The sequence below is a fragment of the Priestia sp. 53B2 genome, assembly GCF_056099005.1.
Window position 1 is genome coordinate 1 of sequence record NZ_JBLZXA010000005.1, and the last position, 42,628, is coordinate 42,628.

44 protein-coding genes and 5 pseudogenes are annotated in these 42,628 nt (G+C 33.6%); 20 read left to right on the forward strand and 29 right to left on the reverse strand.

Annotated features, from left to right (window positions below; translation table 11 throughout):
* A partial coding sequence (locus tag ACN6NE_RS02565) for an IS3 family transposase (protein ID WP_157842248.1) occupies positions 1-95 on the forward strand: 95 nt, incomplete at its 5' end.
* Positions 96-221: 126 nt separating this feature from the next.
* On the opposite strand, the gene ACN6NE_RS02570 is transcribed toward ACN6NE_RS02565, so the two are convergent.
* From ACN6NE_RS02570 to ACN6NE_RS02595, 6 genes and pseudogenes are all read right to left on the reverse strand, one after another.
* Positions 222-1,199, reverse strand: coding sequence for an NAD(P)H-dependent flavin oxidoreductase (locus ACN6NE_RS02570; protein ID WP_474324347.1), 978 nt, complete (start codon positions 1,197-1,199; stop codon positions 222-224).
* Positions 1,180-1,536, reverse strand: a pseudogene (locus ACN6NE_RS02575) (MmcQ/YjbR family DNA-binding protein). The gene ACN6NE_RS02570 and the pseudogene ACN6NE_RS02575 overlap by 20 nt, the downstream one beginning before the upstream one ends.
* A gap of 67 nt (positions 1,537-1,603) precedes the next feature.
* Complete coding sequence (locus tag ACN6NE_RS02580) at positions 1,604-2,194, reverse strand: TetR/AcrR family transcriptional regulator (protein WP_474324349.1); 591 nt, start codon at positions 2,192-2,194, stop codon at positions 1,604-1,606.
* A 291-nt stretch (positions 2,195-2,485) separates the two neighbouring features.
* A complete protein-coding gene (fabZ, locus tag ACN6NE_RS02585) occupies positions 2,486-2,920 on the reverse strand; it encodes a 3-hydroxyacyl-ACP dehydratase FabZ (RefSeq protein WP_474324351.1) in 435 nt (144 codons plus the stop codon).
* Between the two features lie 14 nt (positions 2,921-2,934).
* A complete protein-coding gene (locus ACN6NE_RS02590; RefSeq protein ID WP_474324353.1) occupies positions 2,935-3,525 on the reverse strand; it encodes a lysophospholipid acyltransferase family protein in 591 nt (196 codons plus the stop codon).
* Positions 3,526-3,532: 7 nt separating this feature from the next.
* The gene (locus tag ACN6NE_RS02595) at positions 3,533-4,522 is read right to left on the reverse strand and encodes a beta-ketoacyl-ACP synthase 3 (protein WP_474324354.1); all 990 of its coding nucleotides are present in this window, start codon (positions 4,520-4,522) and stop codon (positions 3,533-3,535) included.
* A 198-nt stretch (positions 4,523-4,720) separates the two neighbouring features.
* Between ACN6NE_RS02595 and ACN6NE_RS02600 the strand changes: the two genes are divergently transcribed.
* The 6 genes and pseudogenes from ACN6NE_RS02600 to ACN6NE_RS02625 all read left to right on the forward strand — a co-directional run bounded on the left by ACN6NE_RS02600 (position 4,721) and on the right by ACN6NE_RS02625 (position 10,149).
* A complete protein-coding gene (locus ACN6NE_RS02600; RefSeq protein WP_474324356.1) occupies positions 4,721-5,422 on the forward strand; it encodes a phosphopantothenoylcysteine decarboxylase domain-containing protein in 702 nt (233 codons plus the stop codon).
* A 1,027-nt stretch (positions 5,423-6,449) separates the two neighbouring features.
* Complete coding sequence (locus ACN6NE_RS02605; RefSeq protein ID WP_474324358.1) at positions 6,450-6,632, forward strand: hypothetical protein; 183 nt, start codon at positions 6,450-6,452, stop codon at positions 6,630-6,632.
* Between the two features lie 85 nt (positions 6,633-6,717).
* Positions 6,718-7,055: pseudogene (locus tag ACN6NE_RS02610) on the forward strand (VOC family protein).
* A 671-nt stretch (positions 7,056-7,726) separates the two neighbouring features.
* A complete protein-coding gene (locus ACN6NE_RS02615; RefSeq protein ID WP_474324401.1) occupies positions 7,727-9,097 on the forward strand; it encodes an FAD-dependent monooxygenase family protein in 1,371 nt (456 codons plus the stop codon).
* A 119-nt stretch (positions 9,098-9,216) separates the two neighbouring features.
* Positions 9,217-9,519 carry a hypothetical protein gene (locus ACN6NE_RS02620; RefSeq protein WP_474324360.1) on the forward strand — a complete coding sequence of 101 codons (303 nt, stop codon included), beginning with the start codon at positions 9,217-9,219 and terminating at the stop codon, positions 9,517-9,519.
* Positions 9,520-9,564: 45 nt separating this feature from the next.
* Positions 9,565-10,149: an NAD(P)H-dependent oxidoreductase gene (locus ACN6NE_RS02625; RefSeq protein ID WP_474324362.1), complete on the forward strand. Its 585-nt coding sequence runs from the start codon at positions 9,565-9,567 to the stop codon at positions 10,147-10,149.
* Positions 10,150-10,496: 347 nt separating this feature from the next.
* Here ACN6NE_RS02625 and ACN6NE_RS02630 read toward each other — a convergent pair whose 3' ends face one another.
* The 3 genes from ACN6NE_RS02630 to ACN6NE_RS02640 all read right to left on the reverse strand — a co-directional run bounded on the left by ACN6NE_RS02630 (position 10,497) and on the right by ACN6NE_RS02640 (position 12,363).
* Entirely contained in the window at positions 10,497-11,006 is a 510-nt protein-coding gene (locus tag ACN6NE_RS02630; protein ID WP_474324364.1) for a GNAT family N-acetyltransferase, read from the reverse strand.
* A gap of 186 nt (positions 11,007-11,192) precedes the next feature.
* Positions 11,193-11,723, reverse strand: a complete 531-nt coding sequence (locus ACN6NE_RS02635; protein ID WP_474324365.1) for a GNAT family N-acetyltransferase — start codon at positions 11,721-11,723, stop codon at positions 11,193-11,195.
* 223 nt (positions 11,724-11,946) lie between these two features.
* On the reverse strand, positions 11,947-12,363 hold the full coding sequence (locus ACN6NE_RS02640) for a carboxymuconolactone decarboxylase family protein (RefSeq protein WP_474324366.1): 417 nt from the start codon (positions 12,361-12,363) through the stop codon (positions 11,947-11,949).
* 397 nt (positions 12,364-12,760) lie between these two features.
* Between ACN6NE_RS02640 and ACN6NE_RS02645 the strand changes: the two genes are divergently transcribed.
* Entirely contained in the window at positions 12,761-13,972 is a 1,212-nt protein-coding gene (locus tag ACN6NE_RS02645; protein ID WP_474324368.1) for a macrolide family glycosyltransferase, read from the forward strand.
* 530 nt (positions 13,973-14,502) lie between these two features.
* Here the strand turns inward: ACN6NE_RS02645 and ACN6NE_RS02650 are convergent.
* Positions 14,503-14,703, reverse strand: a pseudogene (locus ACN6NE_RS02650) (KGG domain-containing protein); the annotation flags it as partial.
* A 231-nt stretch (positions 14,704-14,934) separates the two neighbouring features.
* Here ACN6NE_RS02650 and ACN6NE_RS02655 point away from each other — a divergent pair.
* From ACN6NE_RS02655 to ACN6NE_RS02665, 3 genes are all read left to right on the forward strand, one after another.
* Positions 14,935-15,723 (forward strand): hypothetical protein, encoded by a 789-nt coding sequence (locus ACN6NE_RS02655; RefSeq protein WP_474324370.1) that lies wholly within the window; start codon positions 14,935-14,937, stop codon positions 15,721-15,723.
* On the forward strand, positions 15,724-16,179 hold the full coding sequence (locus ACN6NE_RS02660) for a hypothetical protein (RefSeq protein ID WP_474324371.1): 456 nt from the start codon (positions 15,724-15,726) through the stop codon (positions 16,177-16,179).
* Positions 16,180-16,250: 71 nt separating this feature from the next.
* Positions 16,251-16,796 (forward strand): CBO0543 family protein, encoded by a 546-nt coding sequence (locus ACN6NE_RS02665; protein ID WP_474324373.1) that lies wholly within the window; start codon positions 16,251-16,253, stop codon positions 16,794-16,796.
* Between the two features lie 634 nt (positions 16,797-17,430).
* Here ACN6NE_RS02665 and ACN6NE_RS02670 read toward each other — a convergent pair.
* The 3 genes from ACN6NE_RS02670 to ACN6NE_RS02680 form a co-directional block, all read right to left on the reverse strand.
* A complete protein-coding gene (locus ACN6NE_RS02670) occupies positions 17,431-18,216 on the reverse strand; it encodes an STAS domain-containing protein (protein WP_474324374.1) in 786 nt (261 codons plus the stop codon).
* Positions 18,217-18,871: 655 nt separating this feature from the next.
* Complete coding sequence (locus ACN6NE_RS02675; RefSeq protein ID WP_474324375.1) at positions 18,872-19,177, reverse strand: hypothetical protein; 306 nt, start codon at positions 19,175-19,177, stop codon at positions 18,872-18,874.
* A 375-nt stretch (positions 19,178-19,552) separates the two neighbouring features.
* The gene (locus tag ACN6NE_RS02680; protein ID WP_474324376.1) at positions 19,553-19,729 is read right to left on the reverse strand and encodes a hypothetical protein; all 177 of its coding nucleotides are present in this window, start codon (positions 19,727-19,729) and stop codon (positions 19,553-19,555) included.
* Positions 19,730-20,351: 622 nt separating this feature from the next.
* Here ACN6NE_RS02680 and ACN6NE_RS02685 point away from each other — a divergent pair.
* Positions 20,352-20,498 carry a hypothetical protein gene (locus ACN6NE_RS02685; protein WP_165351724.1) on the forward strand — a complete coding sequence of 49 codons (147 nt, stop codon included), beginning with the start codon at positions 20,352-20,354 and terminating at the stop codon, positions 20,496-20,498.
* Between the two features lie 388 nt (positions 20,499-20,886).
* Here ACN6NE_RS02685 and ACN6NE_RS02690 read toward each other — a convergent pair whose 3' ends face one another.
* A complete protein-coding gene (locus ACN6NE_RS02690) occupies positions 20,887-21,132 on the reverse strand; it encodes a hypothetical protein (RefSeq protein ID WP_129709896.1) in 246 nt (81 codons plus the stop codon).
* 85 nt (positions 21,133-21,217) lie between these two features.
* Positions 21,218-21,442 carry a hypothetical protein gene (locus ACN6NE_RS02695; protein ID WP_013082695.1) on the reverse strand — a complete coding sequence of 75 codons (225 nt, stop codon included), beginning with the start codon at positions 21,440-21,442 and terminating at the stop codon, positions 21,218-21,220.
* 390 nt (positions 21,443-21,832) lie between these two features.
* Here ACN6NE_RS02695 and ACN6NE_RS02700 point away from each other — a divergent pair, with 390 nt between their 5' ends.
* The 3 genes from ACN6NE_RS02700 (at position 21,833) to ACN6NE_RS02710 (ending at position 23,774) form a co-directional block, all read left to right on the forward strand.
* Entirely contained in the window at positions 21,833-22,108 is a 276-nt protein-coding gene (locus ACN6NE_RS02700; RefSeq protein ID WP_129709894.1) for a hypothetical protein, read from the forward strand.
* A gap of 252 nt (positions 22,109-22,360) precedes the next feature.
* Entirely contained in the window at positions 22,361-22,705 is a 345-nt protein-coding gene (locus ACN6NE_RS02705) for a YflT domain-containing protein (RefSeq protein WP_129709892.1), read from the forward strand.
* 439 nt (positions 22,706-23,144) lie between these two features.
* Positions 23,145-23,774 (forward strand): flavodoxin family protein, encoded by a 630-nt coding sequence (locus ACN6NE_RS02710; protein WP_474324380.1) that lies wholly within the window; start codon positions 23,145-23,147, stop codon positions 23,772-23,774.
* A gap of 85 nt (positions 23,775-23,859) precedes the next feature.
* Here the strand turns inward: ACN6NE_RS02710 and ACN6NE_RS02715 are convergent, their stop codons facing one another.
* Positions 23,860-24,186: a YflT domain-containing protein gene (locus tag ACN6NE_RS02715; RefSeq protein WP_474324382.1), complete on the reverse strand. Its 327-nt coding sequence runs from the start codon at positions 24,184-24,186 to the stop codon at positions 23,860-23,862.
* Positions 24,187-24,408: 222 nt separating this feature from the next.
* Here ACN6NE_RS02715 and ACN6NE_RS02720 point away from each other — a divergent pair, with 222 nt between their 5' ends.
* The 4 genes from ACN6NE_RS02720 to psiE all read left to right on the forward strand — a co-directional run bounded on the left by ACN6NE_RS02720 (position 24,409) and on the right by psiE (position 27,193).
* A complete protein-coding gene (locus ACN6NE_RS02720; protein ID WP_116077998.1) occupies positions 24,409-24,834 on the forward strand; it encodes a CBS domain-containing protein in 426 nt (141 codons plus the stop codon).
* A 77-nt stretch (positions 24,835-24,911) separates the two neighbouring features.
* Positions 24,912-25,217, forward strand: a complete 306-nt coding sequence (locus ACN6NE_RS02725) for an MTH1187 family thiamine-binding protein (protein WP_474324385.1) — start codon at positions 24,912-24,914, stop codon at positions 25,215-25,217.
* Between the two features lie 142 nt (positions 25,218-25,359).
* Entirely contained in the window at positions 25,360-25,854 is a 495-nt protein-coding gene (locus tag ACN6NE_RS02730) for a YflT domain-containing protein (protein WP_474324386.1), read from the forward strand.
* Positions 25,855-26,773: 919 nt separating this feature from the next.
* Positions 26,774-27,193: a phosphate-starvation-inducible protein PsiE gene (gene psiE, locus ACN6NE_RS02735; protein ID WP_474324388.1), complete on the forward strand. Its 420-nt coding sequence runs from the start codon at positions 26,774-26,776 to the stop codon at positions 27,191-27,193.
* Positions 27,194-27,909: 716 nt separating this feature from the next.
* Here the strand turns inward: psiE and ACN6NE_RS02740 are convergent.
* The 5 genes from ACN6NE_RS02740 to ACN6NE_RS02760 all read right to left on the reverse strand — a co-directional run bounded on the left by ACN6NE_RS02740 (position 27,910) and on the right by ACN6NE_RS02760 (position 34,159).
* Positions 27,910-28,623: a DUF4386 domain-containing protein gene (locus tag ACN6NE_RS02740; RefSeq protein WP_474324390.1), complete on the reverse strand. Its 714-nt coding sequence runs from the start codon at positions 28,621-28,623 to the stop codon at positions 27,910-27,912.
* A gap of 850 nt (positions 28,624-29,473) precedes the next feature.
* Positions 29,474-29,623, reverse strand: coding sequence for a phosphoesterase (locus tag ACN6NE_RS02745; RefSeq protein ID WP_289921168.1), 150 nt, complete (start codon positions 29,621-29,623; stop codon positions 29,474-29,476).
* Positions 29,624-29,789: 166 nt separating this feature from the next.
* The gene (locus ACN6NE_RS02750; RefSeq protein ID WP_474324391.1) at positions 29,790-29,930 is read right to left on the reverse strand and encodes a hypothetical protein; all 141 of its coding nucleotides are present in this window, start codon (positions 29,928-29,930) and stop codon (positions 29,790-29,792) included.
* A 411-nt stretch (positions 29,931-30,341) separates the two neighbouring features.
* Positions 30,342-30,587: a hypothetical protein gene (locus ACN6NE_RS02755; protein ID WP_474324392.1), complete on the reverse strand. Its 246-nt coding sequence runs from the start codon at positions 30,585-30,587 to the stop codon at positions 30,342-30,344.
* A gap of 221 nt (positions 30,588-30,808) precedes the next feature.
* Positions 30,809-34,159, reverse strand: a complete 3,351-nt coding sequence (locus ACN6NE_RS02760; protein WP_474324393.1) for a trifunctional glycoside hydrolase family 18/polysaccharide deacetylase/glycosyltransferase family 2 protein — start codon at positions 34,157-34,159, stop codon at positions 30,809-30,811.
* A gap of 996 nt (positions 34,160-35,155) precedes the next feature.
* Between ACN6NE_RS02760 and tagU the strand changes: the two genes are divergently transcribed.
* Complete coding sequence (tagU, locus tag ACN6NE_RS02765; RefSeq protein WP_474324402.1) at positions 35,156-36,085, forward strand: polyisoprenyl-teichoic acid--peptidoglycan teichoic acid transferase TagU; 930 nt, start codon at positions 35,156-35,158, stop codon at positions 36,083-36,085.
* A gap of 301 nt (positions 36,086-36,386) precedes the next feature.
* On the opposite strand, the gene ACN6NE_RS02770 is transcribed toward tagU, so the two are convergent.
* From ACN6NE_RS02770 to mobL, 8 genes and pseudogenes are all read right to left on the reverse strand, one after another.
* The gene (locus ACN6NE_RS02770; RefSeq protein WP_474324394.1) at positions 36,387-36,800 is read right to left on the reverse strand and encodes an NUDIX hydrolase; all 414 of its coding nucleotides are present in this window, start codon (positions 36,798-36,800) and stop codon (positions 36,387-36,389) included.
* 73 nt (positions 36,801-36,873) lie between these two features.
* Positions 36,874-37,515, reverse strand: coding sequence for a restriction endonuclease (locus ACN6NE_RS02775; RefSeq protein ID WP_474324396.1), 642 nt, complete (start codon positions 37,513-37,515; stop codon positions 36,874-36,876).
* Entirely contained in the window at positions 37,508-38,461 is a 954-nt protein-coding gene (locus tag ACN6NE_RS02780) for a DUF3991 domain-containing protein (protein WP_474324404.1), read from the reverse strand. The genes ACN6NE_RS02775 and ACN6NE_RS02780 overlap by 8 nt, the downstream gene beginning before the upstream one ends.
* A 114-nt stretch (positions 38,462-38,575) precedes the next feature.
* On the reverse strand, positions 38,576-39,607 hold the full coding sequence (locus ACN6NE_RS02785) for a guided entry of tail-anchored proteins factor 1 (RefSeq protein WP_474324398.1): 1,032 nt from the start codon (positions 39,605-39,607) through the stop codon (positions 38,576-38,578).
* 410 nt (positions 39,608-40,017) lie between these two features.
* Positions 40,018-41,019: pseudogene (locus ACN6NE_RS02790) on the reverse strand (ArdC-like ssDNA-binding domain-containing protein); the annotation flags it as partial.
* Positions 41,012-41,287, reverse strand: coding sequence for a hypothetical protein (locus tag ACN6NE_RS02795; protein ID WP_075422172.1), 276 nt, complete (start codon positions 41,285-41,287; stop codon positions 41,012-41,014). The gene ACN6NE_RS02795 and the pseudogene ACN6NE_RS02790, both read right to left, overlap by 8 nt.
* Positions 41,288-41,334: 47 nt before the next feature.
* A complete protein-coding gene (locus ACN6NE_RS02800; RefSeq protein WP_280166815.1) occupies positions 41,335-41,772 on the reverse strand; it encodes a hypothetical protein in 438 nt (145 codons plus the stop codon).
* A pseudogene (gene mobL / locus ACN6NE_RS02805) lies at positions 41,772-42,500 on the reverse strand (relaxase MobL); the annotation flags it as partial. The pseudogene mobL and the gene ACN6NE_RS02800, both read right to left, overlap by 1 nt.
* Positions 42,501-42,628: the final 128 nt, after the last annotated feature.

Here is a 42,628-nt window from a genome sequence, read left to right on the forward strand (position 1 = left end):
GGTATATTGTTTATTACAACCACAAACGAATAAAAGTAAAATTAAAAGGATTGACCCCTGTAGAATACAGAATTCAATCCTCATTCGCTGCTTAGATAAAGGGTCTAACTTTTCGGGTTCAGTTCATACTGGGTGGCTTTTTATTTTGTTATCGATAATAAGACAAACATAATTTAAAATTTCCGATTTTAGTTAATATATTACTTAAAGCTGGAACACTATTAAAAGTTCTTTGTTGTTTCTAAAATGTTTATCAAACGCTGCTTTCCTTGTTCAGCTGTAGAAATCATCTCATTAAATAATTCTTGAACCGTAGGAACATCATTAATTAGTCCGATAACCTGTCCAGCCCAACCAAATCCCTCTCCTTCATTCCCGTTGTAAATATATTTGCAGTTTGCCTTACCACTGACCATATCTTTTAAATCTTCATAAGTTGCCCCTTTGTGCTCACGTTCAATAATATCGCTAGTATATTTTGATTCTAAAACACGCCCAGGACTCCCTAAAGTTTTCTTGATAATGACTGTATCTGTCTCTTTTCCCTTCACAAGTGCTTCTTTGTATACAGGGTTTGCATGTACACACTCTTGTGTAGCAATAAATCTTGTTCCCATTTCTATCCCTTCTGCTCCAAGGGCGAAGGCTGCTAATAAGCCTCTTCCATCTCCAATGCCTCCACTAGCTAGTACAGGAATTGACACAGATTCAACTACACGAGGGATAAGAACCATTGTACCAATATCATCCCGTCCTAAGTGGCCGCCTCCTTCTTGTCCTACTGCCATTACGGCATCAGCCCCAAGTTCCTCAGCTTTTTGTGCTTGTCTAACTCCTGAAACTAGAACAAGAGTTTTAATATTTTCTCCTTTTATCCGTTCAAAAACAGGTTGAGGATTTCCTCCGGTTATAGAGATAGCAGGCACCTTCTCCTCGATAGCCACTTCTAGCAAGTCTTTATAATGCCCATCATGTCTCGCAATTGCAAAATTCACCCCAAATGGCTTATCGGTCATGGCACGTACTCTACGAATTTCTTCACGAAGCTTTTCTGGAGTTCCTAGAGTTGCAGCTGTAATTTGTCCAAGTCCGCCAGCATTAGAGACAGCTGAAGCTAATTCAGCATAAGCTAAGTAGGCCAATCCTCCTTGAACAATTGGATATTGAATTCCAAAAATTTCAGTTATTCTTGTTTTCATAAGTTTTCCTCTCCTTTGTTAAATGATAGCTCGTTTTAACCATTTCATATATTTCTTTTTCTGGTACAGTACCGTCTAGAATGATAGAATTCCAATGTTCTTTATTAAGGTGATAAGCTGGTACTATGGAATGATAAATTTCGCGTAAATGACGATTTACTTCTGGTTCACCCTTTAAGTTGATCCAAATATGGTCGTCTCTCTCAAAAATCCATGCAAAAACTTTTTGATTTTCTTTATGCCTAATGGTAGTTCAATTTTTATCTCGAAACGGCTGATCTTCAAATACATTCCTATATTTCATGCAGTAATTAATGGCTTCTTGTCTACTTTTCATGATTTTTCCTCCTTTCATTTGTTAGGAATAAAGATTTACGTAAATGAAAGTTAAAAAAGCTTGATGTCTATGCTCGTTTACTACCATTAATTCCTTGCCAAAAGACATTCCAAGTTGAAGAGATTCTTTTATCTAAACGTTCTGACCTTCCTCCATACAACATTTCTACAAATAAACCATCTAATATAGTCAGATAGGCTGCTGTAGCAGTATCAGCGCTAAATTGAGAATTTAATAAATGCTCTTTTTCTTTAAATAATGTTTCTAATAAACACTCCAAATTATTTGTTATTTGGTAAGAGTCACGTACTATCAGCTCCCTAAGCTGCTGTGGGGGGAAATATGAGGTTCGGATAAAAAAGCTTGTGTTGAAATTTCTTTCATAACGATCTAAATACTCTATTAAGAACTTATATAATACCTTCTCTACAGATAGAGTACGATTGGTTCCTTGAAAAAAATGTTCTATAAAATATAGTTCACGTGATAGAGATTCGTTAAAAGAGTGAATAAAAAGCTCTTCTTTGCTTTTAAAATATGTATATATAGATTGCTTTTTAATCCCAACTTCACTAGCAATGGATGATAATGACGTTCCTTCATAACCATTTAGTGCAAATTGTCTTAGTGCAGCTTCTTTAAGCTGATTAAATGTCACAATCTTATCTCCTTCCGAACGTTCGTCAGTTTATATTACCAATATTTATCTTGATCGTCAATTATAGATAGACCTCACCTAGACCAGTTATAATAATCAACAAAAAGATATAAAAAGATTGAAAGAAGTCCGTAAAAGTATACTTTTTTGAACGCACTTCATTCATAGAAGTAAATGAAAAGATCCTACATCATTTTGATGAAGGATCTACTTGACTTGTCATGTTGGTCATCTTCGTCTAGATTATTTAAGGAACCTATATTTTAACTAACTGTGTATATAGAAATTTACTTACTTCCCATTATTCCAAAGAAAGAATGTTAAATCTGCTTCACACACAATATTATTATGTACTTTAGCAATGCCATGAGCTTTTGCAACAGCCCCTCGGACGCGTGTCATTTCTACTTCTAAGTATAATTGATCCCCTGGACGAACTTGTTTCTTAAAACGACAATTTTCAATACCAGTTAAAAGGCCTATCTTTTCATGATTTTCTTCTTTTTGTAACATTATAATTCCACTTACTTGAGCCAAAGCTTCAACAATTAATACACCTGGCATAACCGAATAGTTAGGAAAATGTCCAGTGAAGAATTCCTCATTAGCTGTAACGTTCTTAACTCCAATTGCATTTTCTCCTTCTTTTAATTCAATAATTTTATCTATCAGTAAAAAAGGATAACGATGGGGTATAATTCTTTGAATTTCTTGGATATCCAGCACAACTTTTTCTCCTTCTAAATATTACTTTTTAATTCTTCAAATACTTTTGAGATTACTTCGTTTGTTGCTTCTGTAACAACTTCTTTATCTTTAGTCATTTTAGGTACATGAATAGCATCTCCAAAAATGATAAACCTTCTTTTTCGTCCTAATAAGTCTGTTATGGTATGAGGTCCTACATATACTGCTGGTATAATAGTAACACTTGCCCTTGAAGCAATATGAATAGCTCCATTTTTTAAAGCTTTCTCTTCTGAGTTTCTTGTTCCACTTGGAAAGATCCCAACTATTTGTTTCTTTTTTAGCAATTGTAAAGGTATTTTTAAGACACTGGGTCCAGGATTACTTCGATCTACAGGAAATGCATTTAATTTTTTTAAAAGCCTTTTGATAAAAATCTTATTAAATAACTCTTTCTTAGCCATAAAGTGAATAGGAGTTGGATATAACGCTATTCCTAGACACACTACATCAATCCAGCTTTTATGCGTACAAACAACAATAAATGGTTCATTTTGAGGAAGGTTTTCCTTGTTTACTACGTTCATTCTTCCATTTATTAAAGATAGTAAAAGTTGTAGAATTCTTGTTGCAATGGTATACATTAATCATTTACTCCTTACCTAAATCCCATTTAATAATATGACCTGCGTGAGTAAGGCCTCCTCCAAATCCGTAGAGTAGGAGCACGTCTCCATTTCTTAATTTCCCTTCGTTTATTCCTATTTGTAAGGCTAAAGGAATAGAAACAGAAGAAGTGTTTCCCATGTACTCAACACTAGTTAATGTCTTCTCAATTGGAAACTCTGATCTTTCACATATAGACTCAATCATTCGTAAATTGGCACTGTGTGGAACGAACCAATTTACCTCATTCTTTTGTAGGTTTGCTTGTTCTAGCAATTCAGATATCCCTAAAGGAATTGTTCTAGATGCCCACTTATATACTTCTCTTCCGTTTTGCACCATCTTGCCACTTGAACTTAAAGGTTGTCCATGCATAGTAGTAGATAAATTTGTACGATATACATGTTTACCTCCCTTTCCATTTGTACCAATATGCGTAGCAATAAAGCTCGGGCGCTCTGCATCATTTTCTACCAAAACAGCTGCAGCCCCATCCCCAAACAGTACGCAAGTAGTACGATCTGTATAATCTGTCACTTTTGATAACGTTTCTGCAGTTACGACTAAGACTTTATGATGAAGTCCGGATGTAATAAAGGCATTCGCTATATGCAAACCATATGTAAAGCCAGCACAGGTAGCATTAAAATCTAGAGCACCAGTTGTAGGAATATCAAAGTGATTTTGTATTTGAGTGGCTACGCTCGGAAATGCATAGTCAGGTGTTGTAGTTGACACAATAATACATCCTACATCGCTTAACTCTTTCTGATATTGGGCCACTAAGTTTTCAATTGCTTTAATAGCTAAGTCAGAAGAATATTCATTTTCACCTGCAACTCTTCTTTCCTTCATGCCAGTTCGTTTCACAATCCATTCATCATTCGTATCTACAATTTTTTCTAAATCATCATTCGTAAGTCTTTTTTCTGGTACGTACGTACCTATTGCTGTAATACGTGCAGTTGATTTCATCGAATTCACCTTTCTTTAACACCAAGATATATAAATTGATATTAGTACTAGGTACCAATAAAGTCAATAACTTCATATGAAAAAATTGTAAATAACTTTAAAGTTTATTAGAAGACATATATGTATTGCTATTTAGACTGCGGTTTATTTAATATTTATTTATGTAATAAAATAGAATTATAAAAAGGGGAAAAAGTAATGTTAGGAAAAAATATACTCATTACCAGTGGTGGATGTATAGAAAAGTGGGATGAGGTTAGGGGACACACTAATTTAGCTAAAGGGAAAATAGGGAAAATGATTGCAGAGGAAGCATTAGCAGAAGGAGCAACAGTTACATATTTACACGGCTATTTTGCAGAAAAGCCCTGTGATAAGGATTCAGAGAATTTAAAGTTAGAAAGTTTTGAAGGAATAGTAGATCTTCAAGACAAAATGAAAGCCATTATCTTAAGTGAAAAGATAGATGCTGTTATCATGACAGCTGCAGGGTCGGATTGGATAGTAGACAAGATGTTGGACAAAGACGGGAACCTTATTCCTCAGAATGGAAAAATATCTAGCGACAATCCTCCGGTTATTCACTTTAAGAAAGCACCTAAAGTTTTAAAGCAAATTAAAGAATGGAACCCTAATCTCATGCTTGTAGGTTTTAAGTTAGAAAGTAACGTAGATAAAGAAACCCTAATAGAGAGAGCTAAAATAAGAATGGGTACTTCTAAGGCTAATTTAATGGTGGCAAATACTTCTGATTCCTTACATGTTAATTCAGCTACACATTATATAATTAATCAAGATAATGACATATACCAGTGTGCCAATAAAAAAGAAACAGCAAATATGATTATACAAGCCCTTAATCAGTTATTTTTACAAGAAACAACAGCTGTTTCAAGATAGGTTTCTTAAAAAGCTAGCACTTGCTAGCCTTTTTACTCCCTAGAAAATCCATTATGGTGCGACAAGAAGTCGCTTTTATATAGTGTGGCTCACGCCACTGGTTTAGACGCAAAAACTATCCCCGTCCAAAACTGCGGGCCTGGTAACGGGCTCGTGGGTTGCATGCGGAAATGCGGAAACAGAGAGTCAGTGCACGACTCGGAACACTGCTAGGGGAAGATGAGTATGGTGAACATTAGTGAAGGTTTGTAAGCTTCGTCAATTTTAGCTCAGGATAGTGCACAGATTTGCCTGGGTATTGGCAAGAGGAAAAGCAGATTCATAATGCTGCTGTGACGCGTCCCGTATCTTGCCCGGAGTAAAGAACCCACCTAACCTCGTCGTATCTATAAGATGCGGAACTTGGTAAGCCCTTTGTCATCTGTGTAAACAGTAGGATGACTGCAAAGTCAAACAATGTGGCAGAGGGTAAAGGATACGAGAGAAAGCAAATGCCATTACCTCGAAAGAGAACAGGAAAGCAGGAAACTGTATAACTGGATGGATACTATCGTCCTTACGGACAAGCCCATGATAGGCCCGAGAGGGAGCTGACTTCTCGTTGGTCTCTCGTAGGAACATAAGGTTGTGGCTATCTTCTGACGAAAGAAACGTACTGTTATGTATACCTCCATTTGGAGCGTCGGCGTACGTTTTACTTACCGATATGGTGTGTGATGAGGATACGACAGCAAATGGACCTGCAATGGGAGGCTTGAGCCGTATGAGTTGAAAGGCTCACGTACGGTTCTCAGGGGAGTTAGGGGCAGTGATGCCCCTCGCTTACCCGACTAAACAGAAAAAAGGCTTTAAACCTTAAGAGATATATTTATCAGTTATTAATCTTGTATATACGTTTGTTTTTATATAGATATGTACTATGAGACCTACATAGAAGAAACTTGTTAAACAGGAATTCTATAAAAACTGTAGAAGATATTATGGGTAATTGGTTTTATAAATATTTCCAGTTAAGGGTGGGGTATTCGTGGGAAATAAGAAATTGATTGAGGTACTAGATAAGTTAATTGAAAGGTCGGAAAGGTGGTCTAAGGATGCGGAAAAAAGAAAGGATTTAAATAGCTCCATATTTTACGAGGGGCAAACAAAAGCTTTTGAAGAAATAAAACGAATGGTTAAAAGAGATATAGATAAATATTTACATTCCTAGAGTAAACTATTCACCTAATTAAATGGGTTTTTATAGGGTACAACACAAGGCTTATTATTGAATGTATTTAAGAAAGGGTGAAAACATGAAAATTCATCACCTCAATCTAACGGTTACAGATGTCTCTGCTACTCAAGAATTTTTGGAAACTTATTTTGGTATGACATGCAGGGCAAAAAGGGGTAAAGGTTTGCTATAATGCATGATGAAGATGGTTTTGTACTAACTTTAATGAAGGGAAGCGAGGTCAATTATCCAAAGACCTTCCATATTGGATTCCCCCAAGAGAATGAAGAGGAGGTAAATAAAATTAATCAAAGGTTAAAAGAAGATGGATTTAATGTCGAACCTCCAAAACAATTACATGGTTATACATTTTACGTGGAAGCACCTGGAGGATTTACAGTTGAGGTACTTTATTAAACTATCAGAGCCTCCCTCATATATTTTTAGTGGTTCTGGTGTAAAAACCCATTCTTGGAAACATAGAACAGCGATTTTTTAAAATTATTGAAATTATTTTAATGTACTCAAAACTAGGTAAGTGAATTTATCCTTTTTATCAATTAATTTACTTTTAATTATTTCTTAACCATACTTTAATGCTATGTTATATTTATTGGATTATAATGGAATTGTTAAATTAATCTTTTTCTTTTAACTTGCTTTTCATCTAAAGCAAGTCTTTTTTATTTAATGGAATGAAACTTTCTACAATCATATAAATAACATTGCATCAACATATTTTATTAATAATCATGCTGAATTCTACACGATATTGAATAAATGGAATAAAACAACTAACAAACTTGATTAAGTAGTCTTGTTAAGAGCTTAATTTGTTCATTAAATAAAAAAACTATTATTTTTTATGGGAGAAAAACATCAAATATATGTATCTGATATGCAGAGAAACGCTCTCTGAGGAAATTAACTGTGGTTTTATCGATAATTATAATCAATCACTCCATGCAAATTTCGGCGTTCTAGAAACTTTTGATTTTATGAGAAGTTCATTTCAAAGGGAATTCTTATGAAGTATAATAAAATAAATCGAACATGGTATTTTATCCCAAATATAGACCGAGGAGAGAATCGTATTGGAGAAAGCAATAGTTATCGGAGGAAGCATTGCTGGGAAACTAGCTGCTAAAGCCCTATCACATACTTTTCAGCAAGTAATTATTCTAGAAGCTGGGGAAAAGTGGGAGGAGAAAGCCCCTAGAAAGAGAGTGCCTCAAAGTTATCATCCCCATGTTTTATTAAAAGGAGGAGAAGAAGCAATTGAGAAATTGTTCCCTCACTTCTTTAATCAATTAATCGAAGATGGGAGTGTTATAAATAACTTTACAAAAGATTTAAAGTGGCACCATTTTGGTTCCTGGAAAAAACGATTTTTAGGAGAATTAGAGATGATTCAACAAAGCCGCCCTATGTTAGAGTGGCATTTGCAACACCGTATTGATCAAATTCCCAATATTGCAACCGAGTATGAAATAAAGGTCGAGCAACTATTATTAGATCGTCAATGTAATAAAATATCCGGAGTACGAGTGCGCTCCCTTAAGACGGGAAGAGAAAAAGAAATTCTTACAAATGTTGTTATTGATGCTAGTGGTTTTGGTTCGAAGAGTATAGAGTGGCTAAAATCATACGATATAGAGGTTAAGGAAGAAAAGGTCTGGATTAACCTTTTTTATGCTACTAGACTCTTTCGACTGAAAAATCAGGGACGACCTGACTGGTGTAATCTTTTAATTTCTCCTAGTTTCCCTGAGAACCCTTACGGTGCATATATTCAAACGATTGAAGGAAATCGTTTTTCTGTTACCTTTAGTGGTTATGCCAATGAAAGTGCGCCAAGAACAACTGAGGAGTTTCTCTCCTATGCACAAAAGCTACCCGTGCCTGATGTGCTTCATTTTCTAGAACAAGTAGAACCAGTTTCAGAAATAAAAATACATACAATTCCTTATCAAGTACGTAGACGCTTTGACCTTGCCACTCTCCCAGAAGGTTTCATAGTTGTTGGAGACGCTCATTGTCGATTCGATCCGGTATTTGGACAGGGAATATCTGTTGCTGCTATGGAGGCCTTGGAGTTGCAACGCTATTTTGGAAATTCTGCGTATTCTAAGAACAGGGTTACTAAAATACTTCACAAGAGATTTTCTACTCTTATTGCAACTCCATGGGATATGGCAATTACAGAAGCATTTCGCCATCCCGATATTAATGGAAAAAAACCTTTCATACAGCCGATTAAACAATGGTATAGCAAGAAAGTTTACCAGCTTTCGGCGTCTGATCCTAAGATTTATCTTAGATTAGTTAGAGTGATGAATTTAATACGCCCTCCTTTGCATCTTTTCCATCCTAGAGTTGGATTTGCTATATGGACCAACCGGAAGAAAAAAAGTAAGAAACAAGTGAATAGTCAAAAGTCAGCTCCCTATGAAAATTAAAATACGAATGTTGGGCTCTATATAGAAATGCACTGAAAATTTTCATATGATAGACATTGTTGAATATATTACAAGTAATTCCGAAATTCTAAACAATTACATAAAGGAGAAAATTTAGTATGAACAAGCTATTAATTTTGACCATAGCTTCGGAACTGTTTCTTTTGCTATCCTTTCTGATCATTTTCTTAACAAACAGAAAGACGAAAAAAAATATTCTTTTGATACCCTTACTTATTATCGGAGGATCCCCACTTCTCTACCTAGCCACAGATCATATGAACAGTCACTACGTGGATGCCAATATCGGATTAGGCCTTGCCTTTATGTTTACCTGGATATATAGTGCAATTGCCTTTGTCATTGCCATTATTCTCATAGTAAGAAGGAAAAGAAATAATAATATTTCAAAAGAACAGTGATCTTGGTTCTGGTGTAAGAAATCCAATATAAATGGAGGAATATAAATGAAACACCTTGTTGTATATGCCCACCCACATCCAGAAAGTTTTAATTATTCTATAATGGAAACCATTGTTCAAGCCTTAGAGAACAAAGGTCATGAGGTTGCTGTGAGAGACTTGTATGAATTGGATTTTCAGCCTGTATTGAAACCTGAAGATACGAATGCTATGAAATCTGGCCATATCCCAGATGATATTAAAACGGAACAAGAATTCATTACTCAATCAGATGTAATAACATTTATATATCCAATTTGGTGGGCTGGTCTTCCTGCCATTATCAAAGGCTATGTAGATCGTGTATTTTCTTATGGCTATGCGTATGCTTATGGTGAGGAAGGAATTATTCAGTTACTCAAAGGTAAAAAAGGTTTGATAATTAATACTCACGGTGCTCCGAAAGAGATGTATGACAAAATCGGAATGACAGCTGGTTTAAAAGTTACGTCAGATGTTGGGATATTTGAGTTTACAGGAATTGAACCTATAGATCATTTATTGTTTGGAAATGTCTCTGAACATCTTGAGGAGTCAGTGCTGAAGGAAATGCTAAAACAAGTTGAGGAGAGAATAAATTCTATTTTTTAGAAAGATACAAAAATGACTACAAATAAAAAGAGAACCTTGTTTATTTTAAGGATCTCTTTTTTATTTACTACTGATAATTCACATTATGGTAACTAAAGGTGTATGGTATATATTGTAAACTGATGCGTAATCTCTGATAAAAATGAATTAAAAATATGTGAGTAAAGAATAGAGGAGCTTACAAAAACAAAGCTAAAAATAATTTACAAAAAGAAGGCCTTTTCTTGTGAAAATAAGTCGTCACATCCCAACCACTCTTAAGAATAAGGTCCTCATATAAATTTATTTACAATCAAATCTCCTCAACCTCTAATCTAGAAAGAAATTATAATAAACATAAATTAGGTTCATCTGTTCCACTCTGAAGCTAATATACCCATAAAATATGTATCTACATACTTTCCTTCCACATAGGCGTGATTTCTTAATATGCCTTCTGTAACAAAACCAATTTTTTTATATAGTGCAATGGCCTGTTCGTTTAATCCTCTTGTTGTTAAATAGATTTTATTTAGACGAAGCTGTTTAAACCCTAGATCAATCATTTGCTCCATAGCTATTTGACCATATCCTTGACCTCTAGCTTCGGAAGATAAAAGAATGCCGGTACTAGCTCTTCCATGTGCATAATCTATATCTTTTAGGAATACCCATCCAACTAATACTTGTTCATTGTTTTCAATCCCTAAAATTAAATCGTCATTCATTCTTTTCTTTTCTACTTCTTGTACTACCTCTTCATAAGTTAAAGGTGTCCTACCTATCATTCGCATTGCCTGTTCATCATTTAACCATTTATGTAAATGTTGAATATGGGTTGTTTCAAATGGGATAAGATATATTTTTTTTGTACTCATTTATTTATCTGCTCCTTCTGCTCTCAACCAGCGAATTTTTTAAAAAAGTTAATAACAAGCTATACTTCTGGCCATAATTGATCCCAGAAATATTGCTGACAAAGGTAAAAATGTATTTCTAATCACGATGATGTACTTAACAGTCAATGTTAGTAAAATAAATAGATGCGTAATTGAATTGAGCCGTTAATCTGTTTTTAATTTGGAATATACATTAAGATCTATAAACTTTCCTTTTGACTTCTCTACTTGCCTAAGTGTCCCTTCAAATGTAAAATTCAACCGATATAAAGTCTTAATTGAATTAGTATTTAAAGGCTCTACTTTTGCTTCAACCCGATTTATGTCCAAATCTAAAAAAGCATAGTTTAATAGGCTGCTAATAGCTTCAGACGCATATCCTCTTCCCCATACTGCTTTGGAAAGCTCGTATCCGATTTCAACTTTTGAATGCTCGAAGTCTAACATGTTATAGCCACACGATCCAATAATTTCATTTGTTTCTAATTCTATAATAGCGAAGCGAATAGCCTTTTTTTCAAAAGCTAGTTTATTTAAGAAGTTAATCATATCTCTTGCTTGTTCTATCTCGGTAAAATTGTTAATATTCATGTACTTAGTAACATGAGGGTCAGACCAAATTTTAAATAAATTAGATACATCGGATTCATGCATCTTTCTTAGGTGTAACCTTTTTGTATATAATTCCGAAATCAATAAAGGTTCCTCCTTATATTTTACTAACAAGAATAATACCAAAAGGTATTTATAGTGAATTTTAATAAAGTTCATGATTTTATTTAAAGCATGCCTTCCCCCTTATTCTAAGAGCAAAATTATATTTATTAAATAGATATAATAAATATGATATAAACTCTACCTATTTCTATTTTTATTGATTCACAAAAAACTCTTGATCTACTAAGTCATATTCATATGCTTACTCATTATTTGGCTTTAAAGCCAATAAGGCTCCAAGATATTGTGAAGCTGTAGTAAAGCTTATAAATGCGCATAATTCACTAATCTCACGATCAGTGAGGGTTTCCTTCAATACTTGAAAAAAGGATTTGTCTATTTCCCCTCTTTGTTTTAAAAAAACTTCCGCAAAACCTACAGCAAGAGACGTTTTCTCATCAAATAAATCTGGGTTAGGCTTTCCTTTTGCTTTACAATATTCGCATCCATTTTTTTGAGCTAATGTTCTTCTAACTTGCTCTTTTAAAGAAGCCGAGAGGCTGTTATCCCCTTCTAAAACTTCCCCTAGATTGTTCCAAGCGCTCAATACATTTATATTATGGCCTAAGAGCTGCTGAAAAGGAGTACTTCCATTACCAGATAAAGAAATATTTGTCATAATATTGCTCCTCCCTTATTATTTTTCATTCCTTATTCTAAAAGTTTTCAGTTCCTTTGAGAATTTAATTCGAATTAAATAACATTAAAATAAGATGCAAATAGAATCCAAAATCAGTTCTTTCATTACAAATGTAAAGTAAAGAACTTATATATATTTAAAAAGCTATCTTTATCAGCATAGTTAATCACACTAAACCAAAAGTTGATGTATAGAGAATTTCATAATCGTTAAAAAGAAAACCCAACAGCCCCTTTGGGGAGTTCTTTTTGTATATGTTCTGGAGACGCTGATTTTGTGAACTAAGAGTATATATGATATTAAAAGTTATAATATGGTATAATAAGGTAATATATTTATATTTTGTTATTTTTATTATAAAAAAGGAGGCATTCCAATGGGAAAGGTATTATTCTTTAATTTTCCTGGAGAAGGCCATGTTAATCCCACCATTGCACTCGTAGAAGAGTTAGTGCAAAAGGGAGAAGACGTGGTCTATTACTGTGTAGAGGAATATAAAAATAAAATTGAAAAAACAGGTGCTTTATTTCGTCCTTATGAAAATTTTGCACGTAATATAGATCCAATGAAAAGGATGACAGAGAAAATAGATCCCCTCGACATGTTGCTATTTATGGGACGGTCAATGGATAAGATTATAGAGGATGTTCTAAAAGAAATAAGCGAAGAGAAGTACGACTATGTTATTTATGATAATAATTTCGCTGCAGGGTGGATTATTGCTGATGTACTGGGAATACCTAAAATATCTTCTTGTACAACATTTGCCATTAATGAGGATATCTTTTCAGCTCTTATAAAGAGCAGAGGAGAAATGGATAAAACCTCCCCAAGATATCGAGAAATTGAAGAACTATCGATAAAATGGAAACATAAATATGGAGTAATTCTCAGTGATAGACAAAACTTGATGTCTTGTCCTGGGGATATCACGATTGTATTTACCTCTAAGTTATATCAACCCTATGCTGATAAATTTGATGAGTCTTTCATCTTTGTTGGTCCTTCTATTGCGCCACGGAAAGATGTAGAAACTCTTCCTTTAAAAAGTATCCCTAGTAATAAGCTCATCTTTATCTCAATGGGAACGGTATTTAATCAACAACCTGAGTTATATACTACCTGTTTTAAAGCATTCCAAGAAAGTCAAGCTACAGTTGTATTATCAGTAGGAAAACAGACTGATATTCGCCAGTTTAAAGATATCCCACCTAATTTCATCGTGCGTAATTATGTACCCCAATTAGAAATACTACAACAAGCAGATGTTTTTATTACTCACGGTGGAATGAATAGTTCGAGTGAAGGACTTTATTTTGGTGTTCCTCTCGTTGTTGTCCCTGTTATGGGGGATCAACCAATAGTGGCTAATCGAATTGAAGAATTAGGAGCTGGTTTACAACTTAATCGTCAAGAATTAGATGCTATTACATTACGAAATACAACGGAAAAAGTACTATCAAACTCTTCATTCAAAGAAAAAAGCTTGGAAATTGGAAAATCTTTAAGGGAGTCTGGAGGATACAAAAAGGCAGTGGAAGCCATTTTAAAATTTAAAGAGGATGCTAAAATAGAGGATCTTATTTAATTTTATCTGATTTTTACTTTTAACATTTAAATCAGTCTAGAAATAAAAAATTAATGAAGATAGAAAAGAAGTCTCAATTGGAGACTTCTTTTCTACTACTGCCTAGATTAAACATTATGGTAACTAGATATTAAATAAGGTATACATCCTTATTACGATTAAATGATAAAATGATAATAAATGGAAAGAGGTGAGAGAGCTTGCTTAATTTACTTATTGGAGGTTCTTTATTAGTATTAGGTGGCTATTGTATGTTCAAGTTTATGGGTTCTTCAGCTTCAATAAAAAGCAGAGATGATAACCATGTTGCAAACCCAACAGATGAAAGTATTGTTCCACCTAATTCAACAAATGGTCTTTAATTATAAGAAGCCAAATCCTTATAAAGGGTTTGGCTTCTTATAAGCCGTTTTATGTTAACTAACTTTGTATATCATATACAGCCTAAGAACAGAAAAAACTACTTCCTAATTAAGAAGTAGTTTTTTCTGTTCTTGTAAAGAGACACTCCATTTTCCGGACATTTAGTCGTTATTACGTTTGTTATTGGATTTGCCACCCTTTTCACCGATTTCTCGGTAAAATTCTTTATCATGATTTTTAGCTGTAGCTTTTCCGCCTTTTTCGCCAATCTCTTGATAAAATTCTTTATCGTGGTTTTTGGCTGTAGCTTCTCCATCCATTCTTCCAGCTTCTTCACGGCTCATTTTGTCATTATTATTATTTGTCATTTTACATTCCTCCTAATAATTTTTGACTTGTTTTTTGTTTTCCACATTAAAAAGGTGTTAAACTATTTATCTTTATTTTCCTAATAGTCGAGAAGCGTTTCCTTTTTTTATCTTATAACCCTTTTTGAGATCTTTCCCCTTTTATATAAACCTTAAGTGTATAAGAATACTAGCATAGAAGATTGTCCATACTACTAGTATCTATATAACTTATGTGAGAAAGGATTGGCTATGAGGAATTTTACAAATACAAATAAATCCCGTCGTTATAGGGCTGATGTAAACTCTTTTGGAGTAGCTACTATTCATAGGAGAAATCCTTATATTATAGCTTTGTGGTCTGTAGCCTTTCCTGGTTTTGGACATCTTCTCCTAGAGAAATATGTAAGAGGCATACTCCTTATTACGTGGGAAATCTTTATAAACCAACAAACAAGTCTTAACTTAGCTATGATGTATTCCTTTACAGGGCGCATTGAGAGTGCAAAGGCAGTCTTAGATGTTAGATTGTTATTCTTATATATTCCCGTTTATCTTTTTGCTATTTGGGATAGTAACCGGACAACTGTAGAGTTAAATAAAATTTATCTACTTGTTGATAAAGAGGATGCCAGATTTAATTCTTTTTCTATTAATGCGGTCGGCGTCAACTATTTAGAAAAGCGAAACCCATTCATGGCATTTCTATGGGCTTGCACGATTCCAAGCCTTGGTCAACTTTACCTGAACAGAATTATCCTAGCCTTCTTTACACTAACATGGACTGTTCTATTTGTTTACCAGTCCCATTTTTTCGAAGGGATTCATTACCTTATTGTAGGAAATATTGAGATGTCAACAAACGTATTAAAACCACAATGGCTTTTATATATTCCTTCCTACTATTTCTTTACAATTTATGACGCTTATATGAACACGGTAGAAAATAATAAGTTATTTGAAAAAGAACAAAAAAAATATCTAAAAAGTCATTATCAGCCTTCGAATTTCAAAATTAAGAAAGGTCAAAAGGTGAAATAAATGCAAATTTTTGCGACGTTTGAGCATTCAACATTTATCGAAATGGCAATAAGCCAATTAGAAGAGAACGGTGTTCAGGATATATTTGCAGTCCCTTTAGATAATCGTATAGAAGAGAGAAAACTGTTTGATACAATACACCGATCTGACGGTGTCTCCTTAACTCAGACTGGTTTGTTTTTAGCTGTTGCCTTTTCAACAATTGGAGCCAGTAGAGGGTTTGTATTAGACTGGGGGCCAATCTATTGGGGATTAATTGGAGCAGTCTTTGGCTTCGTTCTTGGCTTTTTATTTGATATTGTTGTTCAGAGGAAACGTATAAAAAAAGAGAAATCCTTAAAAGGAAAAGCATCAGAAGTGATCTTAATTATTAATTGTGAAGAATGTCAAAAGAAACAAGTAGAAGAACTACTGTGGAACAATTTTGCCCTAGGAGTTGCAAAGATCAATGAATAAATATACTATGCTCACGTGCTAATGAGAAAAAGTATTTATTGGGTGTATGTGGGGAAGGAGGAAGCGTACTTGTGAAATATCCTTCTTACAGCGAGGTACAAGAGATCCGAAGTGAATTAAAGGAAGTTGGATATCAACATTGGCTTCACGGTGACTTGTTTACATGGCAATGGTGGGTTTTGCTTCTAGCTGCTATTTTACCTTGGATTATATGGGGATACCTTATTAAAAAAGAACATCGTCTCCATGTATTTGCATTTGCTATGTTAATTGGTGTCATATCCAGTATTCTAGATACAATTGGGGCCGATTTATTATTATGGGAATACCCCACCAAATTATTCCCTATGATTCCACCTTTGTTTCCTGCTGATTTGACTGTAATTCCTGTTACATTTAGTTTAGCTTACTATTACGGTAAAAAGTGGAGAGTTTATATCCTATATATAGTCATTATCGCATTTTTATTTTCTTACGTTATTGAACCTTTATGTAAATGGACACAAATATATAAGCCAACTAACTTTCCTCATTGGCTTTCTTTCATTGGTTTTACGTTGATTTCTTTATTGGTTAGATGGTTTTTAGAAAGAATTTTACCACTAAAAGAACGGTGAGTAAAGAACCCACCTAACCTCGTCGTATCTATAAGATGCGGAACTTGGTAAGCCCTTTGTCATCTGTTTAAACAGTAGGATGACTACAAAGTCAAACGATGCGGCAGAGGGTAAAGGATATGAGAGAAAGCAAATGCCATTACCTCGAAAGAGAACAGGAAAGCAGGAAACTGTATAACTGAATGGATACTATCGTCCTTACGGACAAGCCCACGATAGACCCGAAAGGGAGCTGACTTCTCATTAGTTTCTCGTAGGAACATAAGGTTGTGGCTATCTTCTGACGAAAGAAACGTACTGTTATGTATACCTCCAATTGGAGCGTCGGCGTACGTTTTACTTACCGATATGGTGTGTGATGAGGATACGACAGCAAATGGACCTGCAATGGGAGGCTTGAGCCGTATGAGTTGAAAGGCTCACGTACGGTTTTTAGGGGAGTCAGGGGCAGTGCTGCCCCTCGCTTACCCGACTTAACTAACTATATATCATATATAATTAAAAAGGAGAAAAGCCACTGGCGTATATCAGTGGCTTTTCTACAATGCATGTCCTCAACTCAACAAGTAGTGAGGATTTCCAAATAGAAGCTTCACAGCGTCTGGTGTAGTTTGCTCATAATCCATAAAAATATTCACATTAAATATCCTGTAAATGAATTTGTATACTGAACAGCTTGATGTAAACTAGAGAAACTTCTAACTTCCTCAACTTTTATTCCTAAGCTCACCATGGTTTGAGCGATTTCTGGACGTATCCCACTGATAACGACTTCAATTCCTAATAACTGTAGCCCAGCTATTACTTTAAACAGTTGATCTGCTACCATCGTATCAATAATGGGCACAGCTGATAAGTCAATAATAAGCCATTTTAATTTATATTGGCTTCCTTTCTCTAAGGCACTCTCCATCAAATATTGTGCCCGTTTGGTATCTAAATCACCTACTAAAGGAAGGATGCCTATTTCTTCTGTCATACGAACAACGGGAACAGATAATTCATCAATGGCATATTGAGCATAATTTATTTTTTCAGTGTAATCTTTTACATACGACTTACTTACGAATTGGATGGCGTTATCTACAATCAAATTAAAGTGAGAAATAATTTGATAAAAAGCATCGAGGGAGAAATCATTATTCTTTGCTTCTTCTTTTATTATTTCTCCGATTACATCTCGATAATAGCTAATCTCCTCTAAAGCTAGGTTTAATGGTAGTCCATGATTGACTAATAAATTAGCCATATTGTTTCCCCACTGTGCCATGACTTCATTTGCTGCCTCTTTTTCCATCAAAAGAGAATCGGCATAAGTGGTAAGGAGGTCCAAGCGAAAAGTAGTCAACTCTGTATAGATACTATGAGACGTTGCAAGATCTAGTCTTTTATTTTCAGCTAACTTTTCTTTTCGTTGCAAAATGGTTTCTTTAATTGCATGTAATTTTTCTTACTGTATATAGGGCAAAGGTGTCCCTCCTTTTATTTAAAAAAGCAAATAGTCCTCTAATAGATGAGGATTAGAGGACTAAGCATATTGAAAAGTGTATTGATAATGATGAAATGTTAAGTTACTTATATTCTTTATTTAGTTGTATAGTGCCCCTAAATCATAACACACCTTTATGACAGAACTATTTCAGACAAGTTACAACATATGTATAAAATTAAACTTTTTTACATCCCAGAATATTAAATTTGTAAATAGATATGTTAACTAAAAAGAGACGGTTTAAAACATCTTTTTTATTGCATACCTTTAAGGGATTTTGTGCTAAGTAAATTGTAGGTATTTCATAAAGAATAATTAACATAACTATTTATGCTTCGTAATGGTAAATGGTTATTTCCTCCTCATGTTATATATCTTCTTATCTTTTAGGAAATTATCATATTCATGGTAATTAAATAGAAAATTTATAAACATTTAAGGTTAATATGTTTTTCCTAATATAAATTAAATCAGAAGCGCAATAAGTCTTTATTTTATACAAAAGAGTAAATATAAAAACTAGCTTATAAAATTGAAACTTTTACTATTTACTCTTATTGACGACAAATAAGAAGTATGTCGATTATCTACAACGGTTATTGTTATTCATCTTATTATTTCTTGCGGCTTCTGCGTATCGTGCCATTGATGCATGTGCCATCGATGCATGAGTGGATTCATATGGATTATTACTATGTTCTTCTCGGGCCATTCTTTCCGAAACAGTTGAATTACCTGAAGGTCTATCTGACCCATCTTCATCTTCATCTTCATCATGATCTGCTCTATAGAATCCAGGTGGAGTCACATATGTATCTAGATCATCAAATGGCTTTTCACAACTACCGTTATCGGGTATTTTTTCTGATTCATGACTTTGATCTAGCATAAAAATCACCTCCTACATATAATATTTGAATCCAGAAAAAAATCATAAGAGGTTATTAATGTAAATAGTTTAAAATAAGAGTTATTTGTGAAGAGTGTTGTTATACCTTCTGAGGATAGTTCAACTGAATGCCCTTCTATATGATGGCATGGTACAGATAGAAGGGCATCTAACAAGTGTACAAAGATGTTATACTAAACATCACCACACGCAAATTTTGTGTTAGTTTTTGCTGAGAGAAAGAGTAACTTTAGGGTTGCTTTTTTATAATAAATGGTATAATATACACAAAAAAGAAACATTATAGAGATAGTTTTTGCATAGGATAAAACTTATTGGAGAACCACCTTACTTCTGTAGGGTGGTTTTTTCATGTTATCTTTCGGGATGATAGCCGAGGTTTGCATTTACTTTTCCAGTTAGACCATCATTATTAGCAGGAATCTTTTTACTATTTGATTTCGATACATCTACTGGTTGGATATTTCCACCATTAGTGTCATAACTATTACTATGATTGTTATTTTTATGTGTTGTATCGTGTTCTGGCATAAAAATCACCTCCCAGTTGTATTATTTGAATATGGTTTGAAGAAAATAAGAGGGATTATGAGGAAATGATTTAGGCAAAAAAGGAGCAACCACAATTATTATGGAGGAGCTCTACTGCTGCAAAGGCTCTTTTTTTGGTTGTCTTGCGGAAAGACACACTATGGTAACTAACTTTGTATAACATATACAAATTGAAAAGCAGAAAGACCCCCTATTTCCGTAGGGAGTTTTTCCGTAGGTTAATGAGATTGTAGATTGGAGATACTTCTCAGCATCATGAATAGTTTGCTCAAGTTATCAATGACTTATGTATTAAAAAGAAAAAACCACCTAATTTGTCAGAGGTAGGTCTTTCTTCTAGAAAATCTGCATGTGATTAGTTTGCTTAACATAGTCGATAACTATACATAATCAAAAAAGAAAGTCTACTGAGGATATCAGTAGACTTTCTTTTTGTTCAATAGATAGAGAAAATCTAGCTTCAAAATAAAATTTCATTTGAATATATGTTTTAAGACGTAAAAGAAAGGGTAAAGTAATTTAGTTTTATTCCAGATGAACTTTTTTTTAAAAAATGATTAATATGTTGAACAAATTATAATAATGAATCTGGAGGGAAGGTATGTCAATTAATAAAGAAGTTTTCTATCTCGGTAAACGATTTAAGATTATTCATATTTATAGTTCTGGTTATTGTGAACTTAGAAAAGTTAACAATCCTTTTAAAGTAGAACTAGCTTTATTAAATGATATCCTACTAATAGGATGATAATCACTGCATATTCTTATTTAACTAATCAGGATGACTACCTTTGATTTTTGTTGTTAAATAAACATATTAATCATCTTTTGATATAACAGAAGCCAAGTTCTTTATACATAAAGAACTTGGCTTCTTATAGTGAACATTACGTTAACCCGCATAGTATGGAAGGACTCATTGAAACTACACCAACTTGTCTTTATTGTAGGAGTGTTGTTCATCCCTCTATTATAAAGAATGATTTGATTTATTGTGATCTCTGCAATTGTTTATGGATGGGCTATTTAATTTTGTTTCTAAATGTTATATGAGACCCAGCGTATATTTCTCTCTATTATCTACAATAATCTATCTAAATGAAAAATCTCGACATGATAAAATGTCGAGATTTTTATTAGGCGACGATTTCTATATAGTCTTTTTTTACAGCATCCCATTGGAATCTTCCTTCTTCTACAACAAGATGAGCATCAAGATCCCAAGGGAAATATTGTTTAGCCATATCTAAACGTAAATGTTCAATACTCGCTGGAGGAAGCTCCCTATCTCGTTTATTTAGTCCGATAAAATAAATACCACCTTGTGCTAATACATCTGGATGTAAATAAACAAAAACCGGCTGTAGTTCTGTTTTTTCCATTCTTTCCACTCCTTTCAAGTACTTTTTAATAACTTAGTTTAATAATTAATTAGAATATCTACTTTTTCATGCTATTGATTTAATATTAATTTCTCTTATATTTATTTTCAGTGGAGGATTCATTTTTAGTTTTCTTCTTATTTCTTTCATCTTGCTTTTCTATCTTTAACTCTTCAGTTGGTATTGGATCCACTGTCTCTTCAGTTTTGAATTGATCAAATAGAGTTTTATTCTCCGTAGGATATTGCTCAGCATGATCCCTTCTTTTGGTCTCTTGAGGATGGGGAGATTTCTTTCTTGACTCTGTCATTTTAATACCTCCCTGTTCCGACCATATAAATCCATATACATCTCCTCCTATAGGTGGAATAGTTTATTTACTTTTATCCTAACGAAGATGATTTCAAACCTATACTTATAGAATTTTTGATTCGATTATAAAGATAAATAAAATGAGAGAAGAGACCTTAAACAAGAAAAAAACACCATGATTAATTGGTTTTTGCAAAAAAACATTTGAGTTTAAATTAGAATATAATCACGAGATAATCTACAAGTTAAATTGAACGATCTGCTTTTAAAATTTAATAGATAGCCTTCAAGCTTACAACTGATACCTAAAAATACAAGTTTATTAAGCCATCACATAGGGAAAATATTTTCAAAATCTAAAATCTTAAAATAGAGAGGAGTAAGTAGAATGCGACAAAAAGCCCTTGTTTCTGGTCTTGCTATTTCAACAGTAAGCGTGGGGATTACAACTTATTTATTAAAGGATAAATCAAACTTAGATAAGGTAAAAGGGTTTGTTCGAAGTATAAAAAAAGCTATTTCATATGAATCACCGACCAAAAGATTGGCCTCTTTCCCTATACACAAAGCTGGTCATCCAGACCCTATGGATATTGAAGATAATAAGATGGTCTCAGAAGGATCTATGTTCTCTGTGCAATATTATAATGAAAAGAAACAGTGAATTATCAATCCACATTATTGGCTAAATTAATACAATTTTAAGACAGTTCAGTTGCATCTTGGGCAGATTTTAACTATTGGAAAGATGTTATTTTCATCATAATTATATGTACTATTTCAGTTCCAATAAACATATATGGGCCTCATATCTCAGCCTAGACTATATAAAGCGTAGTTGAAACATTCTAAGAAGGTAGCAAGCTATTCATATTATAAACTTCCATTAAATAGCCTGTGATTAGGGAGGTTTTTAATGAAGAAAATAAGAGTTGTAAAGGACGGCTATGAAGTAAAAGAGGCTATTGAGCAATTTTTAAGCCTAGGATTCAGAAAAGATAATATCTACTTATTAGCCGATGAAAAAGATCGTACTGAAGAATTGACAAGTGCGTTAAATACAAACGATATTGGTGTATCAGAATCAAGGGATAACAATGGAATGGCAAATTCATTTCATTTTTACAAAGATGAACTACACTCTAAGCTTTACTCTTTAGGATTATCAGATGAGGAAATTCAACTCTATTTAAAAGAATTAAATTGGGGCCGTATACTAGTGTTTGCAATAAAAACAGATGATTTTACTACTAACGAATAATATCAGTAAAAAAGCTATACAAACTCTCCTTAATTAACTAGTAAATAGAGTTTGTATAGCTTTTTTTAAATTATATACTTTTCATAATAGAACAAACCATATATATAGACATCAACATACCAATAAGGTTCACTTCTCTCGACCACTTAGTTTCTTTAACATTTATTACACCCACGAACTATTAAATACTCTTCTTTGCAATAATTACTATACGTTCTTGTTTCATTTCACCTATACATCGTTCAGTTTCTTCTTTTGTTAACCCTAACGAAGTCATTTTAGAACGGAGTTCATCTTCACGAGAAAATAACTTATCAATGGAGAAAACTACACTTCCCCCCCACTACAGGCTTGTAATACTACCAAATTTGCGTGTTTTTTCTCTTCAATAAGGGAATATCCAAAGTAATACTTATTTATAAGGAGTTGGGAAATCAACGTGACACTTAAAGCTCTTTTACTTAATTGTACATTAAAGAAAAGTCCTGAGGTCTCAAATACAGGTGCGTTAATTGGCGAAGTGGTGAAGATATTTGAGAAGAATGAGGTGCAAACCGAAGTTATAACTATCGCAGTCTATAAGATTGGACACGGAATTACAGAAAAAGCAGTAAATGAAGAAGATGAATGGCCTTCTATTTTTGAAAAAGTAAAAGAAGCAGATATTGTCATAATAGGATCTCCTATTTGGCTAGGTGAGCAAAGCAGTATTACTACTCAAATTATAGAAAGGCTTTATGGTGGAAGTAGTCTAACAAATAATAAGGGCCAATACATTTACTACAACAAAGTAGGTGGAGTGGTTGTGACGGGAAATGAGGATGGTGCCAAACACGTTTCACGTTCGGTCATCTACGCATTATCTCATATAGGTTTTACCATTCCTCCTAATGCCGATATCTATTGGGTAGGAGAAGCAGGGCCGGGACCGTCCTTTATTGAAGCTGAAGGATATAAAAATGATTTTACCATGCAACATGTGGAAATGATGGCCCATAATTTAATACATTTTGCAAGACTATTGAAAAGCCATCCCATTCCTAGTGAAGGAAATGTAGTCAATAATTAATAAAAGAGGACCCCATTAACGGGTCCTCTTTTATACTTTTACATACATCCTGTAACTATTTTTGCAAAAAACCTTCTTTTTTGTGTTAACCTGCTTTGGTTGCAACTACTAGTACAAGTCCTTTATCTAATTCTCTTTCATACTGTTGAGCTTCAACGTCTGATAATCCTAAAGATTGAATTTTAGAACGTAATTCATCTCCACGAGACCGGAATACATTGGCTACTAAATTAACTGCTCCTTGTTCTGAGACACCAATATCTTTTGTCTCTAATGCTTCCGTTAAATCTTTGGAACGATTTTTATCATGAGCTAATAAATATACTTCATCCTTTGTGTATCCTCCATTTAGAAATTGTTCAATTGCCTCTTTTGCTTGGACTCCGTTTTCTACTACTCTTACATTTTTCATAAAAAACCCTCCTTTGTAGTTAAATGATATATACCTATTTTCAGGAAATAAAAATCTTTTTTTACTAACTGATAAAATGCTATAAATTTCCCTAATTCACAATTCATTTTCTTCCTCTTAAAATCTAAAGCTATGTTTACTAAAACTCAAGCTTATGTTTTAGAAGATGCTGTACGGGAACGAAGTAAAATAAGACGATTATTCAATAAAGGAGGAATTATTATGAACATAACAGAAGTAATGACCTCAAATATTGAGACGTGTAACCTTAAAAGTTCTTGTGGTGAGGTAGCTAACATGATGAAGAATCTGGATGTAGGAGTTATTCCCATTTGTGAAGATAATAAGCTAATAGGATTAATAACGGATCGTGATTTAGTTATCAAAGGATTAGCTAATAATTTTAATGCAAATACGCAGATATCTGAAATGATAACAACGGACGTGATTACTGGTACAAAACATACGTCTGTAGAACAAGCTATGGAAATCATGTCTCAGTATCAAATACGCAGACTTCCTATCGTAGATGATGGAAAACTCATTGGAATGGTTTCTTTAGGAGATTTAGCAGTAAGTAATGCTTCAAATAAAGAAGCAGGGAAAGCTCTTGAGGACATTTCAGTCCCTGCTGAACCTACTAAATAAAAATCAGGAGATTTTATCTATAAATCGTTTCTTTTTTAGTTTTAAAAATACAAGGAGCTGAGAAGGGAGTATACGTTATGCCTTTGTTAGAAATAAGTATTATACCTGTTGGAACAGATTCAACAAGTTTTAGTTCAGAAGTAATTAACGCTGTACGTAAGGTCAAGGGAAAGGAATTACATTATGATGTAACACCTACTTCTACCATAATAGAAGGAGACCTTGAACAATTATGGCAAGTAGCAAAAGAAATACATCAAGAGGCCATTTCAAGTGGTCCTAATCGAGTTATCACAAATATACGTATTGATCACCGGAAAGATAAGAAAACAGATATGAACCATCAAATAAATACTGTTAGGGATGCGTTACATCATAATTAGGATAACGTAAAAAAGATAATCTACTCAACGAAAGGGATTTTTTAGATTTTTTCTATCTATAATAGCGATTATGATAAGTAGAAGTTTTAATATTTATACCTAGGGAACATAAATAATATAAAAGGAATAGGAGGAGATGAAAATGGAACGGACTGCAAAGAGAGTTGTAGGGATCTACAAATCTGAGCAAGAAGCCATTGCAGCTGTAGAAGATCTTAAAAATCGAGGGTACGCTACACGTGACATCTCCATCATCGGGCAAGACAGTAGAGAGGTAGATAGGGTGACAGAAGAAACAGATACTGAAGTGGTTGATGGAATTGCAACAGGTGCCCTAACAGGTGGAGCTCTTGGTGGGCTAACAGGTTTATTAGTAGGAGCTGGTGCACTTGCTATTCCAGGAATAGGACCGATTGTTGCTGCGGGACCAATTGCAGCCGTGTTAACTGGCGCTGTAACGGGTGCGGGAGTTGGTGGATTAACAGGAGCTCTTGTTGAAATAGGTCTTTCTAAAGATGAGGCTGAATACTATGGTAACTCAGTCAAAGAAGGAAATATCTTAGTACTCGTTGATGAAAAAGAGCATTTTGGTAAAAATAGAGAGCAAAAATCACCTCTATCCAGAAGAATTCTTTAAATTTGAATAAAAAAGTTTATAAAAAAGTTCTCTAATCGATGATGAGACTGACCCTAGAGAGTAAAACAAATAAAAAAACTACTGGCATATGTGTGTCAGTAGTTTTTTTAGGTTAAATAGTACGTAAATAAGAGCCTTGCATTATAGAATTTAAACACTTCATGAGTAGTATGCTCCAGATGTGAAAACTTATTACTCTTACTAACGAAAAATACAGATTTTTAATTGTTATCATGTACCAATCTATCTTCTACTTCCCTTTTAAGAAGTTTTTACATTAATGATAACTAAACGGAAAATCTATAAACATTTAACGTCACTATATTTTCTTTAACATAAATTTAATTTAAAATAAAAAATAAGTGTATTTTATGTAGAGAAGTAAATATATAAACTAACTTATAAAAATTGTAGTTTTGACTTTTACACTTAGTGACGACAAATTTGTTCTTTTTCTACAACCTGTGTAATAGTTAACACTATTTTTAATAAAATGTTTTATTATTCACTTAACGTTATATAGTTTTCATATATTTTTCTCTTTATAACTTATGTATTTACTCCAATGTTCTTCTTGGTTAATATAATCCTCAAACGTAGCATTTACGACTACAATATAGCCATCACACTCATCTGCGGTCTGTTTTGCAATGAATTTTGTGTCAAAATGGAAATGCGACCAATTCATCATTTGTAAATTCGTAACTAGATATTTCTTTCCTTTTTACTTGTCTACATGATTCAGTTACATAATATGACTTACCCGACTTAACTAATTTTGTATATTATATACGTCTTCATTTAGTGCAATATATGAATTAAAATAAACATTCTAACAAACACGTTGTAACGGCTAACGCTAAATCTAAAACGGGAGATATAATATAGTAAAGAGTCTATATATGCAGGAGGAATATTGATGATACAACAAAACAAAAGACCGAACTTTAAGGTTTCACACGTACTTCGGATTATCTTAAATACAGCATTGATTTTACTAGCTGTTACTTTATCCGTTTTGCTTGGTAAGGAAATTTTCCATTTCATTCATTTTTCTATTTTTAATCGAGGAATTGAGACTCACTACAAAATTCTTGAAAGTATCTTAGTTTTCTTTTTGTACTTTGAATTCATTGCAATGATCGTAAAATATTTTCAGGAGAATTATCACTTTCCTCTACGCTACTTTCTTTATATTGGCATTACTGCATTGATACGTCTGGTTATTGTGGAGCACGATAACCCAGTTAATACACTTTTGCATACTTGCGCTATTCTTGTGTTAACTATCAGTTACGCCATTATAAAGTTTTCATCAAAACAAAAAGAGAAACTTTAATTACGCCTTTTTAAAAATAGGATATCTTTTTGTTGTGCATTTTTGTGGAGAATATCAGTACGAAGGCTTTCAAGGGGATCTATGCGCTATACATTTATATACACAATCCTCTTCCAAAAATTCACATTGTGTTAACTAAGAGTGTATGGCGTATACAGCCTAAAAATAGAAAAAGACCATCTCTTCCCAGTCAAAAGAGATAGTCTTTTTCTGTAAGTAGAATTAACAATAGTCGTTAGATGGTGCTCTATTGCATCTTGAGTAGTTTGCTCAAGCTATCAATAACTTATGTATTAAAAGAAAAACCCACCTGATTTGTCAGAGGTAGGTTTTTCTTTTTGCAATAAATGGGTTTCGAATACGAAAGGTCGGAAGGCATTCTAATTGCATTCTGTTCCAATAGCATAAAAAATATACTAACAGCAAATGAAAAAATACCCCAAATGCGTTAAGGTAGGTTTTTTATTTATACTTCAGAAAAAAGAAAATGTTGGGAGGATTAATCCTCTTTTGTAGTTTGCTCAACATATAGAATGTTATTCATTATTGCAAGCACGCAATGATTTAAAACTGAATATGATTATTGAATCTTCATTTACCTAGTAGGCTTTTTTTCTTAAATTGTCCCTTCACAAAGGTGCAATTTCGTGTATGTTCACTTAAAACTGCCATTAGTTTAAATACAGTTCTTTATCAAGCTAATTATGTGTTCGCTACTATCTCGTGGCTTTCTTTTTTTCATCCAAAGAAGCAAGTGCAGATTCACTGAATCCTTTAACGATGAGCCATACTGCTAAAATCATTTCATTAGCTGCTACTGGTAGCGACAATATAGCACCCCAAACAGAAAGTTGAGAAAATACATCAAACATTTCTAACAGGCCTGCTATAAAAACAAGAGTTGCTCCAATCATACCTAAGATTGGTATAAATCTAGGCACAAGTTTAGATCTATAAAATATATAACTATACATCATCGTATTTATACCTAGCATGATATTTGGTCCAAGTAAAAATGTCCAATCGTGTATTGCTTTTAATACAGTTCCTGAAGCTTGAAAAGAGGAAGTATCCTGAGTTCCTGTTGCTACAAATTCTTGACTTAAGGTTAATAAGGACAGTACGCTGATTACACCCACAGTAATAATCACTGCTTCAAGAAATCTAAAGCAAACATGCCAAAGAGCTATAGTTTCGTTATACTTTCTTAAAAATGGAAACATTATAGTTGAAGTACCAATGGCTGATACCACAAGTATTAACTCCATAAGTGCACCCACTATCACTTGGTTGGTATGTTCAGAACCTTTAGTAAGATAGTCGGGACCGTTTAAGATGGGGTCATATAAAATGAGACCTATTACTGCCGTAACGGCTGCAAGTATAAAAAGTACCCCCACCATTTTTGCTGCTTTTTTGTTTGAATCCACTTTTTATCCCCTCCTTTGATCATTCTTTTTTGAACTAAACTAATATCGTAATTACCTCGATGACAACAGCTATTTTCACGTTATCATTAAGTATGTTGTTTGCTATGATATTATTACTGTAAAAATTTGTATAGAAGACTTATAAAAAGATTAACTCCCTTGTAAGCTAGTCTTTTTATTAGGTTACTATTTATCATCTTCTACATTACATCTTAATTAATTATATAAAAAAACATATATTGCGAGGAATAGAAATAATTTTGTGAAATTATACATCGTTTGTAGATGAGGATTGATCGCTTACCAAACTACTAAATATAAATCTACTATTATCATAATTTTCTAACGAAAATTACTATGCATCAGGTGGATAGCATGCGTGGCTATCATTGTATTTGGCGTAGGTGGGGCTCATACTAAAAGAAAGAATGAACTTTTTTTAACTCTATATGATGTTACATAACGGTTAATATAATAAATACATTATTAATTTGTATGTATAAGAGATTACTAGATAGGGGAAGATAGAGGTAAGAAACATAAATAAAGGAGGGAAAAATGTTGAAGGAATATAAACAGGTATTTTCCAATTTTATTGACGAAGACCGATTCGAACTACATTCATACCTTACTTATTTATTCAATCAATCTCAGGATAAAGATGTAATTCAGGTAGAAAATGAACATCTAACATAATAAATATACACATATCGTAGAGTGAAAGGGTAAATATATGAATAAAAAATAAGATAAGCGACCTTACTGTTCGCCTTAGGATAGATGAGTCGCTTATTATTGTTCGCATGTAAAGGTTTCAAGATAGTAGGTTAATTCTATTACATAAGACATTCTATGTAATACCTCGGAGCTGTTTACTTAATCGTAATAGAGTTTCTTTATCTTTATTCTTTGAAGCTTGTTCCATCTGTACCAAAATTTCTGTTTTTCGAACGTCGCGTAGATTTTTCATTGACAAGAGTTGATTAAACGTGGCATTCATGTCTTATAACCCTCCTATCCTTGCGCAACCGTTTTTTTTTGTATTCTACACCAATCATTCTTTTTCCTTTAAAAGCTTTCCGTATTTAATAAAAAAACTCAGTCAAAAAAGACTGAGTTTCTGCTTATTATATGCTATTTACACCACTCTCTACCATAGCATGTTCCTAGCTAGGGAAAAAATAAAATGCATTTTTCATTAGTTTTGGATGTGTTTGCTTTACTTTTTTCTTTTTTAGAGATTGTCCATTTGTTCCTAAGTACTGGATTTGGACTTTGACTTCTTCGACCGTCATATCGGCTTGCATAAGATCATTCACTTTATCAAGTTGGCTCTATTATTTTATTTGCAATGATCGTGAAATTTTTGCACCAGAAACACCTTTTTGACTTACTAATTTCATCATTGCATTACTCTTGCTCAAAAAAATCAACTCCTACATGGTATTACTTAGGTTTCATAATGAATCTCTATTACAAAAAAGTAATCTATTAATAGGAAGTTAGGCGAAGCCTTTATTCCACTTTATACTGTATAAAGTGGCTCTAACTTGCTGAATAAGGTCATACGAATAACCCAACTTTAAAGTTAGGTTATCCTTAATTTATCAGTCTGTCAATTCACGAAAAGAAATACTTTTACAGTTCTTCATCGTTTTTTTTAAAAAATTTTTATATTTACTGAAAATAACACCGACATATTTGTTCTTATCATAATGTTAAGTATTTGCACTAGAACCTTTTTTAATCTCATCTAATAATTCCCGTATGTGTGGTGATTCAGCCATTGATACAGCGACAGGTAGTGTTTTTTCGATTGCTTCACTCCTTAAACTTTCGTTTTCTCTAAACTCTTTCATTAGCAACAATGTATCATGTATGTTTAAATCTAATTCTTTCGCAATTTCTTTTACGTTCTTTCCAAATTCTAATAAAGTTTCTTTATATCTTATTGGATTCATCATCAAAACTTCCACCACCTCTTTGTATCATTTTTTTTCTTTTTCTATCCTCTTTTATAATTATTTGTGCTGACCAATTGGTTCAACTGTTTTACTTAATGTATCTATAAAGAGTTCTAGTCCTATACGCTCAATAGAAATTTTTCTATTCTTATAGTTCCTTTATAAAAAACAGTATTAACAGAAGCACTCAGATTTGTAGCGAATGGACATTAAAATTTTAATCATCCTGTCTTCTTAGCTGCTTGTCTAACTTCTAAATTTCCAGATCGTTTTAATTTATTCCAGCCAACTCGTGTCCCTTTCAGTGCAGATAAAAGAGATTTCCAAGAAACCCATAATAATAAGTAACGATAGAAGATTCTTTGCAGAAACAAAGTAATTAGTGGTTTAAAGCTTGTTTTTTCTAATCTGAATGCAAATATACAAATGAGAAAATCAATTATAAGGTAACAAGCATAAAACAATAATGATTTTTTTATATGTCCAGATAATATTCCTAAAACAAACAAAATATCTAAAAATGGTGCAAACAAAGGGAATATAAATTGGAATAGCAGCATATTAGGAAGCGCTATAAAGCCTAATGATTTGTGTTTAATCCCACCAAAAGCTTTTTTATGCTTCCAAAAACATTGTAACGTTCCAAAGTTCCATCGATAACGCTGTTTTAGAAAATCTCTGCTATTTTCTGGTACCTCAGTATAAGCATATGCCTGTTCATCAATGTGAATTTTATATCCCTCACGTAGTATTCGTAAAGACATGTCTGTATCTTCTGCCAATGTATCAGCTGTAAAATAGCCAAGTTCTTCAATAACTTGTTTACGCCAGGCCCCGATTGCCCCTGGAACAACCGTAACACAATTAAGCATGGCAAAAGCACGTTTTTCTAAATTAAAACCTGTTACATACTCAATATGCTGCCAAATCGTTAATAAATTACGCATATTTCCAACTTTAATATTCCCAGATACTGCAGCAACTTTTTCATCTATGAAATGACGGACAAGTAACGGAATAGCTTCAGGTGAAACAATGGTATCCGCATCAATGGCAATAATGATATTTCCATTTGCCTTCTTAATCCCCATATTAATCGCTGAGGCTTTTCCGCCGTTTTTCTTATAAATAAGATGAAGCTTTTCATTATTAGCGAAATTCTTAGATACAATCATAGATGTTTTATCTTTAGAACCATCGTCTACAACAATTACTTCAAAATTTCCATAATGGCTTTTTAGTACTGACTTTATAGTCCTGCTTATGACCTTTTCTTCATTATAGGCAGCGATAATAACACTCACAAATGGATTAAATGAATGTCCTGCATTCGGTAATCGAGTACGTTTTTTATGTTTAAATGCTAAATAAAAAAGGATAGCAAGACGAAGAATGAAAATAGACAACGCGCTATAAAACAAAATAAAAATTATATTGTCAAAAGTGGCTACATTGGCCAAAACTACTTTAATGCTCTGCATTAATGGACTTTCTACCTTTGTAACAGTAGGCATAATGCTATCTCTATTTTTGTCCATTAGTTCACTAATTGTTACAATTTTATAACCTTCTCTTTGTAATTTTTCAATAATTTCAGGCAGTGCTTGAACTGTCGCTGTTCTATCCCCTCCGCCATCATGAAGTAAAATAATATCACCGTTAGATGCCTGATTCATTACATTGTCAACAATGTCTTTGCTATTGTCTGCTTTCCAATCCTGCGAGTCAATATCGTAATTTACGGTCATATATCCCATTTGAGTGATATCCATCATTCTTTGAAAATGGGATTTAACATATGTATTCTGGTTATCTCCATCATACAGATTTTGATCATCTCCATACGGTGGCCGGTATAATAATGGTGAACGCCCAGTAATACCTTGAATGATGCGCTCAGTAGCATTCAATTCAACCTTTAATTGGTTATAAGATATTTTATTAGTATCTGGATGTGTAAGCGTATGATTGCCAATTTCATTGCCTTCTTTATATATCTGCTTTACAATATCTTGATTAAGTATCGCATTTTTACCAATCGTAAAGAATGTAGCCTTTATTTGATGCTCTTTCAAAATTTTCAATATATCTTTTGTATATTTAGGATCGGGTCCATCATCAAATGTTAAGGCGATCTCCTTATTTGATGGCTTGCTTAAACGTTCGATCTCAGATGCTTTTGGAGTAGAAATATATGATTCTCTTGAAATTAAACCTGACTCATCAAAATCAAGACTGCGCTTCCCCTCATGCTGATCTGTTTTAGTACGCAGAATACTTCCTTCTCCATAATTATAGGTAGTATCTCCATTCTTTACAGTAAGCAGTTGATTGGTTTTATGGCCTTCCATCACATCCCAAACAGACGGATCTTCCGTTCCTAACCTCCATAGCGCAACTCCTTTAACTCCGTTTGAAGCAGCTGTTTTCCATTGATTATAGAATGTAGCACTATCTAAAAACCATAGTTCATGGGATTTATTTTTATCCTTGTATCGAATATAAGGATTTTCACTCAAATCATCCCACTGTATCTTTAAGTTTGCTTTGTCTGCCATCCTCATAATCTCTTCAAAGGATACTGCTTTTCCAGCTTGTTCACTCCCCCAATCCCAATCGTATCCATAATTACCCAGACTGACGATAAGCTTGTCCTTAGATATTTGTGAAAGATTCTTTTGATACCATGATGACGAAGAAATAGGACCTGGATTTATAACATTCTCATCATATAACATTAAAATGAGACGATCAGAATACTTTTCTATCTCCTTATAATCAAATGCCTGATTAGCTGGGGGTACGTCCATTGTTACTAAAAGACCATCTTCATGAAAAGTACTATAAAGCTCCTTCATAAAGTTTGTCAGCAAGTCTCTATCACTACTCTTTATATTCTCAAAATCTATGTTAATTCCGTCATAGCCCCGATTTTTTATTTGTTCATGTAGATTTTTTATTAGGTTCGATTGAGATTTAGGAGAATTTAATAAATTATGAATGATTTCTTGGCTCCACTCACCATTCATCTCATTGTTAATTAAAGGGAGTATTTTAGTATGATGCTTTTTTGCTAGATCCCCTACATCCTTTTGAATATCACTTTTTAATTCTAAGTTAGAATTTAAGTGAAACCACTGAGGGATAAGAACATCTATGTTGTCAATGTTACGTTTTAATGAAAGTTCACTATTTTTATCCCAATTAACATAGAAAGCATAAAAGTCATCATTAGTTATTATGCTGTTTTGTAGAAATTTTTCATTTGAATTAGTATTTAAAAACGAGGTGCTATCCACTCTCCCTGTATCATAGGGACGAATAGTCGAAAATTCATTTATTTCCTTTGTTTTCCACATAGGTAAGATGGGATTAAAATATACACTTAAACTTGATACAAATATTAGTAGGAGGGAAAGAACAACTGCTAGTGAAAAAAAACATATTAATATACCCCACCTTCTATTTGAGTTAGTTTCAAAAATAAAATTCTTAAAACTACCTTCATGATGTGAGTTGTTTTTTTTATTCCTCCTTCCACTGTAAATATAATCAGATAACCTTCTATACACTTAAACACCTACTTCCTATCTTTTTTATCCATAACACTAAGGTGAAAAAATATTTTTTCACCTTAGAACGTTATTGTTTTAATATTTTTATATCTTAATAACTACTTTCAAATCTCTATTGACAAAAATAAACTTATTTTTAATAGTATAAAACTAAAAAGAGTGAGCCCTTTCTGAAAGAAAAATAACAATTCAGCAACCTAACCATCTTGATTTTTGTACAAAAAGTTGTTCACCCTAAGTTTTCAGCAAGCTTACTATTATTATCGTCAAATATGTAATCAAAATTAGTTATTTGATTTTTCAAAAAAATGACACTAATTAAATCCTCTGTCGATTCTATTTCTACTCACCTTTAACAATTAATAGAAAACTACATCTAAATTGTCCCTTTTAATTAAAGTACTTAAGCTAATTAGTAAAAACATTAATTTTAACCCAAGAATAACAGAAGTATTTTAAGCAGTATATGAGCTAATTTACCTGATTATACAAAATTAAGTAAATTTGTATCAACCTGTGACTAATTGTGAATAAATATTCCTCTGATAAATAATAGGAAATTCTGCATACATTTTGGTTTATTCATCCTAAATACTCAATACTTTAGTTAGCGTCTTTTGTAAAATCATCTTTTTCTTATTTTATTCAGAAGAGAATTTTTCTATATTTTACTCTTTATTACACTCTACTTAAAAGAAATACTAATATAGATAAAATTAGAAAATTATCTGTATATTTTATAAGAGCAAGATAGACTATTGACTATTCCTATTATAAATTTCACTCTAATTCTCATAAATTACCTTTATTATCCATAAATTTCTTTTTAACTCCTATTATGTTACCATTTTTTCTAAAATTTATAAAAAATTATTCAATTTTTTTATTTTTTTGGTAAGATTGAGAAGCTATTATACAACTTGGTGACATAACAAAAGACAATCTAGATCTAAAATTAATTTAGTATGGAGAGTGAGTATGGAACAAGAATTAATGCATAAAAAACATAAAAAGAGAAAGAAAACTGGCTTTAAAATTTTATTTGTTATTATTTTATTTTTTATTATTGGCGTAAGTATATATGGATTTTCAGTTTATAGATCTGTAGCAAGTACATTAAACCGAACGCATGAACCTTTAGATCGAACTGTATCAGAAAAACGTAATAAAAAAGTAAATTTCAGCAAACAAGACCCTATTTCTATTTTGTTACTAGGTGTTGACGAACGCGAATCTGACCGTGGACGTTCAGACTCGTTAATTTTATTAATGGTAAACCCAAAAGATCAATCAGTTAAAATGGTTAGTATTCCACGTGATACACGTACAGAAATCATTGGTCAAGGAAAACAAGATAAAATTAACCATGCCTATTCATTTGGTGGTTTAGATATGACCGTGGAAACAGTTGAAGAATTCTTAAGCGTACCAATTGATTACTACATCCAAGTAAATATGGAAAGTTTCGAAGATATTGTAAACGCAGTGGGCGGAGTAACAGTCTACAACTCACTTGACTTCACTTATGAGGGTAAGCATTTTTCAAAAGGACAGTTACAATTAGATGGTGCAGATGCGTTAAAATATTCTCGTATGCGTTATGTAGATCCTCGTGGTGATTTCGGACGTCAAGATCGACAACGTCAAATCATTCAAGCAGTTATTAGTAAAGGTGCAAAGGTAAGATCTCTTGCAAATTATGGTGATATCTTGGATGCAATAGGTGAAAATGTGAAAACGAACTTAACGTTTAATGATATGAAAAAGATTCAGGCTAACTACAAAGAAGCACGTCACAATTTACAACACATAAAAATTAATGGGAAAGAAACAGAAATAAATGGTGTCTACTATTACATAGTATCTCAATCAGAGCGTACAGAAATTTCTAAAGTGTTGAAACAGCATTTAAATATTAACTAATTAAAATAAATTATCTACGATTTTCATAGAACTGCTAATTAGGAAATTTCTATCACACGTAGTGTAAACATTAAAACTTTTAATACAAAATAAGCGTCATAATAATTAATCATATAAAAAATCTGTTTTTCCATTAATTAACTAACTCTAAAATTAATTTCGATTCTATCTCTTTATCGAATTGAAATAATAAAATTGATCCAAGACCAAGGGAGCAAGTAGAAAAAGACCACTCATAGAAGAGAGGTCTTTTTGTATTAAAACACTAGTTTAAAAATGAGCAGAACCAGTTTTATCCTCTTTATACTGTTCCTTGGTTATGGTAAAATGCATGCCCCTGTAAGAGTTTATTAATTCCTTCTAAATAATATGGAGTACGTTGTTCTACTTGTTCTATATCGACCCATTCAAGTTGAAATATTTCTTGAGGCATCTTAATTTCTTCAGTTCCATCTACAATATATCCTTCAAAAGTAAAGAAGATAGCATGATGATTCCTTTTTAAAAACTTTCCTTCGTTGATAGCTAATATTTTGCCAGGTTCAATTGTCAGTCCAGTTTCTTCATACACTTCTCGAATTACAGCTTCTACTAATGATTCACCAGCTTCTACTCTTCCACCTGGAAAAGACCAATGCCCTTCATGATTATCAACCATTAAAATCTGATTGTACTTATTTTTAATGAGGGCATAGACTACTTTTACTTCTTCCATAAAATATAAATCCTCCTAATCGTACGGATGCAGTATATACAACCTTAAACAACTTTATCATCATTCTATATTTTTATTGCCTATTGATTTTTTCTGTATGACGACAAGAAGGAAAAGAGGAACAGCCAAAAAAACGAGTACCATTCCCATCTCGTACGACTAGATCCTGCCCACATTTCGGACACTTACGAGGTTCTGGTGTGATATTTCCAAAGATTTCCCGTGCCTTGAAAACAGGATTGACTTCATTAATAAACTTTTGAAGATCCGCACGATCCACTAAGGTCACATCACATGCAGCTGCAAGCTCTTTTGCTTGTTTCGTGAAATAACTATTGGTCACGACCCACGCTTGATTCGCTTTATAATACGCTTTTGCTGCGTATACTTCTTGTACTGCTGAAAGGCTAACTCTATTTTTAGCGCTATACCGTTTGGCCTGAATCACGATCTTTTCTTTTCCTTTCATCACCAAGTCAGCTCCAAAGTCACCAGATGATGGTGTTACTTGTATCTTGTACCCTAACTGTTGGAAAAGACCCTGCAAGTAAAATTCGAATTGCCTCCCATCCATTTTATCAATATAGGGCATGCCTGATTGGGCTAATTCTTTCCTATACTTCCATTCACGAAGAACACGGTAAGCAAATTGAGAAAGCTTAAATAAAATGATGATAAGAAAGAGATAAAATACGCTCTGAAACACTTTATCCATTCATTGAAAGCTCCTGTTCTGTTTGTTTATTCCGGAGACGTGATGCTACAGGTTGAATACTTTTTCCATTCTTCTTTAATTGCTCGTTCCAATCTTTTGCTCCCTTTTGAATATCTGCTTTTACTAAATCAGCATTAACAATTTGGTTCATTTTGTCAATAAATTCTTTTCCCCCTTGGTCATTATCGACAGCTAACACCATTTCTTTAATGCCTAAGCCTTCTTTTCGAGCTTCGATATAAGACTGAGAAACGGTTTTAGGCTTTAAGCCATTCCTACTAATGAGTCGTGTGTTTTGTAGGCTATTCTCCTGAATACTCCAATAAGAAAGCAAATCAATTGGACTTTCAAAGAAATGAATCTTGTTTGGGCGACCAACATCAATTGAAAAGCCTGTGTGTGGGTTATCGTTCGGTAAGACTTGTTTAAAGGAACCACGCTTATTCTTTATAGAAGCTGTGCCTTGCCGATCCGCCCCAATTACCTTTCCTTTACCTCCGTGTTCACGCCATTTAAACACCACATTGTTCCGTTTATCCTGAGCGATTAAATCTTTTTGAAGAAGCCAGTCAACTAACCGAGGATCTATTTTACGTTCTTTTATGAGATAATCTTTTATTTTGCTTTGATCCTTTACTTCTAACTCTTTTGGGTAGCGAAAAGGCTCTTTTGATGGTGAAACCGACGGTTGCTCATGTGACTGAGAAAGCTCTTTATAATCGCCTTTGTTGATATCTAATACGGCTTGTGGAAACGACATCCCATAATACATTCGAGCGAAACTAATCGCTCCATATCCTGTTTCATTCCGGCTGTTCCAAGCGTACATATTTCCTTTGATGAGTAAGCTATCATGTTCCGTATGACGATAGTACTTTCCTTCTTTTACAAAGGTTTCGCCTTTGGCTTCCAGATACGACAACAAATCAACATCTCGTGCTTTCATGATTTCCCCCTCATTGACGTGTTTTCGTTCTCCCACCTAATCCCTCCTTCTCTTTCACCCTATGAAAAAAGAGGGCTTTTCAGCCCTCTCATTTCTTTTCACCTTTTGCTTGTTTTATCGTTCCATTTCTTGTGTCTGGTCCCGTTTTTTTGAAGAAAATGCTCCATTATTCCGTGCAAAAAACTTGGTAAATCCATTTTGTGATTTCTCTTCTTTTTTCTGCTTGTCGTGATCCTTTTTCTCTGTGTCCAAAGTCTTTTCAAGTTTTGTTAATTTCTCACGTTGAGAATCAGTCAAATCCAGCTCTTTTAATTCCTGCAGCACCTCTTTTTTCAATTTGTACACCTTATCAAAGGAATGCTTTTGTTCAAACTCTTTCATTTTGGCCAAACGCTGCTCTTTTTCTTGAGGTGTTTCTTGCTTGATTTGCTTTTCAACAGGAGCTTTTTCTGCTTCAGCTTCCTTTTTCGCTTCTTTAGAAGAAGCTTTTTCATCTGATATGCCTAATTGGGTTAACAAGCTTTGTTTAAATAGCTGCTTATACTGTGTTTCTTCACTAGGCTGCTGCATAACTTCTAGTACTTCTTGTTTGTAATCTTCTTGATATTGCCCCTTTTCTTGTGCCTGTTTTCGTGCTTGAAACTGATGAGAAAGTTCATTTTCCATTCCTTTCAATTGGTCAGGGGTGAACTGTTTTTCCTTTAAAGCACTGGATTTCAACATGACATAATCGTTTTCTGCGTTTACACGGGCTAACATACTATCAATATCTTGAGGCTTTTCTTTTTCATGAGCTTGTAAAAACGTAAGATAGCTTGTTTTAAGCTGCGTTTCTCGATCTTTCTCTAAAACAGGATTCACATCATGACTTCTCAAAAAATCAACTGTTGCTTCACTTTTATAGGCTTGTTTTTGCCCTTTTTCATCCGTAGAAACAAGTAAAACCTGCGGTTTTTCCTCTCCTAGAGCTGATTGTGTTAAGTAAACAGCACCAGAAGGGATGTCTTGCAGCTGTTTCTCACTGACGTTCGCCCAATCTGCCTCGATTTTTTCATTTTGTGGGTGCTTCATAAACTTCTTTAATTCTCGTTTATCGGAAACAAGCGTTTTAAATTGGTCATTTGAAAGAGATGTTACTTTTTGCATTGTCAATTCCTCCATTTAATTCATATTTGGGCATAAAAAAAGAGAGCATGTATGCTCTCTCACCTTTCTAGATCCTGTTCTTCTCTTTTTCGTTTACCTGTACTTGAACGTTTTTGGAGTTGCATTTGACTACCCACTTCCATACGGTCTTGAAAAGTAAGAGATTGTTCTTGAACTTGACCATGGGTGACCCCCTTTTTATTTCTACTCATCGTTAAGTCAACCTGGTGCTCAAGTTTCACGACTTCTTCCTTTGTCATCCAACCATTTTTAATCGCTTGTGTTTTGGTTGAATAGTAGGTTTCTTCAGCCGTAACACGCTCTAGAATGCTATCTACATCTTGTACGGATTCTTCTCGTTGCTTTTGTATATAATTTCCATACCCTTCTTTCATCTTGTTATGCACGTTCTCAGAAGAAAGAGGATCTGCTTGCTGCTGTTTTTCATCGTTTTTTTCTAGTGACTGATTTTTTTCTCTTTCTTTTACCAGCGTTTCTTCGATTGTTTCAATAAACCCAACGGACGTTTCATGTACTTCTTTTAAAAGCTTGATTTTATCTTCAAAGGTCTTTCCTTTCGTCCAGTGTGACAGGTAATCCAACGAATAAGAACTGGTGTCGATTCCAAAATAAGAGGAAACCGTATAAGCTGTCATTTCTGCCTGAAACTCTTTTTCCGCAGCCGTATAGTTTAGATACGTGTCTTTGGTGTGAAGTTTCGCATGAGCTAATTCGTGTATCAAAGTCTTTACATTTTGACGTTCAGAGTTACGAGGATTCAGCGCAACTTCTTTTGTTAAAGTGTAACTAACCCCTTTTGCAGCGCCAAGCTCCTCTTTTGGTTGAATAATAGAAATACCATCCTTTTCGGCAATGGCTTCCATCCCTTTATAAAGTGCCTTGTAATCCTCTATATTGCCTTCTAACCAACGATTCGGAAAGATCTTAGGTAAATCACTCGCTTTTGCGTTCGTCTGCGACACGTCGAAAACATGGCCGACTGAAAAGTACAGTCGGCCTTGAGTAACTTCTTTTTTTCCCTCTTGAATGAGCTTTTTTTCTTGAGGAGTGGCTTTATTAATCGACTTCCATTTCCCTTTTTCATCTTTAAATTTAGGCACCGTTTTGTTTGGCACAAGGATCTTAATCCCCTTTTCCCCTTTATTGACAGAGAACCCTTTATCTTTCCAAAACTTAAATGATCCAACTGCTTGAGCACCAAAGAACTGTTCCTGAATAAGAGCTGTGTTGGACATCGAGTATTGATAAAACTTACCCATAAAAGATAAGTAGTCTTTTAGTTCTTCGGCAGAATGAAAATGCTGCTCAACCTTCTTTTCCATGCCTTTCGTTAACTCTTCAACCTCTTTACGCTTATCTTCGGCTGATTTCTTTGTATAGGCTTTACTCATCTTCTCCCTCCTCTTCTTGATAGGAGATCCCCTTAAGCTCCTCTAATTCTTGTTCATACCAAGGTTCCTCTAAATCCACAAAAAGCTTCTGTGTTTTGATATTCATGGGCACCAACATATTCTCTTGATGCACGACATATTGATGAAACTCCTTCGCTTCTTCTGGACTTAAATTCACCTCTACTTCTTTGTCTTGATACTGTACAATGGCATGATCCTCTCCTACAGCTTTAATCGAAGCTAACACTAAATCTTTGTTAAAAAACATATTCTATTCCTCCTCTACATGTTTAAATCTATCTTTATATACATCCATCAATGAGATGGTTGTTTCCCTCTTGATTCTTCTGCATCAACCTTCTTTTGACGTTGATGAGCAATACGCTTCTCAACAGCTTCTTTCGCAACTTTTGTGCTATCTAACTCTTGTAAATCGGTTGTCATTAATCCATCAAAACCGTGATGAAAGAAAAGACCGTTCATATATTCAATTAAAATTTGGGAGTTTTTATCGGCACTGTTTGCCCCAAGACGAATTTTCGTTAACTCATCTTTTAAAACCTGATGTAAGTTGTTACTAACCACTTCCGAAATATATTGTAATGACCATTCCTTTTCCGTGGTTTCTTGATACTTTTGGCAAATATCCATAATGGCTTCCCCAGGAAAACGAAAATGATGTTCTTCCATATAAGCTTGAATATATTCATCTGTTTTCGTATCTAATGAAATGGTACGTCGATGTTTCTCCATCATTCATAACCCCTTTCAGCTTCTCGATTATGTTCAATATCTTTTTGTAATTGTTCATAATGTTTTTGGTTCTTCCAACTTTCATATTCTGATTTAAACGCTCGTTCCATCTTTTTTAATGCAAAATGCATGGAGACATTTCGATTAAAATTCGCAGGACGTTTGGATTGTTTTCGACTTTCTATCATTCTTTTAATCTGTTGCTGCTGCTTATCATAATCTTTCATTTCTTTTAAAAAAGCATTCCCCATTCGCTTGTAGAGATCATCTATTTTTGTTTGCTTATAGTCCTTGTATCGTTTCTCATCAACCTTTCCTTCTCCATACGCTTTCTTTAATTCCTCTACTTCCTTATCTAATTTTCCAAGTAATTGTTGATACTCATGGTTATGATACTTTTCAATGTATTTGTGACTCAGCACATCAATAAATGGCTTCATTGGCTTTAATGTTCGGTAACTATATTGCCACTGCCGTTTATCTTCTGGAAGATGCTTATAAATTTGGAGAAACAGTGGTTGAATATCACGATTCTTCCACCTTAACGAAGAATCCTGTTTCTTTTTGCCGACTATATCCTTTCGAATTAAGTCATTTATTTTCTGATGCTGCTCACCTCGATTTAAAATTTGATTCACGACTGTTGATTTCATTGCATCCAATGTTTTAGGTTTCCTTTTTCCTCGCTCACGAGTAGGTTGTGGTTCTACTGTTGCGATATGAATATGAAATAGTGATAGGTAAACTTTTGAGATTATCTCCGGTTTTTCCCCCACCTCGCACCGTGCATGCAACTTTCATCGCACACGGCGCTCCATCTATTGTTTCTTATTGAAGTTTTTCTAAGTTACACACC

What these genes read in the sequence shown, in the direction of transcription:
- ACN6NE_RS02645 (WP_474324368.1), top strand. Translation starts at nt 12,761, where the DNA reads ATGGGAAAGGTATTATTCTTTAATTTTCCTGGAGAAGGCCATGTTAAT.
- ACN6NE_RS02590 (WP_474324353.1), bottom strand. Translation starts at nt 3,525, where the DNA reads ATGTATACCATTGCAACAAGAATTCTACAACTTTTACTATCTTTAATA.
- ACN6NE_RS02690 (WP_129709896.1), bottom strand. Translation starts at nt 21,132, where the DNA reads ATGGAAAAAACAGAACTACAGCCGGTTTTTGTTTATTTACATCCAGAT.
- ACN6NE_RS02570 (WP_474324347.1), bottom strand. Translation starts at nt 1,199, where the DNA reads ATGAAAACAAGAATAACTGAAATTTTTGGAATTCAATATCCAATTGTT.
- ACN6NE_RS02655 (WP_474324370.1), top strand. Translation starts at nt 14,935, where the DNA reads ATGAGGAATTTTACAAATACAAATAAATCCCGTCGTTATAGGGCTGAT.
- ACN6NE_RS02705 (WP_129709892.1), top strand. Translation starts at nt 22,361, where the DNA reads ATGAAGAAAATAAGAGTTGTAAAGGACGGCTATGAAGTAAAAGAGGCT.
- ACN6NE_RS02675 (WP_474324375.1), bottom strand. Translation starts at nt 19,177, where the DNA reads ATGCTAGATCAAAGTCATGAATCAGAAAAAATACCCGATAACGGTAGT.
- ACN6NE_RS02720 (WP_116077998.1), top strand. Translation starts at nt 24,409, where the DNA reads ATGAACATAACAGAAGTAATGACCTCAAATATTGAGACGTGTAACCTT.
- ACN6NE_RS02680 (WP_474324376.1), bottom strand. Translation starts at nt 19,729, where the DNA reads ATGCCAGAACACGATACAACACATAAAAATAACAATCATAGTAATAGT.
- ACN6NE_RS02730 (WP_474324386.1), top strand. Translation starts at nt 25,360, where the DNA reads ATGGAACGGACTGCAAAGAGAGTTGTAGGGATCTACAAATCTGAGCAA.
- ACN6NE_RS02685 (WP_165351724.1), top strand. Translation starts at nt 20,352, where the DNA reads ATGTCAATTAATAAAGAAGTTTTCTATCTCGGTAAACGATTTAAGATT.
- ACN6NE_RS02800 (WP_280166815.1), bottom strand. Translation starts at nt 41,772, where the DNA reads ATGGAGAAACATCGACGTACCATTTCATTAGATACGAAAACAGATGAA.
- ACN6NE_RS02595 (WP_474324354.1), bottom strand. Translation starts at nt 4,522, where the DNA reads ATGAAATCAACTGCACGTATTACAGCAATAGGTACGTACGTACCAGAA.
- ACN6NE_RS02600 (WP_474324356.1), top strand. Translation starts at nt 4,721, where the DNA reads ATGTTAGGAAAAAATATACTCATTACCAGTGGTGGATGTATAGAAAAG.
- ACN6NE_RS02700 (WP_129709894.1), top strand. Translation starts at nt 21,833, where the DNA reads ATGCGACAAAAAGCCCTTGTTTCTGGTCTTGCTATTTCAACAGTAAGC.
- ACN6NE_RS02795 (WP_075422172.1), bottom strand. Translation starts at nt 41,287, where the DNA reads ATGTTTTTTAACAAAGATTTAGTGTTAGCTTCGATTAAAGCTGTAGGA.
- psiE (WP_474324388.1), top strand. Translation starts at nt 26,774, where the DNA reads ATGATACAACAAAACAAAAGACCGAACTTTAAGGTTTCACACGTACTT.
- ACN6NE_RS02780 (WP_474324404.1), bottom strand. Translation starts at nt 38,461, where the DNA reads ATGAAAGCACGAGATGTTGATTTGTTGTCGTATCTGGAAGCCAAAGGC.
- ACN6NE_RS02745 (WP_289921168.1), bottom strand. Translation starts at nt 29,623, where the DNA reads ATGAATGCCACGTTTAATCAACTCTTGTCAATGAAAAATCTACGCGAC.
- ACN6NE_RS02620 (WP_474324360.1), top strand. Translation starts at nt 9,217, where the DNA reads ATGAACAAGCTATTAATTTTGACCATAGCTTCGGAACTGTTTCTTTTG.
- ACN6NE_RS02755 (WP_474324392.1), bottom strand. Translation starts at nt 30,587, where the DNA reads ATGATGAATCCAATAAGATATAAAGAAACTTTATTAGAATTTGGAAAG.
- ACN6NE_RS02695 (WP_013082695.1), bottom strand. Translation starts at nt 21,442, where the DNA reads ATGACAGAGTCAAGAAAGAAATCTCCCCATCCTCAAGAGACCAAAAGA.
- ACN6NE_RS02770 (WP_474324394.1), bottom strand. Translation starts at nt 36,800, where the DNA reads ATGGAAGAAGTAAAAGTAGTCTATGCCCTCATTAAAAATAAGTACAAT.
- ACN6NE_RS02630 (WP_474324364.1), bottom strand. Translation starts at nt 11,006, where the DNA reads ATGAGTACAAAAAAAATATATCTTATCCCATTTGAAACAACCCATATT.
- ACN6NE_RS02750 (WP_474324391.1), bottom strand. Translation starts at nt 29,930, where the DNA reads ATGCAAGCCGATATGACGGTCGAAGAAGTCAAAGTCCAAATCCAGTAC.
- ACN6NE_RS02785 (WP_474324398.1), bottom strand. Translation starts at nt 39,607, where the DNA reads ATGCAAAAAGTAACATCTCTTTCAAATGACCAATTTAAAACGCTTGTT.
- tagU (WP_474324402.1), top strand. Translation starts at nt 35,156, where the DNA reads ATGCATAAAAAACATAAAAAGAGAAAGAAAACTGGCTTTAAAATTTTA.
- ACN6NE_RS02725 (WP_474324385.1), top strand. Translation starts at nt 24,912, where the DNA reads ATGCCTTTGTTAGAAATAAGTATTATACCTGTTGGAACAGATTCAACA.
- ACN6NE_RS02775 (WP_474324396.1), bottom strand. Translation starts at nt 37,515, where the DNA reads ATGGATAAAGTGTTTCAGAGCGTATTTTATCTCTTTCTTATCATCATT.
- ACN6NE_RS02625 (WP_474324362.1), top strand. Translation starts at nt 9,565, where the DNA reads ATGAAACACCTTGTTGTATATGCCCACCCACATCCAGAAAGTTTTAAT.
- ACN6NE_RS02640 (WP_474324366.1), bottom strand. Translation starts at nt 12,363, where the DNA reads ATGACAAATATTTCTTTATCTGGTAATGGAAGTACTCCTTTTCAGCAG.
- ACN6NE_RS02660 (WP_474324371.1), top strand. Translation starts at nt 15,724, where the DNA reads ATGCAAATTTTTGCGACGTTTGAGCATTCAACATTTATCGAAATGGCA.
- ACN6NE_RS02715 (WP_474324382.1), bottom strand. Translation starts at nt 24,186, where the DNA reads ATGAAAAATGTAAGAGTAGTAGAAAACGGAGTCCAAGCAAAAGAGGCA.